The sequence below is a fragment of the Halomarinibacterium sedimenti genome (genome assembly GCF_019312585.1).
GTDB classification, from domain to species: Bacteria; Bacteroidota; Bacteroidia; order Flavobacteriales; family Flavobacteriaceae; genus Halomarinibacterium; species Halomarinibacterium sedimenti.
In genome coordinates this window covers 403,700-461,370 of the sequence record NZ_JAHWDP010000002.1, presented here as the reverse complement: position 1 = coordinate 461,370, position 57,671 = coordinate 403,700, and the positions used below count along the sequence as shown (strand labels likewise).

The 57,671-nt window shown below is 36.3% G+C and carries 48 protein-coding genes (2 of these 48 running past the window's edge); 26 read left to right on the top strand and 22 right to left on the bottom strand.

Annotated features, from left to right (window positions below; genetic code table 11):
• The 12 genes from pgmB to KXJ69_RS06655 form a co-directional block, all read left to right on the top strand.
• On the top strand, positions 1 to 227 hold the end of the coding sequence (gene pgmB / locus KXJ69_RS06710) for a beta-phosphoglucomutase (protein WP_219052204.1). Its footprint begins 430 nt before the window's first position; only the last 227 of its 657 coding nucleotides appear in the window; its start codon lies beyond the left edge, outside the window; the stop codon is at positions 225 to 227.
• A complete protein-coding gene (mdxK, locus tag KXJ69_RS06705) occupies positions 227 to 2,533 on the top strand; it encodes a maltose phosphorylase MdxK (RefSeq protein WP_219052202.1) in 2,307 nt (768 codons plus the stop codon). Before pgmB ends, mdxK begins: the two co-directional genes overlap by 1 nt.
• A gap of 15 nt (positions 2,534 to 2,548) precedes the next feature.
• The gene (locus KXJ69_RS06700) at positions 2,549 to 3,994 is read left to right on the top strand and encodes an alpha-amylase family glycosyl hydrolase (protein ID WP_219052201.1); all 1,446 of its coding nucleotides are present in this window, start codon (positions 2,549 to 2,551) and stop codon (positions 3,992 to 3,994) included.
• 105 nt (positions 3,995 to 4,099) lie between these two features.
• Entirely contained in the window at positions 4,100 to 5,086 is a 987-nt protein-coding gene (pfkA, locus tag KXJ69_RS06695; protein WP_219052200.1) for a 6-phosphofructokinase, read from the top strand.
• A 13-nt stretch (positions 5,087 to 5,099) separates the two neighbouring features.
• Positions 5,100 to 6,095, top strand: a complete 996-nt coding sequence (gap, locus tag KXJ69_RS06690) for a type I glyceraldehyde-3-phosphate dehydrogenase (RefSeq protein WP_219052199.1) — start codon at positions 5,100 to 5,102, stop codon at positions 6,093 to 6,095.
• A gap of 4 nt (positions 6,096 to 6,099) precedes the next feature.
• Complete coding sequence (locus KXJ69_RS06685) at positions 6,100 to 6,963, top strand: N-acetylglucosamine kinase (RefSeq protein WP_219052198.1); 864 nt, start codon at positions 6,100 to 6,102, stop codon at positions 6,961 to 6,963.
• A gap of 2 nt (positions 6,964 to 6,965) precedes the next feature.
• Positions 6,966 to 8,525: a glucose-6-phosphate isomerase gene (pgi, locus tag KXJ69_RS06680; RefSeq protein WP_219052197.1), complete on the top strand. Its 1,560-nt coding sequence runs from the start codon at positions 6,966 to 6,968 to the stop codon at positions 8,523 to 8,525.
• Positions 8,526 to 8,629: 104 nt separating this feature from the next.
• Positions 8,630 to 8,980 (top strand): hypothetical protein, encoded by a 351-nt coding sequence (locus tag KXJ69_RS06675; RefSeq protein WP_219052196.1) that lies wholly within the window; start codon positions 8,630 to 8,632, stop codon positions 8,978 to 8,980.
• Between the two features lie 13 nt (positions 8,981 to 8,993).
• Positions 8,994 to 9,656, top strand: coding sequence for a hypothetical protein (locus KXJ69_RS06670; protein WP_219052195.1), 663 nt, complete (start codon positions 8,994 to 8,996; stop codon positions 9,654 to 9,656).
• 32 nt (positions 9,657 to 9,688) lie between these two features.
• Positions 9,689 to 10,501 carry a sensor histidine kinase gene (locus tag KXJ69_RS06665; protein ID WP_219052194.1) on the top strand — a complete coding sequence of 271 codons (813 nt, stop codon included), beginning with the start codon at positions 9,689 to 9,691 and terminating at the stop codon, positions 10,499 to 10,501.
• Entirely contained in the window at positions 10,491 to 11,159 is a 669-nt protein-coding gene (locus KXJ69_RS06660; protein WP_219052193.1) for a response regulator transcription factor, read from the top strand. The genes KXJ69_RS06665 and KXJ69_RS06660 overlap by 11 nt, the downstream gene beginning before the upstream one ends.
• A 56-nt stretch (positions 11,160 to 11,215) precedes the next feature.
• The gene (locus KXJ69_RS06655) at positions 11,216 to 12,757 is read left to right on the top strand and encodes a YifB family Mg chelatase-like AAA ATPase (protein ID WP_219052192.1); all 1,542 of its coding nucleotides are present in this window, start codon (positions 11,216 to 11,218) and stop codon (positions 12,755 to 12,757) included.
• Between the two features lie 32 nt (positions 12,758 to 12,789).
• Here the strand turns inward: KXJ69_RS06655 and KXJ69_RS06650 are convergent, their stop codons facing one another.
• The 3 genes from KXJ69_RS06650 to KXJ69_RS06640 form a co-directional block, all read right to left on the bottom strand.
• Positions 12,790 to 14,223, bottom strand: coding sequence for a hypothetical protein (locus KXJ69_RS06650; protein ID WP_219052191.1), 1,434 nt, complete (start codon positions 14,221 to 14,223; stop codon positions 12,790 to 12,792).
• 75 nt (positions 14,224 to 14,298) lie between these two features.
• A complete protein-coding gene (locus KXJ69_RS06645) occupies positions 14,299 to 15,519 on the bottom strand; it encodes a succinylglutamate desuccinylase/aspartoacylase domain-containing protein (protein ID WP_219052190.1) in 1,221 nt (406 codons plus the stop codon).
• On the bottom strand, positions 15,494 to 17,359 hold the full coding sequence (locus tag KXJ69_RS06640) for a glutamate-cysteine ligase family protein (protein WP_219052189.1): 1,866 nt from the start codon (positions 17,357 to 17,359) through the stop codon (positions 15,494 to 15,496). Before KXJ69_RS06640 ends, KXJ69_RS06645 begins: the two co-directional genes overlap by 26 nt.
• A 154-nt stretch (positions 17,360 to 17,513) precedes the next feature.
• Here KXJ69_RS06640 and KXJ69_RS06635 point away from each other — a divergent pair, with 154 nt between their 5' ends.
• The gene (locus KXJ69_RS06635) at positions 17,514 to 20,375 is read left to right on the top strand and encodes a M16 family metallopeptidase (RefSeq protein ID WP_219052188.1); all 2,862 of its coding nucleotides are present in this window, start codon (positions 17,514 to 17,516) and stop codon (positions 20,373 to 20,375) included.
• 53 nt (positions 20,376 to 20,428) lie between these two features.
• Here KXJ69_RS06635 and KXJ69_RS06630 read toward each other — a convergent pair whose 3' ends face one another.
• Positions 20,429 to 22,858 (bottom strand): patatin-like phospholipase family protein, encoded by a 2,430-nt coding sequence (locus tag KXJ69_RS06630; RefSeq protein WP_219052187.1) that lies wholly within the window; start codon positions 22,856 to 22,858, stop codon positions 20,429 to 20,431.
• Between the two features lie 516 nt (positions 22,859 to 23,374).
• Here KXJ69_RS06630 and KXJ69_RS06625 point away from each other — a divergent pair.
• The 3 genes from KXJ69_RS06625 (at position 23,375) to KXJ69_RS06615 (ending at position 25,851) form a co-directional block, all read left to right on the top strand.
• On the top strand, positions 23,375 to 23,731 hold the full coding sequence (locus KXJ69_RS06625) for a hypothetical protein (protein WP_219052186.1): 357 nt from the start codon (positions 23,375 to 23,377) through the stop codon (positions 23,729 to 23,731).
• Between the two features lie 691 nt (positions 23,732 to 24,422).
• Entirely contained in the window at positions 24,423 to 25,214 is a 792-nt protein-coding gene (locus KXJ69_RS06620; protein WP_219052185.1) for a sensor histidine kinase, read from the top strand.
• On the top strand, positions 25,198 to 25,851 hold the full coding sequence (locus KXJ69_RS06615) for a response regulator transcription factor (protein ID WP_219052184.1): 654 nt from the start codon (positions 25,198 to 25,200) through the stop codon (positions 25,849 to 25,851). The genes KXJ69_RS06620 and KXJ69_RS06615 overlap by 17 nt, the downstream gene beginning before the upstream one ends.
• Here KXJ69_RS06615 and KXJ69_RS06610 read toward each other — a convergent pair.
• Both KXJ69_RS06610 and panB read right to left on the bottom strand, forming a co-directional pair.
• Entirely contained in the window at positions 25,848 to 26,531 is a 684-nt protein-coding gene (locus KXJ69_RS06610) for an RluA family pseudouridine synthase (protein ID WP_219052183.1), read from the bottom strand. The genes KXJ69_RS06615 and KXJ69_RS06610 overlap by 4 nt on opposite strands.
• A 12-nt stretch (positions 26,532 to 26,543) precedes the next feature.
• A complete protein-coding gene (gene panB, locus KXJ69_RS06605) occupies positions 26,544 to 27,362 on the bottom strand; it encodes a 3-methyl-2-oxobutanoate hydroxymethyltransferase (protein ID WP_219052182.1) in 819 nt (272 codons plus the stop codon).
• A 60-nt stretch (positions 27,363 to 27,422) separates the two neighbouring features.
• On the opposite strand from panB, the gene KXJ69_RS06600 reads away from it, so the two are divergent.
• Positions 27,423 to 27,884 (top strand): nuclear transport factor 2 family protein, encoded by a 462-nt coding sequence (locus KXJ69_RS06600; protein WP_219052181.1) that lies wholly within the window; start codon positions 27,423 to 27,425, stop codon positions 27,882 to 27,884.
• On the opposite strand, the gene KXJ69_RS06595 is transcribed toward KXJ69_RS06600, so the two are convergent.
• The 4 genes from KXJ69_RS06595 to KXJ69_RS06580 form a co-directional block, all read right to left on the bottom strand.
• On the bottom strand, positions 27,881 to 29,317 hold the full coding sequence (locus tag KXJ69_RS06595) for an L-serine ammonia-lyase (RefSeq protein ID WP_255571244.1): 1,437 nt from the start codon (positions 29,315 to 29,317) through the stop codon (positions 27,881 to 27,883). The genes KXJ69_RS06600 and KXJ69_RS06595 overlap by 4 nt on opposite strands.
• Before the next feature lie 14 nt (positions 29,318 to 29,331).
• Positions 29,332 to 30,549: a DNA polymerase IV gene (dinB, locus tag KXJ69_RS06590; protein WP_219052180.1), complete on the bottom strand. Its 1,218-nt coding sequence runs from the start codon at positions 30,547 to 30,549 to the stop codon at positions 29,332 to 29,334.
• A gap of 18 nt (positions 30,550 to 30,567) precedes the next feature.
• The gene (locus tag KXJ69_RS06585; RefSeq protein ID WP_219052179.1) at positions 30,568 to 33,585 is read right to left on the bottom strand and encodes a DNA polymerase III subunit alpha; all 3,018 of its coding nucleotides are present in this window, start codon (positions 33,583 to 33,585) and stop codon (positions 30,568 to 30,570) included.
• Positions 33,586 to 33,673: 88 nt separating this feature from the next.
• Positions 33,674 to 34,018, bottom strand: coding sequence for a TfoX/Sxy family protein (locus KXJ69_RS06580; protein WP_219052178.1), 345 nt, complete (start codon positions 34,016 to 34,018; stop codon positions 33,674 to 33,676).
• A 344-nt stretch (positions 34,019 to 34,362) separates the two neighbouring features.
• Here KXJ69_RS06580 and dnaK point away from each other — a divergent pair, with 344 nt between their 5' ends.
• Positions 34,363 to 36,276, top strand: coding sequence for a molecular chaperone DnaK (gene dnaK / locus KXJ69_RS06575; RefSeq protein ID WP_219052177.1), 1,914 nt, complete (start codon positions 34,363 to 34,365; stop codon positions 36,274 to 36,276).
• A gap of 125 nt (positions 36,277 to 36,401) precedes the next feature.
• Here the strand turns inward: dnaK and KXJ69_RS06570 are convergent, their stop codons facing one another.
• From KXJ69_RS06570 to KXJ69_RS06560, 3 genes are all read right to left on the bottom strand, one after another.
• On the bottom strand, positions 36,402 to 37,163 hold the full coding sequence (locus KXJ69_RS06570) for a type VI secretion system tube protein Hcp (RefSeq protein WP_219052176.1): 762 nt from the start codon (positions 37,161 to 37,163) through the stop codon (positions 36,402 to 36,404).
• Positions 37,164 to 37,528: 365 nt separating this feature from the next.
• Positions 37,529 to 38,014, bottom strand: a complete 486-nt coding sequence (locus KXJ69_RS06565; RefSeq protein WP_219052175.1) for a hypothetical protein — start codon at positions 38,012 to 38,014, stop codon at positions 37,529 to 37,531.
• Positions 38,015 to 38,193: 179 nt separating this feature from the next.
• Positions 38,194 to 40,209, bottom strand: coding sequence for an RICIN domain-containing protein (locus KXJ69_RS06560; protein ID WP_219052174.1), 2,016 nt, complete (start codon positions 40,207 to 40,209; stop codon positions 38,194 to 38,196).
• 167 nt (positions 40,210 to 40,376) lie between these two features.
• Here KXJ69_RS06560 and KXJ69_RS06555 point away from each other — a divergent pair, with 167 nt between their 5' ends.
• Complete coding sequence (locus tag KXJ69_RS06555) at positions 40,377 to 40,604, top strand: DUF8828 family protein (RefSeq protein ID WP_219052173.1); 228 nt, start codon at positions 40,377 to 40,379, stop codon at positions 40,602 to 40,604.
• Positions 40,604 to 41,167: a phosphatase PAP2 family protein gene (locus KXJ69_RS06550; RefSeq protein WP_219052172.1), complete on the top strand. Its 564-nt coding sequence runs from the start codon at positions 40,604 to 40,606 to the stop codon at positions 41,165 to 41,167. Before KXJ69_RS06555 ends, KXJ69_RS06550 begins: the two co-directional genes overlap by 1 nt.
• Positions 41,168 to 41,187: 20 nt before the next feature.
• Here KXJ69_RS06550 and KXJ69_RS06545 read toward each other — a convergent pair whose 3' ends face one another.
• Genes KXJ69_RS06545 through KXJ69_RS06535 form a run of 3 tightly spaced genes read right to left on the bottom strand, consistent with a single transcriptional unit; the run spans position 41,188 to position 44,139 of the window.
• Entirely contained in the window at positions 41,188 to 42,822 is a 1,635-nt protein-coding gene (locus tag KXJ69_RS06545; RefSeq protein ID WP_219052171.1) for an ArnT family glycosyltransferase, read from the bottom strand.
• Complete coding sequence (locus KXJ69_RS06540) at positions 42,806 to 43,432, bottom strand: lipid-A-disaccharide synthase N-terminal domain-containing protein (protein ID WP_219052170.1); 627 nt, start codon at positions 43,430 to 43,432, stop codon at positions 42,806 to 42,808. The genes KXJ69_RS06545 and KXJ69_RS06540 overlap by 17 nt, the downstream gene beginning before the upstream one ends.
• Entirely contained in the window at positions 43,429 to 44,139 is a 711-nt protein-coding gene (locus tag KXJ69_RS06535; protein ID WP_219052321.1) for a glycosyltransferase, read from the bottom strand. Before KXJ69_RS06535 ends, KXJ69_RS06540 begins: the two co-directional genes overlap by 4 nt.
• A 96-nt stretch (positions 44,140 to 44,235) precedes the next feature.
• Between KXJ69_RS06535 and KXJ69_RS06530 the strand changes: the two genes are divergently transcribed.
• Positions 44,236 to 45,180, top strand: a complete 945-nt coding sequence (locus KXJ69_RS06530) for an NAD-dependent epimerase/dehydratase family protein (protein WP_219052169.1) — start codon at positions 44,236 to 44,238, stop codon at positions 45,178 to 45,180.
• On the opposite strand, the gene meaB is transcribed toward KXJ69_RS06530, so the two are convergent.
• Complete coding sequence (gene meaB / locus KXJ69_RS06525) at positions 45,170 to 46,252, bottom strand: methylmalonyl Co-A mutase-associated GTPase MeaB (protein WP_308701031.1); 1,083 nt, start codon at positions 46,250 to 46,252, stop codon at positions 45,170 to 45,172. The two genes, KXJ69_RS06530 and meaB, sit on opposite strands and share 11 nt — an antisense overlap.
• 100 nt (positions 46,253 to 46,352) lie before the next feature.
• Here meaB and KXJ69_RS06520 point away from each other — a divergent pair, with 100 nt between their 5' ends.
• The 3 genes from KXJ69_RS06520 to KXJ69_RS06510 are packed head-to-tail and all read left to right on the top strand — an operon-like array spanning position 46,353 to position 49,039.
• Positions 46,353 to 46,895, top strand: a complete 543-nt coding sequence (locus KXJ69_RS06520) for an RNA polymerase sigma factor (protein WP_219052168.1) — start codon at positions 46,353 to 46,355, stop codon at positions 46,893 to 46,895.
• Positions 46,879 to 47,472, top strand: a complete 594-nt coding sequence (locus KXJ69_RS06515; RefSeq protein WP_219052167.1) for a hypothetical protein — start codon at positions 46,879 to 46,881, stop codon at positions 47,470 to 47,472. Before KXJ69_RS06520 ends, KXJ69_RS06515 begins: the two co-directional genes overlap by 17 nt.
• On the top strand, positions 47,444 to 49,039 hold the full coding sequence (locus KXJ69_RS06510) for a DUF4097 family beta strand repeat-containing protein (RefSeq protein ID WP_219052166.1): 1,596 nt from the start codon (positions 47,444 to 47,446) through the stop codon (positions 49,037 to 49,039). Before KXJ69_RS06515 ends, KXJ69_RS06510 begins: the two co-directional genes overlap by 29 nt.
• A 65-nt stretch (positions 49,040 to 49,104) precedes the next feature.
• Here the strand turns inward: KXJ69_RS06510 and KXJ69_RS06505 are convergent, their stop codons facing one another.
• Positions 49,105 to 49,455 carry a DUF6249 domain-containing protein gene (locus tag KXJ69_RS06505; RefSeq protein WP_219052165.1) on the bottom strand — a complete coding sequence of 117 codons (351 nt, stop codon included), beginning with the start codon at positions 49,453 to 49,455 and terminating at the stop codon, positions 49,105 to 49,107.
• Positions 49,456 to 49,593: 138 nt separating this feature from the next.
• Between KXJ69_RS06505 and KXJ69_RS06500 the strand changes: the two genes are divergently transcribed.
• Both KXJ69_RS06500 and KXJ69_RS06495 read left to right on the top strand, forming a co-directional pair.
• Positions 49,594 to 50,181 carry an RNA polymerase sigma factor gene (locus KXJ69_RS06500; RefSeq protein WP_219052164.1) on the top strand — a complete coding sequence of 196 codons (588 nt, stop codon included), beginning with the start codon at positions 49,594 to 49,596 and terminating at the stop codon, positions 50,179 to 50,181.
• Entirely contained in the window at positions 50,165 to 50,545 is a 381-nt protein-coding gene (locus KXJ69_RS06495) for a hypothetical protein (RefSeq protein ID WP_219052163.1), read from the top strand. Before KXJ69_RS06500 ends, KXJ69_RS06495 begins: the two co-directional genes overlap by 17 nt.
• A 73-nt stretch (positions 50,546 to 50,618) precedes the next feature.
• Here KXJ69_RS06495 and KXJ69_RS06490 read toward each other — a convergent pair whose 3' ends face one another.
• The 4 genes from KXJ69_RS06490 to secA form a co-directional block, all read right to left on the bottom strand.
• Positions 50,619 to 53,267, bottom strand: a complete 2,649-nt coding sequence (locus KXJ69_RS06490) for a YCF48-related protein (RefSeq protein ID WP_219052162.1) — start codon at positions 53,265 to 53,267, stop codon at positions 50,619 to 50,621.
• Positions 53,268 to 53,493: 226 nt separating this feature from the next.
• Positions 53,494 to 54,612 (bottom strand): tetratricopeptide repeat protein, encoded by a 1,119-nt coding sequence (locus tag KXJ69_RS06485; protein WP_219052161.1) that lies wholly within the window; start codon positions 54,610 to 54,612, stop codon positions 53,494 to 53,496.
• Positions 54,602 to 56,170, bottom strand: coding sequence for a helix-turn-helix domain-containing protein (locus tag KXJ69_RS06480; protein ID WP_219052160.1), 1,569 nt, complete (start codon positions 56,168 to 56,170; stop codon positions 54,602 to 54,604). Before KXJ69_RS06480 ends, KXJ69_RS06485 begins: the two co-directional genes overlap by 11 nt.
• 128 nt (positions 56,171 to 56,298) lie before the next feature.
• A protein-coding gene (secA, locus tag KXJ69_RS06475) for a preprotein translocase subunit SecA (RefSeq protein ID WP_219052159.1) crosses the window boundary here: on the bottom strand, positions 56,299 to 57,671 show its final stretch. Its footprint extends 1,984 nt past the window's final position; only the last 1,373 of its 3,357 coding nucleotides appear in the window; the start codon falls outside the window, past its right edge — the gene reads right to left on this strand; the stop codon is at positions 56,299 to 56,301.

Below are 57,671 nucleotides of genomic sequence, written 5' to 3'. Positions count from 1 at the left end.
CAAAACCCAATCCAGAAGTGTTTCTCAAAGCTGCCGATGAATTAAAAATGAAACCAACAAGTTGCATTGTTTTTGAAGATGCTTTAGCAGGAATAGAAGCGGCTAACACGGCTGGGATGATTAGTATTGGCATTGGAGATAAATCTGTTTTAAGTGATGCCCAATATGTTTTTAAAGATTTTACCGAAATTTCAAACGAGTTTTTACACCAATTAATAATAGCCTAATGAATCAAGATTATATACAACCCAACGAGTGGAGCATTATTGAAGAAGGATTTGATAAACAAAGAGTAAAATCTTCAGAAAGCCTTTTTAGTATTGGAAATGGCGCTATGGGACAACGTGCCAATTTTGAAGAAACCTATACAGGGAAAACCTTCCAAGGAAGTTATATTGGTGGTGTGTATTATCCAGATAAAACCCGTGTGGGTTGGTGGAAAAATGGGTATCCCGAGTATTTTGCTAAAGTCATTAATGCACCCAATTGGATTGGAATTAACGTTGAAATTAATGGCGAGGCATTAGATTTAAATACGTGTAAAGAGGTTCGTAATTTCCGAAGAGAATTGAATATGAAAGAAGGGTGGTACCAACGTTCTTTTGAAGCAACCCTACAAAACGGAACCGAAATTGCATTAGAAAGCACCCGTATTTTGCATATTGAAGAAGATGAACTGGGTATAATTAATTTCGAGATTACCCCTTTAAATAGGGATGCTGAAATAGTCTTTATGCCCTATTTGGACGGTGGAATTACAAACGAGGATTCCAATTGGGATGATAAATTTTGGGACACCTTAAGTGTACAGGAAGGAAATCATCAAGCCTTTATTCGTTCCCGAACCATGAAAACACATTTTGATGTGTGTACCTATATGCAATCGAAAGTTTTTGTGAACGGAGCTGAGAAATCATTAGACTATACTGGAGCTATAAAGGAATTATCAGTTGCATTAACCTATAAAGTTTCAGTTAAAAAAGGAGAGAAGGCAACGCTTCAAAAGTTTGCTGGTTATACTATTTCTTTAAACCATAAGCCCGAGGATTTAATAGATGCTTCAATAAAAGTGCTTCAAAAAGCGACTAAAGAAGGATATTCTGCACTTAAACAGCAACAGACAGAAGCTTGGGCTTCTATCTGGGAGATGGCAGATATTGCCATAAAAGGCGATGTAAAGGCGCAGCAGGGAATTAGATTCAATATTTTTCAGTTAAATCAAACTTACCTAGGAAAAGATGCCCGGCTCAATATTGGCCCTAAAGGATTTACGGGTGAAAAATACGGTGGTAGTACGTATTGGGATACCGAAGCTTATTGTATTCCGTTTTATATGGCAACCAAAGATCAAGCCGTTGCGCGAAATTTGTTGACGTATCGCTATAATCATCTTCAAAAGGCAATTGAAAATGCACAAAAATTAGGGTTTAAAAATGGGGCTGCTTTATACCCCATGGTGACGATGAATGGAGAAGAATGTCATAACGAATGGGAAATTACTTTTGAAGAAATTCATCGTAACGGAGCCATTGCCTTTGCTATTTATAATTACGAACGATTTACGGGAGACACCTCCTACATTCCGGAAAAGGGACTGGAAGTGTTAATTGGCATTGCCCGTTTTTGGGAACAACGCGCTACCTTTAGTAAGGCAAAGAATAAATACGTGATATTGGGCGTAACAGGGCCTAACGAATACGAAAACAACGTAAATAACAATTGGTATACCAATTATGTTGCTAAATGGTGTTTGGAATATGCTGCTTCGGAAGTTGAAAAAGTGAAAAAATCGAACCCAGAAGATTTCAAAAGAATTGAAGCCAAAACAAAAATTTCGGGGCAAGAAGTACTCGATTGGAACAAAACAGCATCCAATATGTACTTCCCCTATTCTGAAGAATTTGGAATTTACCTTCAGCAAGACGGATTTTTGGATAAAGAATTGATTACCGTTGCAAATTTAGATCGATCAAACCGTCCTATTAACCAAAAGTGGTCGTGGGACAGAATTTTACGTTCGCCCTACATAAAACAAGCAGATACGCTGCAAGGCTTTTACTTTTTTGAAGAACATTTTAGTAAAGAACAGCTTGAAAAGCATTTTGACTTTTACGAACCATTTACTGTTCATGAATCGTCACTTTCTCCTTGTGTACATAGCATTCAGGCTGCAAAATTGGATAGAATGGAGCAAGCCTATACGTTTTATTTGCGTACGTCCCGTCTCGATTTGGACGATTATAACAAAGAAGTAGAAGAAGGATGCCATATTACCAGTATGGCAGGTACGTGGATGAGCATTGTGGAAGGGTTTGGTGGCATGCGAGTGCGAGAGGGTAAACTTCATTTTGAGCCTAAAATACCTGAGCAATGGGACCAATATAGTTTTAAAGTAAATTTTAGAGGACAAATTTTAAAAGTCTCTATTTCAAAAAATAAACAAGTATTTAAAGTAGACGGAGACTCACCATTAAACATTGTGGTGAACCAAAAAGAAATAACGCTTGCGCCAAACACCGAAACAACAGTTTAAACTAAACCAGCATTTATGAAATCAAAAATTGCGATTCTATTATTAACCGTCTTTTTAATTTCTTGTAAAGAAGAAGTGAAAAAGGAAGAGCCGGTAGAAAAAACTCCACAAGAAATTACCATTGCACCCATCGATAATGACGTGCTTGAAAGCGCTGTAATTTATGAAGCTAATATTCGTCAATATTCGCCAGAAGGTACGTTTAATGCCTTTGCGCAAGACATTCCGAAATTAAAAGAATTGGGTGTTAAAATCATATGGTTGATGCCTATTCATCCAATTTCCGAAGCAAAACGAAAAGCAAAAGGAGATTTATTGGTTGCCGATATTGAAAATCCCGAAGAACGGAAAAAATACCTAGGAAGTCCTTACGCAGTGGCAGATTATACGGCAGTAAATCCAGATATGGGAACGATGGAGGACTTTTCTAAAATGGTCGATGTGGCACACGAAAATGGCATATATGTTATTATAGATTGGGTGCCTAATCATACAGGATGGGATCATCCTTGGATTACTGAACATCCAGAGTATTACACCAAAAATGATAAGGGTGAAATTACAGACCCAATTCAAGATAATGGAGAGCCATGGGGTTGGACAGATGTGGCCGATTTAAACTATGACAACCAAGAGATGCGCCAAGCCATGATTAATGATATGATGTTTTGGATTACCGAGCAGAAAGTGGACGGCTTTCGTTGTGATGTAGCGCACGGAGTGCCACTCGATTTTTGGGAACAGTGCATCCCCGCGTTACGAGAAAAGAAAGCACTTTTTATGCTTGCTGAGGCAGAATTACCCTACTTAATGAAAGGTGAAAACCTATTTGATATGTCCTATGCTTGGGAAGGACATCATGTGTTAAACGATATAACAAAAGGAAAGAAAAATGTAAATGATTTTGACTCTTATATGAATGCCTTAGATGAAAAGCTTGAAAAAGATGATATCTTGATGAATTTTGTTACCAATCACGATGAAAATGCTTGGGCAGGACCTTTAAGAGAACGTATGGGAAATGCCTCAGAAGTCATGACAGCGCTAACGTATACCATACCAGGAATGCCTTTAATTTATAGCGGACAGGAATATGATATGAATTATCGCTTAGAGTTCTTTGGAAAAGATACCATACCCAAAACAAAAGGGAAAATGTGGCCTCTTTTAGAAAAGTTAGGCAATTTAAAAAACAACGAAAGGGCTTTAGACGGAGGAAAAAATAGTGCTACATATGAGCGGATTAAAACATCAAAAGATACATCTGTTCTGGCTTTTAAAAGAAGTAAAGACGGTAGTGAATTTATTTACATAGCAAACTTATCTTCAAAACCAGTTAAGTTTACACTTCCTGTTGCTGGCCCTTTTATCGATGTTATGAAGGACCAAACCATTGATATCGTTGAAAACGAAGAACATCAATTTTCCCCTTGGCAGTATCTCATTTTACGAAAACAATAATCTAAAGCCCTTTTTTAAGGGCTTTTTTTTCAATTTCTAAAATCGAAAACGTTATCGATTGATTTACTGTTTGCTATGTGAAATTTATAATATAATTTTACCTTAATGAATACAAAAATTAAAAGAATAGCTGTGCTTACCAGTGGAGGAGATGCCCCTGGAATGAATGCTGCTATTCGTGCCGTGGTACGTTCGTGTTCGTATCATAATCTAGAATGTGTGGGAGTCTTTCGTGGATTGCAAGGACTCATAGAAGCAGATTTTAAAGAAATGGGGCCTCGTTCTGTAAAGAATATTATTAATAGAGGAGGAACTATTTTAAAATCGGCTCGGTCCAAAGAATTTATGACCAAGGCGGGTCGTCAAGAGGCGTATGATAATTTAAAAGAGGCGAAAATTGATGCTCTTGTGGTTATTGGTGGGGATGGGACTTTTACTGGTGCCAGTGTGTTTAATGAAGAATTTGATTTTCCTATAGTAGGGATTCCTGGAACGATAGATAATGATATTAATGGTACCGATTATACCATTGGCTACGATACCGCTTTAAATACAGTGGTAGAAGCCATCGATAAAATTCGCGATACGGCAAACTCTCATAACCGATTATTTCTTGTGGAAGTCATGGGTCGCGATGCTGGTGATATTGCTTTAAATGCAGGTATTGGCGCCGGTGCCGAAGAAATTTTAATCCCAGAGCAAAACCTTGGTAGAGATCGTTTGATTGCTTCATTAAAGCGAAGTAAAAAATCGGGGAAGTCTTCTAGTATTGTTGTGGTTGCCGAAGGTGACCAAATAGGAAAAAACATCTTTGGATTGGCAGAATACATTCAGCAGAATATGGATGAATATGAAGTTAAAGTAACTGTGCTTGGACATATTCAACGCGGAGGATCTCCAAGTTGTTATGACCGTGTCCTGGCAAGTAGATTAGGAGTAGGCGCCGTGGATGCACTTTTGGAAGGAAAAAGAGATGTCATGATTGGTATTTCGCATAGTAAAATTGTAACAGTTCCTTTTACAGAAGCAATAAAAGGAGATAACGAAATAGATTTAGATTTAATAAGAGTAGCAGATATAACTTCTGTGTAAACAAAAAGATAATATGACAAAAATTGGAATTAACGGTTTTGGAAGAATAGGAAGAATTGCTTTCAGAATAGCCGCACAAAATAAAGATGTTGAAATAGTAGCTATTAACGATCTATTGGATGTAGACCATTTAGCTTATTTATTAAAATATGATTCTGTTCATGGAAAATTCTCAGGAACAGTGGAAGTGAACGATGGACATTTGGTTGTAAATGGTAAAAACATTCGTGTAACTGCGGAAAGAAATCCAGAAAATTTGAAATGGGATGCTGTTGGAGCTGAAATTGTTTTAGATTGTACGGGTATTTTCACCGACCTTGATAACGCTTCGGCTCATATTAAAGCTGGAGCAAAGAAAGTAGTTATTTCTGCTCCTTCAAAAACAGCTCCTATGTTTGTGATGGGTGTTAATCATAAAGATGTAAAACCTACAGATACGATTGTTTCTAATGCATCGTGTACTACTAACTGTTTAGCACCATTAGCCAAAGTAATTCACGATAACTTAGGTATCGTGGAAGGATTAATGACAACTGTTCACGCTACTACGGCTACGCAACTTACGGTAGACGGTCCTTCAAGAAAGGATTTCCGCGGAGGACGAAGTGCCTTATTAAATATTATTCCTGCTTCAACGGGAGCGGCGGTAGCCGTAACCAAAGTAATTCCTTCATTAAAAGGAAAATTAACTGGAATGGCTTTTCGTGTACCCACGGCAGACGTATCGGTGGTGGATTTAACCGTACGCACCGAAAAAAGTGCCACCTATGAAGAAGTAAAACAATTGTTTAAAGATGCTTCCAAAGGAGCTTACAAAGGGGTTATTGACTATGTTGAGGACGATGTTGTTTCTCAAGATTTTGTTAGTGACCCAAATACTTGTAATTTTGACGCTGGTGCAGGAATAGCTCTTAATGATAACTTTTTTAAATTAGTAGCTTGGTACGATAATGAATATGGGTATTCCGCAAAATTAATTGACTTGGCTCTGTACGTTGCCAAAATCTAATAGTATGACACTAATTGCAGATGGAGGCTCTACAAAGTGTGATTGGATTCTTTTGAGCCCAGAAGGTGAGGTGTTGGTAAAAACACGCACCAAAGGATTAAACCCAGCCGTGGTTCCATTAAGTGAACTTTACTCAAGGATTCGGGAAAATGAAGATCTTCAAGGAATTTTTCAGAAAACAGAAACTGTAGATTTTTATGGCGCCGGTTGTGGAACCATCACTCCAAAAAACACCTTAACCAAAGTGCTTTCGGATATATTTCCTAATGCAACGGTAGATGTGAACGAAGATTTATTAGCGGCTGTTTATGCGGCTACCGCAGAACCCGGGATTGTTTGTATATTAGGAACGGGCTCTAATAGTTGTTATTTTGACGGTGAAAAAATTCACGCTCATGTACCATCACTTGGCTTTGTTTTAATGGATGAAGCGAGTGGAAATTACTTCGGAAAAAGACTTATTAGGGATTACTATTATAAAAAAATGCCAACTAAACTAGCTAGGGAGTTTGAAAAACGTTTCGATTTAGACCCAGATGTCATTAAACTAAATGTCTATCAAAGGCCTAACCCCAATACCTATTTAGCGTCTTTTGCAGAGTTTATTTTTACTTCAGAAGAGGTGAATGGTTATTTCTGGCAGCTTATAAGCGAAGGAATGACGAGGTTTATTGAATATAGGGTTCTTTGTTATAAAGAAGCCCAGAACGTCCCAGTTCATTTTATTGGGTCTATTGCGCATTTTTCTGAAGAGCAGATTCGTAATGCCATGAAACCCTATCATTTACAATTGGGCAAAATTATTCGTCGCCCAATCGATGGTTTAATTGAATATTACCGCGAACATCGTTTAAAAATTCATAGTTAATTATGGCATTTCCGAAAGTAAATCCTACGCAAACTGAAGCTTGGAAGCTACTTTCAACGCATTTTTCAGAAATGAAAGATATGAAAATGCAAGATCTTTTTTCTGAAAATCCATCTCGTGCCCAACAATTTTCAATCACTTGGAATGATTTTTTTGTAGACTACTCAAAGAATAGAATTACTGAAAAAACTCAAAAACTTTTACTTCAATTAGCAGAAGAAGTACAATTGAAAGAAGCCATCGAAGCTCAATTTTCAGGACTTCATATTAACGAAACAGAAGATAGAGCGGTAGGGCATACCCAACTTCGTAATTTTAGAAAGCTACCCAAAGAAGTTGCAGAAGCACTTCAAAAAATGAAATCCTTTTCCGAAGAAATCATTTCTGGAAACTGGAAAGGTTACACAGGAAAACCCATTACCCATATTGTTAATATTGGAATTGGCGGAAGCGACCTTGGCCCCGATATGGTCTGCGAGGCTTTGCGTTATTATAAAAATCAATTGGAGGTACACTTTGTAAGCAATGTAGACGGTGACCACGTAATGGAATCTATTAAAGATTTAGACCCTGAGACAACTTTGTTTATTATTGTTTCTAAGACTTTCACCACCCAAGAAACGCTCACCAATGCACAAACTATTCGAAATTGGTTTTTGGAAAAAGCTTCAGAAAAGGATGTAGCTAAACATTTTGTTGCGGTCTCTACTAATTTGGAGGCAGTTTCCAATTTCGGAATTGCTTCGCAAAACATGTTCCCTATGTGGGATTGGGTGGGCGGACGATTCTCTCTGTGGAGTACCGTAGGACTTTCCATTGCCTGTGCTGTTGGCTATCAAAATTTTGAAGATTTACTAAAGGGTGCTCACGAAATGGATATTCATTTTAAGGAAACTCCATTTCAGGAAAACATCCCAGTGACCTTAGCCTTGTTATCTGTTTGGTATAATAATTTTTTTAATGCTGAAAGTGAATGTATTGTACCTTATTCACAATACCTCAATAAGTTGGTGGCGTATCTTCAGCAAGGAATCATGGAGAGCAACGGAAAGAGTGTCGATAGAAATGGAAACGCAATCGACTATCAAACCGGAACCATAGTTTGGGGAAGCACAGGGACGAATGCACAACACGCTTTTTTTCAATTAATTCATCAAGGGACAAAGTTAATCCCTACCGATTTTATCGCCTTTGCAGACTCGCTTTATGCTAACAAAGACCACCAAAATAAACTATTGGCTAACTGCATTGCGCAAACCGAAGCCTTATTGCAAGGCACTTACGGAAGCGAAGTGGAAAATAATTTCAAAAATTTTGAAGGAAACAAGCCCACCAATACCCTTCTTATTAAAAAGTTAACACCCAAATCATTGGGAAGCCTTATAGCGATGTATGAGCATAAATTGTTTGTACAGGGGATTGTTTGGAATATTTTTAGCTATGATCAATGGGGCGTGGAATTAGGTAAAAAATTGGCAAAAGGGACACTTTATGCTATTGAAAATAAGAATGTTACTCAAATTTATAACGGTAGTACCAAACAACTTTTAAAGAAATTGTAGCAATTTCTTTTGAACAATTAAATTTAAAACCCTCGATTTTAATCGAGGGTTTTTCTATTTTTATAGGAAATCAAAAATTATTAACTAACTAAATTTTTTAAATTATGAGTGCAACAGATGGTAAAATTACATTAGCGGAAGCAATAAGCTGGACAGGTAATTGGAGGGGAGCTCCATCAACAAGTGCGAGAGCATTTTTAATTCCTTTAGCGGATCTTCAGGGTGCCGTAGCAGAGATTCAAGCACAAACAGATTCTCCTATGGTAAGAGCCTACTTAGCCATTGATGGTGGTGTCGAGAAATTAGTAATTGTGGGGACCCAGAAAGATAAAAATGGCGTGTATAGAGATTTATTACCTGCCGCAGGAGAAGCCGCAGGAGCTGGAACCAATAGTATTTGGGATTTTACAGACCCTTGTCCACCTAAGTGTGATCCGTCAAGTCCGTTAAATTAATTTATTAAAATTAATGTCGGAAATTGTAAAAGAAAATTTAATAGAATTTGTAGGAAATTTAACTGTTTTCCTGTCTTTATTTTTACCCATATTATATTTAAGAGGCTTTACTAAATTTAGTAAGGCCTTTAAATATTTTACTGCCTACTTAGTATTAATCGGTTTAGTTCAGTTAGGTTCTAAACTTCATAAAGTATTTTATGAAGGAGAGGAGACAATATTTTTTTTCTTTTACTTTATACTTTTTCAATTTCTTTCATTATCACTGTTTTATAAGGGATTATTAAAAAAGAAATTTATTAATGGTATTACTATAGTGGCTATTATATTATTTGCTATACAGTATATATTAGATCCAATTTTGTATTTTAGATATAATACTTTGGCGGCAGTCTTTTCACATATAATACTTGTGTTTTATTCGATTTTATATTTGTATCATTCTTTAAGTAATAAAAAAACCGAATTTGTTTTAATAAATTCAGCAATTCTCATCTACTTGTTATCTAGTTCATTAATATTCGCTTCTGGGAACTTGATATACAATTTAAATATTCCTATTTCTGTATCGGACACGTTGGTAAATATTAATAGATTTTTGTATCTAGGATTTCAAATTATTATCATTATAGAATGGTGGAAAAATTATTCATTTTTCAAATCCTCAATAGAATAATATAAAGCGACTGAATTTCCTATCTTCGTGTAATGAATGAGTCGTTTATTAATGATGAAATCCAAATCGTAAACATCATCCTTATTGCCATAGGATTATTGTTATTGATGTCCTTTGCGATTGTCCTCTTTTTCTACTTTTCACGAAAGAAAATTATTAAAACCCAACTGGAAAAAGCAGAGCTAGAAATAGAATACCAAAAAGAATTGTTACAAAACACCATTGTTACTCAAGAGGAGGAACGACAACGCATTGCACAAGATTTACACGATGCCATAAGCTCCAAACTCAATGTGGTTTCTCTAAACGCTAATTTTTTAACCGATAAAGACATCACTCCTACTGAAGCAAATAAGATTGGAGAAAGTATCCATAAAGTAACGTCTACCGTATTAGAAAATTCCCGTCGCATTGCTCACGACTTATTACCACCAACCCTCGATAAATTTGGATTGCAAGCTGCCGTAGAGGAATTGTGTGAGGAGATACAAGAAACTAAAAATTTCACCCTAGAATACCATATTCAGTATCAAGAAAATTTTATTTCTTCAGCAAACGAACTACACCTATTTAGAATCCTTCAAGAGTTGTTTAGTAATACCATAAAACATTCTGGTGCAACAAACATTCAAGTCGCTTTAAATACTGAAGAAAACCTCCTATCTTTACAATATACCGATAACGGTAAAGGATTTAATTTAGCTGAAGCAAGAAGTGCTAAAGGTCTTGGGATGAGTGGCATTGAAAACCGAGCGATTTTAATGAATGCCACGTGCGATATTGAATCTAGCCAAGGAAATGGAATTAAAGTAAGTATAACTAGCCAACCCAATAATGAAAATTAAAGTAGTCCTTGCCGACGACGAAGAATTGTTTAGAGTAGGAATGTCTCATATCCTCTCAAAAGATGATGAAATAGAAATTATCTTTCAAGCCAGTAACGGAAAGGAATTAATAGAATTTTTAACCACGGCAAAAGAACTTCCAGATATTATAATCATGGATATTAAAATGCCAGAACTCAACGGTGTGGAGGCTACAAAAAGTATTCATCAAGAATTTCCAGAGATTAGTATCATTGCCTTAACGACTTACAATACAAAACCATTTATACGAAATATGATTGATGTGGGAGCTTCAGCATATTTGGTAAAAAATTCGCCCACCCAAAAAGTATTACACACTATTAAGCAAGTGTTTTATAATGGATTTTATTACGATTCGTTTGTGATGGAAGCGGTAAAATCTTTAAAAAATTCCGAAAAAAGCGACTCACGTACCTTTTTTGATGTCGACTTTATAACCCAAAGAGAACGGGAAGTGCTTGAGCTTATCTGTCATCAAAAAACCTCTCAAGAAATAGCCGAAAAACTTTTTATTAGTAAACGTACCGTTGAGGTACACCGAAAAAATTTACTGGAAAAAACAGGTGTAAAGAATTTAGCAGGTTTGGTCGTTTTTGCCATTAAGAACAATCTAGTGTCCTTAAGCATTATTGAATAATTTTTTTTATTTTCACAGTACATAACTCCCCACATTTTTAAATTAACACATAATCTATGCTCACAAAAGTATATGGGAGTGCTGTTTTTGGTGTGGAAGCAACCACCATTACCGTAGAAGTAAATACAGATATTGGCGTTGGATATCACTTAGTGGGCCTGCCCGATAATGCTATAAAAGAAAGCAACTACAGAATTGCAGCGGCACTTCAAAATAATAGCTACAAAATTCCGGGAAAAAAGATTACCCTTAATATGGCACCTGCCGATATGCGCAAGGAGGGTTCGGCTTATGATCTTACCTTGGCCATGGGAATTTTGGTGTCTTCGGGTCAAATTCTAGAACAATTTTCCTTAAGTGATTATATTATCATGGGAGAATTGTCATTGGACGGTTCGTTGCAACCCATTCGTGGTGCCTTACCCATTGCAATCAATGCCAAAAAAGAAGGGTTTAAAGGCTTTATCTTACCAGAACAAAATGCAAAAGAAGCGGCTATTGTTGACGGACTGGAAGTCTTTGGTGTGAGCTCTATTAAAGAAGTTATCGATTTTTTTAACGAAGGAAAAGAATTGGAACAGGTTTCGGTTGATATGAAGGCCGAATTCTACGAACACCTCCAAAACCCCGAATTCGATTTTAGCGATGTAAAAGGACAAGAATCCATTAAGCGTTGTATGGAAATCGCTGCGGCTGGTGGGCACAATATCATTCTTATTGGCCCTCCCGGAAGTGGGAAAACCATGCTCGCAAAGCGTCTTCCAAGTATTTTGCCACCCTTAACCTTAACCGAAGCCTTAGAAACCACGAAAATTCACAGTGTGGCGGGTAGAACCATGGAAAAGGGAGGCATCATGACCAGTCGTCCATTTAGAAGTCCGCATCACACCATTAGTGATGTTGCACTCGTGGGCGGTGGGCAATATCCACAACCTGGTGAAATTTCCTTAGCACATAATGGGGTGTTATTTCTAGACGAACTTCCCGAATTTAAACGCAGTGTGCTGGAAGTGATGCGGCAACCTTTGGAAGATCGAGATGTTACCATTTCGCGAGCGCGTTTTACGGTAACCTACCCAGCAAGCTTTATGTTGGTGGCAAGTATGAATCCTAGTCCGGGTGGGTATTTTAATGATCCCAATGCGCCCGTCACCTCTTCACCAGCCGAAATGCAACGCTATTTAAGTAAAATTTCGGGACCGTTATTAGATAGAATTGATATTCATATTGAAGTGACCCCTGTTCCTTTCGAAAAACTGAGTGATACCCGAAAAGGGGAGCAGAGCATTGTCATTCGAGAACGTGTTACCAAGGCAAGGGAGATACAAGCAAAGCGTTTTGAGGAATTTGAAAATATTCACTACAATGCGCAAATGGGTGTAAAACAAATTAGAAAATTTTGTGTGTTAGATGAAGGATCTTTAGCGCTACTGAAAAATGCTATGGAGCGATTAAATCTTTCGGCACGAGCCTATGATCGAATTTTAAAAGTAGCACGCACCATAGCCGATTTAGAAAATGCCGAAAGTATTACTGGTAACCATATTTCTGAAGCTATTCAATACCGTAGTCTCGATAGAGATGGGTGGTTGGGGTAAATTCTAAAACCTACCCCAACTTCCTAGATTGATTAATCCTTACTTTTCTCAATCATTAAGTTTTTAAACTCATTTACTTTCATCGCATTGATTTCAGAAAGTGTTTTTCCTTGACTGGCTTGGATAAACCCATTAAATATATGGCTTATGTAAAGTGGAGAAACAGGTTTTCCACTACTAAAGTTTTCAGCATTGTGGCAACTAAAACAGCTTACTAAATTGGTGACAGAGATACTGTCTAACGATTTCCCACCTGTTTGCACATAGGTTTCCATAGTACTATTGGCGGCATTAACAGAGCCTCTAGTGTCGTCTCCAGGAGCAGAGTTGGCAAGGTTTCCGCTAAGCGAAATTAAAAGCGCAACTTGTTCTTGTGGCGTTTTGCCATCCATATTAATCCAGAGGGAACCATTGTAAAAATAATTGTTCCAAACATCGTTTAAGCTGCTTTCCACACAAGCGTTAATACTAGTGATGTTGTCGAAATTTTCAGGCTCCTGTTGACTGGTACTCATAAAACTATTTCCTTTTACTTTTGGCACTCCATATTGATATAGTGTGTAATTTTGATTGGGTGTCTTTGGAGTTTTTCCTGTCCAGATAATCCCATCCAGATTGGTCGCTGTTCCTTTTCCAAAAAACAATAAATCACTTTCTGAAGATGCTGTAAGAGTATTCCAATCCATAATAGGAGCCATATCGTTATGCTCAAACGTAGCCCAAATAAACTCTGGATGGTTTTCAACAACCCCTACTACATGCATCCCTAAAAATGCTACCGAAGTATTTTTATAAGAACCATCTTTTTGAAGTATGGCAGCTTCAGTTACGTAATACCCGCTTAACTGTGCTTCAGGAATACTTGCGGTGGTTATCCAAGAAGATTTAACCTCCAAGGAACTTACTGGAAATGAAGCTGAATTATTTGGTTTAAGCGAACCATTTAAGAGTTCAATATTATATTTTTTTGCGGCAGCTTGCATGGTAGAATCGATAAAAATTCCATAGAAAACAGTTTGTTCTTTTTTGCTTGCACTTAAGGTAGGATTGCTTCTTAAAACACCTTGTGACCCAGCTTGTGCTGTATCGGTTAGCACCAGACTGGCACTGGCTTGCTGCATGACGGTCTCCATTTTACTATCTACCTGTATTAAATCATTAAGAAAGACGGGTTTACCGTTGCCACTAGGTTTCGTTAAATACAAAAATTTTTGCCAAGACCATTGGTGAAAAATACAGTTGGTCGTACTGGTAGTATCAAACGGACTGCCCTTTCCTTCTTCAGGAGCAGGGGTTTGATCGTGAGGGAACCAACTCGTTTCACAATTACAAGTACTATTAACGGTTGCCTCTTCATAGGCAACCGGTTCTTTTTTATTTTCTTTTTCTTTACAGGCCGAAATAGAAAAAAGTAAGCCTAAGGTTAGTAAAATAGACGTGAACAGGTTTTTGATTGAAGTTTTCATATTTGGTTGTTTTAACGGAACCAAGTTAAATTTGACCAAGTCGAAAACAAATACGTATAAATACTTAAATTTCAATCACTTATTGAACCATCGTGATGATTTGTACATCTCCTTTTTTGAAGCTCGTTCGCGATTTTTCATTATTAGTTGTTTACTATCCTTTCGTTTACTTCGATAGCCTAATAGATGAAAAAATTGCTTTGTAAAAAAACGAGCTACGGTAAGATTGATTACCATCGCCTCTTTATTTTTATTTTGCCAATTTACTCCAGGAAGTAATACCAATAAGTGATCTAACTTTACATTTCGAAGCCATTTTGAAAGGGTTAAAAATACCTTGGGAATTTTTCTAATGACAAAAAATCCGTCATTCCCTTTTCCTTGATATAATGGCATAAAAATCGAACCAGAATACGGGCTATAAATTTCCTGATAATTATTTTCAGCCAAAACCCTGTTTTTATCAATTTTTTGGAAATTTTCAAAACCAGCATGCATCTTAAAACTAGCTTTTTCCTCAATTTTAAACCGATAAATAATCTCGTAGAACTTATCTTTTTGAATAGTAGCCTTCAGTAGTTTATAGAAGTGTAACTTGCAGTTCTTATCACTTTCAGACAAGGATCCTGCAATCATGAAGGATACATAAATAAAGGAAATATGGTTTTCTAATGCTTTTTTTGAAGTATGCTGGCCTGCTTCAAAACCAAAGGCAACATAGCCCAACTCATTTATAAAACTAAGTAGTGGTCCCTCTAAGTATTCTTCAATTCCCAAAACTATAGGTAAGGGGTAGTTTTTTGTAAAACTTCTGTTTAATAGGGTGTCATTTATGGTTAAGAAAGGTTCTGTTTTACTAGATGTGGTGTGTAAATCGAAGAAATAAAGCGGCTCTTTTTCGGTAAGGATAATCCGATCCAATTCTTTTAGAAGTGAAATTTGCTCTTTTTCATCCTCAAGGGTTTGTTGTTTTCCTGTTCTAATTTCATTTACTTTTTCAATTGTAAATAGTCGATTTAAATCTGTTGAAATAAAACGTACTTTATGCTGTAAGGCTTTTAGATTTCCAGCCAATGCAATTATTTTTCCAGAGAATTCTGCTTCTTTTCCTTGTAAAGACTCTAGCACCCTCTCAAGAGCTAAAACGCCACTAGATTCGTTCCCATGAATACCTCCAATGAAGACTAGGGTAGGACCTGAGTTATTTCCTTTAAAAGTTCCAATAATTCTTTTAAATCTATTTTTGGTATGAACTTGTTCTGTTTGGGTGTTATTCATGGTCAAAAACAAGGACATCTTTAATTGTTACAATTCCAATGAGTTCTTCATGTTGTATTACAGGCAAACATCCAATGAGGTTCTCTTTCATTACCGTTATGGCTTCTTCAATAGAAGTGGTAGGAGTTGTAGTAATAACTTTGTCAACCATAATATCTTTAACCGTGACGTTTTTATCCATCTTTTTCGATTTCATTTTTTTAACATGGGTCCAAGTAAGCAAACCACAAAGCTTACCGTTTTCATTTTCTACAGGCATATGATGAATGTTTTTCCATTCCATAATACTAGTTGCCAAAGAAGCTAAATCGTATTCTTTTACTGTAAATAAACGCGTAGTCATAACATGACCGACCCATGGGGTAAAATCTTTTAAACGAACTTTTGTAGGAATATTTTTCCATTGAGAAACTGGAAATCCTTTTTTCTGATTTTTATAGGTATATCGGGTAATTAACCTAAGAGCTTGATCGGTTTTTTGTTTTTCTTTTAAGGTTCTAAGGTTGGAAATCATCCATTTTGAACCTCCTTTTAAAGAAATTCTGTCCTGTATAATTTTTAAATAGAAATCAATGTCATCACTATTGATATTACTATTAAGTAATCCCTTTTTAGTTATAGGAAGAAGTACAGTTTTAAGTAACTCGTTGGTAGTATACTCTTTTCCCTCCCAACGTAGCAAGGCCTCACTTCCGTAACGGGCGGCTTTAATGAAATTTGATTTTGCATCTCTAAAATCCATGACTTTAGACATATCATCAAATTTTTTTGGACGTCCTTTCATAAGTCCTACCCAAAAAACAAAATTTGCCATTTCATCCAATACCGAAGGTCCTGCAGGAATATATCTGTTTTCAATTCGTAAATGAGGCTTTCCTCCACCCACGCCATAGCAGGCTCTATTCCAAGGATACAACGTGCCATTATGAAGACTAAGTGCCTTAAGTTTTGGGATGTTTCCTTTTTTAATCTCTTCCATAGAATTTTCATCTATTTCCTGTGCTAAAACCGATTTGTATTGTGCAATATTCTCTTTGTAAATGTCAACAATACTTCCTGTTGCCCAATGACTACCAAAGGATACACGTGGCATTTGATCTTTAAGTGCTAAAGTGGTATGACGGGTATCAATACTTTGTTTAAAGAGTGCAATTCGGGTTTCGCTCCATAATTCTCTTCCTAACAGTAGAGGCGAATTTGTGCAAACCGTTAGTACTGGGCCAGCAATAGCTTGCGCCCAATTAAAACTTGAAATAAAGTCATCTGGATCTATTTGAAGATGTAACTGGAAACTGGTGTTACAGGCTTCAAATAAAACCGAATCGTGTTGTATGCTTAATTCATCTACACCCATTAAATGTAAATGAAAATGAGAACCACGCTGCGCCATTAATCGTTCATTAAGGGCGAGATAACGTGGCCTTTCTGTTATATAATCTAACTTTAAGTGTGTTTGTGTAATGGTAGGTAAAATTCCTGTAAGTACTACTTTAGAATTGTTCTTCTTTGCCGCAACATTTGCTTTAATTAATAGGCTTTCAAGCTGATTTCTCATTACCTGAAAACAATCTTTTTTTAATTCTACTGGATCAAGATTAATTTCCAAATTATATTTAGCTAATTCTGTAGTAAAATGGGGGTCGTTTATTTCCTCAAGAATAGGATCTGCATTATTTGCAGGGCGCCAATCTTTTGTTACCAAACAGAATTCTTGCTCTGCTCCAATACGTGTAATGCCAGATTCAAATATATTATGTTCCAGCATATATTCGAGTGCCTCAATATCCTGTAATAAATGTTCAACAAACTGGGTTTGCGTTTTACTATTCCTTTGTAGGCTTACTTTTTGTTCTCCCATACCTTCAAATTTTGCTTGCTCTAAATTGAGAAAATCAATACTCAAAAAATATGATAAAGGTCAGTTGTTAATTCTACAAATCTATTTAACACTATTTTAAGGGAATCGTCGTTGTATGGATAGTATATTTAATGCCAATTAAACAATCAAAAAAATGAATTTCAAAAACTTTCAAAAAACACTATTGTTTCTTTTTGTAGGGCTCTTATTTGTTGCCTGCAAAAAAGGGAACGAAGCTCCAGAAGAAACAGCAAAACTTTCTATCGATTTCGAAAAATACGAATTAGCCAATGGGCTGGATGTTGTATTACACCAAGATAAGAGTGACCCCATTATTTCATTAGCCATTCAGTATGGAGTTGGATCCAATCGTGAAAAAGCGGGCCGTACCGGATTTGCGCACTTATTTGAGCATATGCTTTTTCAGGAATCTGAAAATGTGGGCCAAGACCAATTCTTTAAAAAAATTCAAGATGCCGGAGGAACTTTAAATGGTGGAACCTGGAAAGACGGAACCATTTATTACGAAGTAGTTCCAAAGAATGCCATGGAAATGGTAATGTGGTTAGAAAGTGATCGCATGGGGTATTTAATCAATACCGTAACCGAATCTGCTTTTTACAATCAACAAGAAGTGGTTCAAAACGAAAAAAGACAACGTGTAGACAACAATCCTTACGGGCACACCAATTGGGTGTTGGACAAAAACATCTATCCAGAAGGGCATCCATACAACTGGCAGGTGATAGGGGAGTTAGTCGATTTGCAAAACGCCACCGTAGAAGATGTTAAAGAGTTTTATGATCGTTTCTACGGGCCTAACAATGCTACCTTGGTGTTAGCAGGTGACTTTGAAACGGAAGAAGCCAAAGCCATGATAGAAAAGTATTTTGGCGAAATTAAAAGACGTCAAGAAGTAGAGCCATTAAAGCCACAACCTGTTACGATTGCTGAAACAAAGCGTTTTTATCACGAAGATAATTTTGCACAAGCGCCACAATTGAATATGGTTTGGGCGACGGTTGAACAATATACAGACGATGCGTATGCATTAGACTTTCTTGCCGAAATTCTTTCCAGCGGAAAGAAAGCTCCTATGTATAAAGTGTTAGTGAAAGAGAAAGAACTTACATCAAGAACATCCGCATATAGTAATACACAACAAATTGCAGGGGAGTTTCATATTCGTATTACGGCCAATGATGGAGTGGATTTAGACAATGTGGAAAGTGCCATTTTTGAATCCTTTGCATTGTTTGAAAAAGAAGGAGTCACAGATCGCGATGTAGAGCGTATTAAAGCTGGGCTTGAAACACAGTTTTACAATGGAATTAGTAGTGTGTTAGGGAAGTCTTTTCAGTTGTGTCAGTATAATGTGTTTGCAGGTGACCCTGGATTTATCGAGCAGGATATCGAAAACATTAAAAAAGTAACCAAGGAAGATGTATTGCGTGTGTACAACACATACATTAAAGACAAGCCTTTTGTAATGACTAGTTTTGTACCAAAAGGGCAAATGACTCTTATTGCGGAAAATTCTGAAAAAGCCCCAGTGGTAGAAGAAGAAATTAAGGAGAATGTAGAGAAAGTAATTGAAGACAAAGAAGAAGAAATTGCAAAAACACCTTCTAATTTTGATCGTTCTGTAGAGCCAGTACAAGGTCCAGCACCAGAATTAAATATTCCTTCAAGTTGGAATGCTGAATTAGCTAATGGACTTAAAGTCTATGGTATTGAGCAAAATGAAATTCCAACAGTAAACTTCAGTCTAGTAATAGACGGTGGACATTTACTCGATGACAAAAATAAAAATGGTGTTGCCAATTTAATGACTGATATCATGATGGAAGGTACTGCTACCAAAACGCCAGAGCAGTTAGAAGAAGAAATTGAAATGTTGGGTGCTAGTATTAGTATGTATACTTCAAATGAGTCTATTGTTATTCAAGGAAATACGTTAACGCGTAATTTTGATAAAACCATGGATTTGGTGAAGGAAATTCTATTAGAGCCTCGTTGGGACGAAGAAGAATTTGCACGAATTAAAACGGCTACTATTAACCAAATTAAGCGTTCTGCAGCAGATCCAAATACCGTTGCAAATAATGTATACAATAAGCTACTTTATGGTGAGGATCATATTTTTAGCTATCCTTCTATTGGTACTGAGGAATCTGTAACGGCTATCACTATAGATGACTTAAAAGCATTCTACAACAAGAATTTTTCACCTTCTATTTCAAAATTCCATGTAGTGGGTAAAATCAATAAAGAAAAAGCACTTGCCAATTTAAAAGGAATTGAAGAAGGTTGGGCTGCTAAGGAAGTAACCATTCCAGAATATCCAATCACAAATAACAGAGATAAGTCTTCTTTGTATTTTGTGGATATTCCTAATGCCAAGCAATCGGTGATTAATATTGGTTATGTGGGATTATCTCGAAATGATAAAGATTTTTATCCTGCAGAGGTTATGAATTACAAGTTAGGAGGCTCTTTTAGCGGAAATGTAAACTTGATACTTCGTGAAGAAAAAGGATATACCTACGGTGCTCGAACAGGTTTTAGTGGTGGTAAAGTACCCGGAACTTTTACTGCATCTTCTAGTGTGCGTACCAATACTACTGGAGAATCGGTAAAGATTTTTAAAGACGAAATAGCGAAGTATAAAGAAGGAATCTCGGAAGAAGATTTAAACTTCACTAAAAATGCATTGATTAAATCCAACGCTCGCCGATTTGAAACTCAATTCTCTTTATTGGGAATGTTACAGGAAATGAGTAATTACGGACTTTCCCCCAACTACATTGAAGACGAGGAAGCGGTAATTAAAAATATGACCTTAGAGCAACATAAGGAACTTGCCAATAAATACCTCGACGAGTCTAAAATGGCGTATTTGGTAGTAGGTGATGCCACTACCCAATATCCACAGTTTAAAAAAATGGGCTTTGACGAAGTCATGCTTGTAGATAAAGATGGCGAAGAAGTAAAAATGAAAAATGTAAAACAGTAGTTAATTTTTAAATATTGAAAAGGGATGCTGAAAAGTGTCCCTTTTTTATACATTTATGGATTTATCAATGCAGTAATTTCAGCAAATTGCTTCCTTAACATGGGGTGCTCCAAAATAGCTTTTACATAGGCTAAGCTACTTTTACTTAAATGACGGGAAAGTGTAGGCTCATAAAATTCCCAAGGTTCAAAAAAGGTTTTGTCTGGTTTTTCGGTTAGCGTTAAAATTTCATTGTTTTCGGCGGCTAGAAAATGGGATAGTTTTTCTTTAACAGATTCATCTGCTATTTCACCATTTAGATATCCCTCCACATCACTGACCGAAACCTTATGCGGCATAAATAGCTGGAAATATTGAATTTTATCAGGCTGAGAAGTCTCCCAATTAGCAAGATAATCACTTAAATATCCTGGGATTTTATCAAGGTTTAATCCTGTTTGGAGGTCTGCCACAATGTTATCGGTTTCTACTTCATTTTTGGTTATATGTTCTATTCCATTTTCTTTTTTAAATTTTTCAACCAAATAATTTATATACAGGCTTTTGCTATTAATTATTTCGATGTAAGCAATCTTTTTTTCATTTAAAAATGTCGCATTCCGTAGTAAATAATTGTGAAGATCCAAACAGCCTAGAAGTCCGCTATTGTCAATGGCTCCGGCATCTATATAATGGCCGTAACCGGGGATTTTGGCGGCGGGGCTAAAGACAGGAAACCTATTGGTAGTAGAAACGGCCTGGTAAAATGGAAGGGTTTTCTCTCCATTTAATTCTGCTAGATTTTCGGCAAAGGGAAAAATCGCATTAAAATCGTTGGGTTTTACGGACCACAAAATACCGCGACTCCCTTTTGTACTTGCAGTATTCATAATTAAACTTGGAAAATAACCCGTTTTCTGAAAGGCCTGCTTCCAATAATCCCGAAAGGAGGTGTCATACAAAATATTGGATGTTTGGTCTTCGATATGGTTTTGATACTTACGCATGGCATAATAGGGCCGATCTCGTAAACGAAACTTTTGATTGAATGGCCAAATTTTTCGGTACGAATCAACTCCAAATGTGAAGGTTAAATCTATAGAGGTATAGTTTTGCCTAGAAAGGGTATCTATCTTTTGCTGAATTTTGTCAAAATTTAATCCATCTTCACGATACAATCCGGTATATAAAGCTAATCCAAGGGAGCCTCCAGAGGCTCCAGAAAGGGCTAATGTATTGTCCAAAAGTTTTCCTTGCGTTTCTTTTTGAAGTGTATTTACCACATTAAGTGTCCAAACATTCGCTTTTAATCCGCCTCCATGAGAAGCAATAAAAAATAGGGTAGGGTTTTGTTTTTTTTGAATACTGTCCCAAAACTGAAGTTCGTTTACAGGAAACTTAGTGTTTTCGACCAAATCAAGCTCGTGAGTTCGAGTTTCAATGTTAGTTACTCTGCTTAGAATAACTAGTACAATTAATAATGCAAAAACTCCAAATATAATTTTGTACCTTCTTGTAGCCGATAGATTTAGTTTTTTAGCCACAAAGAAATACTTTCCTAGGCTTGCAATTATAAAATAGTAGAAATAAAAGAATGCTAATAAAATAGGTATTCCGTTCGTAAGTCCCCAACCTTTAATACTAGCAATTGTTGAATAAACAAGGATTACAATTGAAACAATAAAATTAAAATTAAATAAGGATAAGTAGTTTTCAGATTTTTCGAAGTACCGAATGATTCCAATAAAAAGGGAAATAGGTAAGAGTAATGGACTTTCTAATGTGGCTTTTACTTTTGAAGAGGAGGTTCGTAAAATTCTAAAAAATACATAGTTAAACATAAAAGCGTAACTCGTAAGTAGCATGATAACAAATCCTCCAGGACTAAAATTTGCAATGAAAATGGTGATAATTAAAAGGAGCAAACAAATAAATCCAACAAAGAAATACCCTATTCCTAATCTTTTGTAATAGACTTTTAGTTTTTTGGCGTTTTTTTCTAAGGTTTCTTTGGTTAGAGGCGTACCATCTTTCTCTGTGGTTCGTTGATAAAAAGTGAACTTCTCCTTTACGTAAATGTATGCTATGAGTGGAACGAGTAATAAAAGATAAATGATTGTTTTTACAACAGGCAACGGGAAGTTTTCAAAAATAAGATTGGGTTGAAAACTGTTTATTATAAAATGGATCCAAACACCATGTATTAATATCCCAATAGAATAACGAAGATAATTTGCCCAGTTATCTGGCTGATAGGTGCTTTGCTTATTTGTCGTATAGATAAACGCAGGAAATTTTTTGAGAGGCCAAAAATTAAAGGGAAGTATCTTATGCCAAACAGTATAATCTCCCGAGTTATTTAGATTTGCTGCATAGTAGGTATAAATAGGGTAGTGGGACAATACTATGGCAAGTGCATTTATAAAGAGAAAAGAAAGAAGTAAAGAGAATTTAGAATTTTGATTTTCGACCAAATCAACCATCATGGTAAAGGCTTGATCCATTTTTGTGAGCAATAATAAAATTATTACAATAACTACTAAGCTTAAGACGGAGGCTTTAAAGAAGTTTTTAAAAGACTTTTTTAAATGCTCAAGTTGTACAATGAGACAGTTGTATTTAAAAAGACAAGTAATACTCCGCAAAAAAAACCTTAATATATCCTTAAAAAAACTGGTCATTACTTTTTTCTATTGTAAACTTCTGAAAAATAATAATCTAATGTACGGATATCGACTAGCTGATACAAGGGGTATTTACCCCTATTTACTTGAATATATTACTTTTCTCACAATTAAATCGTAATTTTTTAATATCAAAATTTAGTATTTAATTAAATCAACAGCTATTTAACTAATAATTTGGGGTTAATTTAATAGGAAAAAGGAGTTTAATAACTTATTAAAAACAGGAAAAACCCTGTGAGATTATACAGGGTTTTTCCTGTTTTTTTAGTTTCAACTTGTCAGAGATTTTATAAATGACTTACTTGGTCTAATAAAACTTAAAAATAAAGTGTGATGGTAAAACCAAAGAATTGTATTAGTGTGTCTGAAGCAAAGGAACTTCAGGGAAACTGGAATAGAACAAGGGTTTCTGAAATTGAGATAGCAACAGGGTTTAAGGATGTAAAAGATTTTACTTTTAGCCTTAAGGAAATAGAAGAATATGTTGCATATGTAAAAGAATTATCAACTAGGCAAGGAGTTTCAGACCCTGGAATTAGAATTTATTTTGCTGCCTATGATACTTTAGAAAATAAAAAGGCAACGGTCTTTCTTGCCCCAACAATTGGTGTCAGTAAAGATTCTGACAATAATTACGAAATAGATCCATTAAATAGAACCCAGGGGGGATGGCCTCCTAATAGTTATTAGTATTGGGACTTAGCGATTATTTTATATTTTCTTTTTCGGCGTTTTTATTTGTTATATTTTCATTTATAGCAAGCATATTTTTTTTAAAAAGGAATGAACCAAGTAGACCTCTTAAATTATTAGTTGCCTATTTGGGGGTAGTCGTTTTACTTGAAATTATAGCTAGTTATTCGGTTATTGGATACTATTCGAAATATCAATACTTTTCCTTTATCGAAAACTCACCTTTTAGGCGTAATACTTGGGTTTATAATTTTTACGATATTATTAATCCTATTTTAATATGTCTATATTTTTTGTATTATATTAATAACAAATTTTTTAAAAGCATTGCGAAAATAACATTGGTACTATATCTTTTAACTTCGGTTTATTTTCAATTTGTTAAGACTTCTTTCTTTGAAAACTCCTCTTTTGTGGTTATAGCTGGTACTTTTATAATTTTGGGAGTTATTTTTCAGTTTTTTTATGAGCTACTCAAGTCGGATTTAATTTTACAACTTAAAACGCATCTCCCAATGTATATTGCTGTTGGTGTTTTTGTTTTTAACTTAGTCAATGCACCTTTGGCCATTTTTTCAGATTATTTTAATGTATCTACTGGAAATTTACTTTTTGTAAAGCTGCAGGTCTATATAGTTTTGATTTCTAATTTATTTATGTATTCTTGCTTTATAATTGGTTTTTTGGTATGCTCAAAGAAGATGAAGTCCTTTTAATTTTATATTCCATCATTACAGTTTTTATACTTGTATTTTTTGTAGTGGTTTTTGTTGTTGCTTTTCAGAGGCGGAAGAATAAAATGTTGGTTGAACGCTTTGAAGCCGAAAAAAGATTCGAAAAAGAATTGGCAAAATCGCAAATTGAAATTCAAGAACAAACTTTTAAGAATATTGCTTGGGAGCTACACGATAATATTGGGCAATTACTTTCAGTGGCAAATATTCAACTAGGAATGTTATTAAATGAAAGCCCCAAAGAAATGAAGAACCAAATTGAGGAAACTAAAACTACACTGGGTTCTACATTGCAGGAAGTGAGGGCGTTATCCAAAACTTTAAATAATGAAGTAGTACTCAACAATGGTCTTGTCGCTTCTTTAAAAGCTGAGCTTGATCGTTACGAACGTCTTCGGTTTTTATCAACTGAGCTTAAAATAAATGGAAAAGAAATTCCCCAAAAAAATGAAGTTGAAATCATAATTTTTAGAATATTACAAGAGTTTTTTTCAAACACCCTTAAACATGCCTTTGCAAAAAAAATATTCGTAAATTTAAACTATAAAGAGACCCATTTGGAAATCATGGCCAAGGATGATGGAGTTGGCTTTGACCAATTTATGGTCAACACCAATTCAGGGTTGCAGAATATGGAAAGCAGAGCAAAAGTAATTGGCGCAACATTTAGCATTATGTCAGAAAAGGAAAAAGGCACCCAAATAAACTTAATTTACCCATATCCAATACATGAACACTTTGAATGATAATACTATTGCGATTGTAGACGACCATCTATTATTCGCAAGTTCTTTAGAAAAATTAATTAATAGTTTTCAAGGGTTTCGTGTGTTATTCAAAGCACAACATGGATTAGATTTAATCGATAAATTACAAAACCTTAACGACCTGCCAGATATCATTCTATTGGATATCAATATGCCAGTTATGAATGGTTTTGAGACCCTTAAATGGCTCACGGAAAACCACCCAACGATTCGCGTTTTGTCACTATCCATGGATGATAATGAAATGTATATTTTAAAAATGCTAAAAGAAGGTGCTAAAGGATATTTTTTAAAAGATATTCATCCTAAAACTCTTGAAAAAGCATTACTTGAGGTCATGGAACGTGGGTTTTATTATTCTGAATTGGTTACTAATGCAATGGTCAACTCTTTGCATAGTGACTTACCAGATTTGGATCCAGAGTTTAATAAAAATGAACTTCAGTTTATAAAATTGGCTTGTTCTGAATTAACCTACAAAGAAATCGCCGATAAAATGAAACTTAGCCCCAAAACCGTTGATGGCTATAGACAGGATATTTTTAAAAAATTAGGATTAAGAAATAGAGTGGGACTCGTGATGTATGCATTAAAAAATAAAATGATAAATATTTAAATAGCATCCCAAAGTACGTCCTCCGGTGGTAGGGCAACTATTTCCAAACGTTCCTTTTTTACTGGATGAATAAAACATAGTTTCCTTGCATGTAAATGAATACTTCCATCTTCATTACTTCTATCAAATCCGTATTTTAAATCTCCTTTTATGGGACAATTTATAGCAGCTAATTGTGCCCTAATTTGATGATGCCTACCTGTTTCAAGTTCAATTTCTAAAACAAAATAATTTTTTAGTGTTTTTATGAGCTTATATCTTAAAACAGCTTTTTTGCTACCTGAAATTTCCTTTGGATAGGCATACGATTTATTTTGCTTTGGGTTTCTCTTTAAGTAATGCACCAATTTTTCACCCTCTGAAGGAAGAGGGTTTTTTACAACAGCCCAATAGGTTTTTTCTGTTTCTCTTTCTGAAAAAAGTTTATTCATTCTTGCTAGGGCTTTAGATGTTCTTGCAAAAACAACTATACCACTGGTAGGTCTATCCAAACGATGCACGACGCCTAAAAAAACGTCTCCAGGTTTGTCATATTTTTTAGCAATGAATCCTTTTACAACTTCAGAAAGTGGGGTATCTCCTGTTTTATCCCCTTGAACAATATCCCCAGGACGCTTATTGACAATTATTAAATGGTTGTCTTCGTAGAGAACTTCTAAATTTTCGGGAGTACTATGCAAGGTAGATAATTATTAATATTGCTCTTCTTCATTAGGAAAATCACTGCTTTTTACATCTGTGATATACTGACTAAAAGCATTTGACATATCTGAATATAAATCTAAATATCTTCTTAAAAATCGCGGACTAAATTCGTGGGTCATCCCTATCATATCGTGGGTAACTAAAACTTGCCCATCGACACCTCCTCCAGCACCAATCCCTATTACTGGAATACTTATACTTTTGGCAACTTCTTCGGCTAATTTGGCAGGAATTTTTTCAATTACAATGGCAAAACACCCTGCTTTTTCGAGCATTAATGCATCTTCTTTCAATGTTTCGGCTTCCTGTTCTTCTTTGGCACGTACCGTATAGGTCCCAAATTTATAAATGGATTGTGGTGTTAATCCCAAATGCCCCATCACAGGAATTCCGGCATTTAGGATTCGTTTTATAGATTCTTTAATTTCCTTTCCACCCTCCATTTTAACGGCGTGTGCACCACTTTCCTTCATAATTCGAATAGCAGAACGCAACGCTTCCTTTGGATCACTTTGGTAACTTCCAAATGGTAAATCTACAACCACCAAACTTCTTTCAATAGCGCGTACTACAGAGGAAGCATGATAAATCATTTGGTCAAGCGTTATTGGTAATGTAGTTTCGTGACCCGCCATCACATTTGAAGCAGAATCTCCCACTAAAATCACATCCATTCCAGCACTATCCACAATTTTAGCCATAGTGTAGTCATAAGCGGTAAGCATGGCAATCTTTTCACCATTTTTCTTCATATCCACCAAAGTTTTGGTGGTAATTCGCTTGTATTCTTTTTTTGCTGTAGACATAGTGTAACGTATTGAGCGGTAAAAGTACTAATTTTGGTATTCAATCTTTAATTCTATGTTATGAAGTTACTCATTACAATGGTATTCGTTTCTATTTCAGCGATTACTTTTTCACAAGATTCTTTTTCTGAAAATGACGCCAAAGAACTTATCGATACTTTCTTTGAAGGCTTTCATCAAGGAGACACCCTTACTATGAAACGTGTGATGGTTGAAAATTTACCCAATCAAACAGTGTTCACCAATAAAGAAGGAAAAGCAAATGTAATTGATGGAAATATTTCTGAATTTTTAAAAGCCATTGCCAATCGTCCAGCCGACCAAGTTTGGGAGGAAAAACTACTAGACTACAAAGTACAAATTGATGGAAATCTTGCCCATGTGTGGACCCCGTATGAGTTTTGGTTTAACGGAAACTTTAGTCACTGTGGTGCTAACGCATTTACGCTGGCAAAAACAGAGGACGGATGGAAAATTGTACACTTAATTGATTCCAGAAGGAAAGAAGGGTGTAAAGATTAACAATCACTCACATTCACCTGCACTGCAAGTCCTCCCTCGCTGGTTTCCTTGTATTTTGAAGTCATATCTTTTGCGGTTTCCCACATCGTTTTAATGACTTTGTCCAATGGTACTTTTGCTTTAGAAGGGTCTGCATCCAATGCCATTTCACAAGCATTTATAGCCTTTATGGCACCCATGGCATTTCGTTCTATACAAGGGATTTGTACTAAACCAGCAATAGGATCGCAAGTGAGCCCCAAGTGATGTTCCATAGCTATTTCGGCAGCCATTAAAGCCTGTGCAGGAGTGCCTCCCATCAATTCGGTTAACGCACCAGCAGCCATAGCAGAGGAAACCCCAATTTCGGCTTGACAACCCCCCAAAGCCGCACTAATAGTTGAACCCTTCTTAAAAAGACTACCAATTTCCCCAGCAACCAATAAGAACTTCTTTACATCATCAAAATTGGCATCGTGATTCTCTATCACCATATAATACATTAAAACTGCTGGAATAACTCCCGCGCTTCCGTTCGTGGGGGCTGTTACTACCCGTCCTAAAGACGCATTCACCTCATTTACCGCTAAGGCAAAGCATGAAACCCATTTTAATATTTGGCGAAACTTTACTTCCGTATCACGTATGGCGGCAATCCATTCAACTGCATTGGTATATTTTTTATCGCCAATAAGCGTTTTATGGGTATCGTAGGCACGACGACGAACGTTTAATCCGCCAGGCAGTGTGCCTTCTGTATGGCAGCCTACGTACATGGAGTCCAGCATGACTTCCCAAATTGCTTTAAACTTGTCATCAATTCGTTGGGGATCGCGAATGGAAAGTTCATTTTGATATACAATCTCGCTTATGGTCTTTTTTTCACTATCACAATACCCTTGCAACTCCAAGGCTGTATGCGTGGGAAATGGAAAATGATTGAATTTTTCAACTTGTATTTTTGCTCTTTTGCGTTCTTCTTGTACAATAAATCCGCCTCCAATAGAGTAGTAGGTTTCTTTCTTTTTTTGTCCATTGCGAAGGGTCGCCTCAAACGTAATTCCGTTGGGATGAAAAGGAAGAAATTTTCTATGAAAAATAATATCTTCTGAAAAAGAAAAAGGAATGGGTTTTTCGTTATTCAGCAAAAGTTTATTTGCTTTTTTAAGGGCATCAATTTCCTTCTGAATGTTTTCAATGGGAAACGTCACTGGGTCTGCTCCCAATAATCCCATGACTACGGCAATATCAGTCGCGTGGCCTTTTCCAGTTAGTGAAAGAGAACCGTATAAGTTCACTTTTACTGTGGCAACACTAGTAAAGAGCTCTAGTTGCTGTAATTTTTCAATCCAAGCTTTGGCTGCACGCCAAGGCCCTAATGTGTGCGAACTCGAAGGCCCTACGCCTATCGATAGCATATCAAAAACACTAATACTTTCCATGGCTTGATTCATAACACAAATATATACTATTGTCTTCTATTTGCTAACAATGGAGGTGGTTCTCCTGTAAAAGGATTCCAACGGCTAATACTTTTAGCATTCATCCCCGATGCCTTAATAACTGCGCGGTCTCCATAACGCTCTCGCATTTTATCCATAGCTTGATAAAGATTAATAATTTTATCATTGTTATCAAAAAGATCAATTTGTTGTCCGCCTTCTACCAAATGACTAAAGCGAACACCAACTAAGCGAACTAAAAGCCTTCGCTGATATAGGTTTTTATATAAATCCATTACTACCGGAAGGATTTTATGATCTGCAGCACTGTAGGGAATTCGCTTTTGTTGGGTGTACGTTTGAAAATCTGAATATCTAATCTTAAAGGTTACACAGGCTGTTAGTTTATTCCCTCTGCGGAGCTGATAGATTAAATTTTCGGTCATTGCTACGATAATTCCTTCTAACTTTTTTATGTCGGTAGTGTCCTTATCGAAGGTTCGCTCTGTGGAGATGGATTTCCGCTCTGTGTATTGCACTACAGGTGAATTGTCAATTCCGTTTGCTTTTTTCCAAAGCGTTGCTCCATTTTTCCCAAAAACCCGTATCATCATTTCTATAGGCATTTTTTGAATGGTTTTTATTTGCTTAATGCCCAAATCGCATAGTGAGCGGTAAGTGACTTCACCTACCATAGGGATTTTCCTTACAGAAAGTGGAGATAGGAATGGTTTTTCAGTACCTTTTATAATCTCTATTTGGTTATTGGGTTTTGCTTCCCCTGTGGCGATTTTTGAAACCGTTTTATTTGCAGACAACCCAAAAGAAATAGGCAAACCTGTTTCTTTTATAATACGCGAGCGCAATTCACTGGCAAGTTTGTTACATCCAAAGAATTGGTCCATCCCAGTAAGATCGATATAGAATTCATCTACTGAAGTTTTTTCGTAAAGCGGAACACTTTCCTTAATAATGTCGGTAACTGTATTTGAAAACTTGCTATAAACCCCAGAATTTCCTCTCAATACAATTGCTTCTGGGCATAATTGTTTTGCAAGTCGCATAGGCATGGCAGAATGAATCCCGAAAGTTCTAGCTTCGTAACTACATGAAGCAACTACTCCGCGATCACTAGTACCTCCAATAAGTACAGGTTTCCCGTTAAGCCTACTGTCTAATAGCCGTTCACAGGACACAAAGAAGGTGTCCAAATCCATATGGACAATATGACGGTCACTATTCATGAAAAACCCCTAAAGGAATTAATGTTGTTGCCTATTACTAGTACGCACTCGTCTATTGAAGTTTTTTACCGAGTTTGTCTCTAACTTTTTATCACTATAGCGAGGATCTTCAATAATAGGATAGCGTGTCATTTTTGTTACTTCTATGGAGATACAATCAAATTCTTCTATTACTTTTCCGGTAATACTGTAAATTCCTTTTCCTCTAAAGCGGTATAACGAAGCCACATTGGGGAAATGTACGGTGTCAATAAAATCACCATCACGATCTAAGAAGGTGCCAAAGTACATTCGCTTTCCAGTGGATGTGGATGTGTTTTTTACAGTTACTAGGTAGCCTTCAATCGTTACTGTTTTACCAACATAATCTGGTAAATGTCTAGCCCGCATATGGCTTCTAGATGGTGCAAGTAATAATTTAAAGGGGTCACACAAAGGGAAGCCGAGTAGTTCCATTTCATCAAAGGCATCTTCCATTTGCGTATTGGGCAAGGAGGGAGTTTGATAATTCATTTTTTCAGTTTTAAAAAGGGTTTGTATGTGCTCTTCGAAGGTTACTTTGTTTACTTTCATATAAGCTTCCCAGAGTAACTCACGTTTGTTTCTTTTTGTGAATCGGAAGGCATTTATCTTGATAAGAATATTAATTTGTTCTATAGAAATAGGAACTCGATCTATAAAATCGTCAAGGCTTAGGTAGTAGCCGTTTTTGGTTCGTTCTTGTACCAGTCGTTTAATGACTCTGCTTTCCAAGGAGTGTAAAAAACCTAATCCTAAATAAATAGCTGTTCCTTCGATGACAGTTTCGGCGTTACTGTGGTTAACACAAGGAGCGAGAATGGCGGCACCGTGCATACGTGCTTCATGTACGTATAACTCTGAACTATAGAATCCACCACCATTGTTAAGCGTTGCTACCATATACTCGAGCGGATAGTATGCTTTTAAAAAAAGACTTTGATAGCTCTCCACCGCATACGAAGCAGAGTGTCCTTTGGCAAAGGCATAGCCCGCAAAACTTTCAATTTGCCGCCAGATTTCTTTGGTGAGATTTTCCGATTTTCCACTATTATGGCAGTTATCAAAAAACTGTTGCTTCACTTTCAGAAATTCATCCCGTGAGCGAAACTTTCCAGACATCCCTCTACGCAGCATGTCTGCTTCTCCTAAAGTAAGTTTGCCAAAATAGTGCGCCACTTTAATGACGTCTTCTTGATATACCATCACCCCATAGGTTTCGGGCATAATATCTAGCATAACAGGATGTGCTTCTTTTCGTTTTTCGGGGTAGCGATACCGAAGAATGTATTCTCGCATCATACCCGATTTTGCCACTCCAGGGCGTATCACCGAACTGGCAGCTACCAATCCTAAATAATCATCCACCTGTAATTTTTTAAGGAGCATTCGCATGGCAGGAGACTCCACGTAAAAGCATCCAATGGCCTTTGCGTTTCGCAATAAGTATTTAATACGATTATCTTCTTTAAAACGCTTGATATTATGAATATCAATGGGAGGGATGCTTGGGTGATTATACCTAATTACTTCTACAGCATCCTTAATTTTTCCTAATCCTCGCTGACTCAATATATCAAACTTATAGAGTCCAATATCTTCTGCCACAACCATATCGAATTGAGTAGTTGGAAACCCTTTTGGGGGCATAAAAGTGGCGGTATAGTAATGGATGGGTTTTTCTGAAATAAGAATACCTCCTGCGTGAATTCCCAAGTAATTGGGGAACCCTCGAATGTATTGACTGTAGTTTACAACAAGTTGAGAGAGCCTATCTAAGGTTTTATAATTGTATTCTCCTTTGGAGAGAACATCAATTTCGGTTTTAGGCAATCCAAATACTTTTCCTAGTTCGCGTACCGAAGCCTTATACTTAAAAGTATTGTATACGGTAAGTAGTGAGGTGTTTTTAAATCTTCTGAATATAAACTCGGTAATATCATCTCTGTCTTTCCATGAAAAGTCGATATCGAAATCGGGTGGGTTTTTACGGTAGAGATTGATAAACCGTTCAAAATAGAGGTCAAGCTCAATAGGGTCTACATCGGTAATCCGAAGCAAATAGGCAATCACACTATTGGCGCCACTTCCACGCCCTACATAAAAATAGCCTTTGCTTCGAGCGTATTTTAAAATTTTCCAATTGATAAGAAAATAAGAAACAAATCCTTTTTCCTTAATGATATCCAATTCCTTTTTAATACGGTCCAAAATAGCATTGGTGGGTGTCCCATAACGATACGGAATACCCTCATAGGTAAGCTTTTTTAGTAATTTAAAATCTAAAACCTCATTGCTTGTATAGGATTGTTGGTTGTTAGGAGTTTCTTTATCGAAATTGAAGGAAATATTGCAACAATCAAGCAGCTTTTGTGTATTCTCGATGAGCTTCGGAAATTCGCGAAAGGTGTCTTTTATGGTTTCTTCGGAACAAAGGAGATGGGTTTCTTTGCCTTGCTCAGAAGTGGGAAGTTTGCTTAATAGTGTGTTGTTATCAATGGCTCTAAGTAGGCGGTGGGTATTGAAACCTTTTTTATTCTGAAAGCTTACGGTGTGTAATATTACTAGTTTTTCCTGCCGATGCTTCCACGGTGAAAACTTAAGACGGTTGAGGTCTTCGGCGGTTACCCCTAAATATTCATTCTCTAAAAGTGTTTCTTCTTTAAAGCTGGCAAAGGGGTAAATAGTAAACGTATCAGGAAGGTGTTTTGCATGCTCTGGAATCTTTTTATTAGTGTGTAGAAAAGAAGAAAGGTAGCTGTTAATGTGTTGAAAACCCTGATTGTTTTGCGCCAACATGATAAACTGTTGTTGTGCTCCATTTCTAAAATCTACACCTAGTATGGGGCGAATGTTATACGTAGGCGCCAATCGTACAAAATTCAAGCAAGCTGAGGTGTTATTAATGTCTGTAAGTGCTAAACAGCGAATGCGGAAACCCTCTGCCAGCTCCAATAAATCCTTAGGTTTTATGGTGCCGTAGCGCAAACTATAATACGTATGTACGTTAATAAACATTTTTGTAATTAGGAAATATTCCAAAATTATGGAAATATTCCAAATTATAAAAGAAAAGTTATCAACCATTCTGAAAAAATGATTTAGACTATTTCTTCTTCCTTGGATTAGGCTTTAATGACATCACATACTCATAGCTTTCGTCAAGGTATTGGGAGAGTAGTTTTAAATCTTTCAGTATTTCATCGGGAACCAATACATAATCTTTCATTACAGCGCCGTAAGATTTGTAAATAGTAGTATTGTATTTCTCTTTAAATGCTTCTTGCGATTTATTGGATAGGCGTAAGCCCAATTCTGCATCTTTATTAAGTAGTGCAAACATATGGGTGTTGGCAGCGCAATAGGGCATGGTTTTTCCAAGGCGTTCAAACTTTTGGTTCATAGCAACAAGTTCGTCGAAGATGGCAAGATTTTTTTCCCAAGCAGTCATTTGAAAAAGTTTGAATTAAAAGTACGAGTTTTTGATTATATATAAAGAACCAAGATGTAAGAGTCAAGAACCAAGACAATTCTACCAATCCAACCCTCCAGATTTCGCAATAGGGATGGAAGCGAGTTACCCTGCCTAACGGTGGTTATTGAGCGAAGTCGAAATACAGGCAGGCATGTAACGCAGACAGCCCGGTGCGCCCCTTCGACACCGTTCAGGGACCGAAAAGGGTGCAATTGCCCTAAAGAAACTGACACCATGTCAGCCAAATTGCCATGGCATAATCATTGAAATAGGGTAAGAGAACTTAAAACAGAATTTTTAAAATATATAACTATAACACTATGAGTAAAATAATTGGAATCGACTTAGGAACTACCAACTCTTGCGTTTCGGTGATGGAAGGTAGCGAGCCTACAGTAATCCCCAATGCAGAAGGGAAACGTACTACGCCTTCGGTGATTGCATTTGTGGAAGGTGGCGAAATTAAGGTAGGTGACCCTGCAAAAAGACAGGCTGTAACTAACCCTACAAAAACCATTTCTTCTATTAAGCGTTTTATGGGGAACAAATTTTCGGAATCTAGCAAAGAAGCCGAACGTGCCGCCTATAAAGTAGTAAAAGGAGACAATAACACGCCGCGAGTAGATATCGACGGACGTTTATATACACCACAGGAATTGAGCGCGATGATTCTTCAGAAAATGAAGAAAACGGCTGAAGACTATTTAGGTCAAGATGTAACTCGTGCAGTAATTACGGTGCCTGCATATTTTAACGACAGTCAGCGTCAAGCCACTAAAGAAGCAGGTGAGATTGCTGGATTAAAAGTAGAGCGTATTATCAACGAGCCTACAGCGGCTGCGTTGGCATACGGACTAGATAAAAAACATAAAGATCAAAAAATCGTAGTATTCGATTTTGGTGGTGGAACGCATGACGTGTCTATCCTAGAATTGGGTGACGGTGTTTTTGAAGTATTATCTACCGATGGAGATACCCACTTAGGAGGGGACGATGTGGACCAGAAAATTATTAACTGGTTGGCAGATGAGTTCCAGAAGGAAGAAGATATGGATCTTCGTAAAGACCCAATGGCATTACAGCGTTTAAAAGAAGCGGCTGAAAAAGCTAAAATTGAATTGTCATCTTCTACACAAACCGAAATTAACTTGCCTTACGTAACGGCTACAGCAAGTGGACCAAAACACTTGGTAAAAACACTTAGCCGTGCAAAGTTTGAGCAGTTAATTGAAGACTTAGTAAAAAGAACCATTGCTCCGTGTGAAAAAGCAATGAAAGCTGCTGGACTTTCAAAAAGTGATATCGATGAAATCATTTTAGTAGGTGGGTCGACTCGTATTCCTGCGGTACAGGAAGCCGTGGAGAAGTTCTTCGGAAAAGCACCTAGCAAAGGAGTAAACCCAGATGAGGTTGTGGCCATTGGAGCAGCGATTCAAGGTGGGGTATTAACTGGAGATGTAAAAGATGTATTATTACTAGACGTAACACCACTTTCTTTAGGTATTGAAACTATGGGAAGCGTGATGACCAAATTAATCGACGCTAACACGACCATTCCTACTAAGAAAAGTCAGGTGTTTAGTACGGCGGCAGACAATCAGCCTAGTGTGGAAATCCACGTATTACAGGGTGAGCGTCCTATGGCGGCAGATAACAAAACCATTGGTCGTTTTCACTTAGACGGAATTCCACCAGCGCGAAGAGGAGTACCTCAAATTGAAGTAACCTTTGATATCGATGCCAACGGAATTATCAAGGTAAGTGCCGAAGATAAAGCTACAGGTAAAAAGCAAGACATCCGTATTGAAGCATCTTCTGGATTAACGGAAGAAGAAATCCAAAAGATGAAAGCCGATGCCGAAGCGAATGCGGAAGCCGATAAAAAAGCGAAAGAAGCCGTTGATAAAATTAACGAAGCCGACGCGATGATTTTCCAAACGGAAAAACAACTAGAAGAGTTTGGCGATAAGTTAAGCGACGATAAAAAAGAACCTATCAAGGCAGCTTTGGAGGACTTGAAAAAAGCCTATGAAACAAAAGATGTGGAGACCATCCAGCCTGCGTTAGATAAAATTAACGAAGCTTGGAAAGTAGCCAGCGAAGAGATGTACAAGGCACAAGCAGAGGCGGGCAATGCTGGACAACCAGGACCCGATGCAGGAGCAGGAAACGCTGCTAATAACGGACAAGAAAACGCCGATGTGGAAGACGTAGACTTCGAGGAAGTAAAATAAGTTGTCACTTTGAGCGCAGTCGAGAAGTCTCTAAGACGAAAGACACAAGACGAAAGACACAAGACGCAAGACATAAAATAAAACCCCCACCAAACGGTGGGGGTTTTTTGTTTGCCTAAATTTTATTAATTTTTTGGTTTTGTTTTAGTAGCTTTTTCCCCAGGTAATCCTTTTTCATTTATTGCCATAGCAGTACAAACTCCATCTTCAATTTTTAAAACAAAAATTACTGAGTTACGAGTTACTTCTGGGTTAACTGTATCTGACTCTGCCCTAAGGGTGCCATCATTCCAAGTCCACTCAATTTTTAATTCACAATTACCGTTTGGACATTCCCCCGTTGGTATTACACTTTCACCATTAGTAACCAAAAAAACAGATGAATTACCAGCACATCTTTTGGTAAAATGAATATCCTGCATATTTACTTTTCCTACACCTCCGCCAGAAACCATGGCTGTTGATATCTCGGCGGTTGTGCCATTGCTCGATTCTCTTTTATATAAGTAAGGAGTAGATTTGTCTATAGAAGAAGTTATCCCAATAGGCTTATGCTGTCTTTTTCCTGTTGCCATTCCGCTTGCGGCATCTCTAGGGCTTTTTATTTCTGTAATAGTATTATCTACATAGCTTACACTATATTCAGATTTTGAAATGTAGTGATCATACCCCTTCTTTCTCGACGCTTGATCCATTGCAACGTTTGTTGGGGGTTTAGTATAATATTGAAATTCTAGAGAGTAACCCATTTCTGTAGGGGTTATCTTGCATTTAATGTTCTTTTCTAAGTCAAATTCTTCCGATTTTGAAACCAGTTCTTGACCAAACAAATGACTTGCAATACCTGTAATAGCAATAAGTGCTATTATAATGATTTTTGTTTTCATAATTTTAAAGGTTAGATTGTTAACTTACTAATTATGAGATTCTTTATAGTCAAAAATTATACCCCATTTGAATCCGAAAAATAATTTTTTAAAAGAAAATTCCTACCTTTTATAACTCTTAAGATGTGTTTTCCGAGGCATCGTTGTAAAAGACATATGACACAAGACACCAGACGCAGGACATAAGATAAAACCCCCACCATTGGGTGGGGGTTTTTGCTTAAATATTATTATTTATTCATTTAATCTTTTTAAGACCATAGTTTTTAATGGCCAAAGAGATTCTCCTTCTACTTTTTGACTATAAAATCTTAATCCAAAGTCTAAGTGAGGCCATTCAATAGTGTATGGTCCATGAATAAATCTTACTGAAATTTTTTTAAGTTATGCTTTTGCGACTTTCTAAAGACTTCAAAGTTTACTGTAAAAGGGCTAACATCATTTGCTAATTCTAAGATTAAATTAACACCTTTTTTAGGAATTTCTTTTTTCAATAATTTCTTGATTTCTTTTGGTGCTATCACTAAAATTAAATTATAATCTACAATATCTTTAAAGCTGATACCATTTAAACCATCTTTTAACCTATTCCTATTTATATCACTTGAATGAAATGTGCCTGAGGGATGGAATGTAAACTTATTCCTTATAAACCCAGTTCCAATAAGATTCTTTAATTCAATTTTTAATCTTCCACCTTGAAGTTTTTCTATTGGATGATATTTAAGCTCTTGATTTGCTTCTTCATAAATATGGAAATGAAATGAATTATCTTTTGAAGTCGAAAAATTCAATAATCCAAAAACTTCTCCACAAGGCTTTAAGAATATCCTAGTATAATTGTTTTTCAAAATAATTTAAATATGAAATAAGTAAAATAAACTAAGTTGTTTTTATTTAACTTCTTAATCATCCAAAGTTACCAAAACCCCTAACTATCTCAGTATAAAGTTGTAAACAATGGCGGGTTGTTTTCCACAAAAAAGCATCACCAAATAGTGATGCTTTTGAATGTAATAGTATTAGGTTATTAGTTACTTATATTGGGCGCTACTTGGGATTGAGTGCGTGGGTCATTTTCGTCTTTAACTCTTAAAGTTCCATATTTAGACTTGTATACTTCGGTTGGGGTAATAATCCAAGAATCGTCAATTCCTGTATCTACGACCCAAAATTTTGTAAGACTTTCGTTTACTGCCATTATAGTTTTGGTTTCTGCTCCAGCCATATCTCCAATGGCTAAAATAGGGTTGTAATTAATATATTTTGCTTTATACTCATCGGTTTGCTCAATCGTTTCACCTATAAGTTTTAAAGCAAATTCCTTGGCGCCAGAATAGATGTCAATAAAGTTAAGTAGTGTTCCTAATGGACTATGTTCAATTATGGGCTTAAAATTATCATTTTCAATTTCAATTGCAGCATCTTGAAATAGCTCGTAGGCCTCTTTTGGTAAGGCAAGATCTGTTGCAGAGGCTACTGCAATTAATTTATAATAATTGGCATTTAGATTTTGCATATTGTCGATAATGAGTCCAGTTAATACACCAGCCGTCATATTGGTAAGTCCCCAAATAGGCTCATTACTCCAGCCAACATATATTTTCTCTCCAGATAAGTTAGTTACGTGTACCGTAGAATCTGCAAAGGGATTCCATGGTTCACAATCATTATTATAATAAGATTTAAAAATGGAACCATAGGTTTTGATACAATAATCTTCTCCATAAAGAATTATATTTAGGTCAAAAACCGAGCCTATTCCTGTACCTGTTCCGATAATTCTAATATTTTTTGCTCTGGCGGGAATTTCAAAAGAACGATCACCCCATAATGCTACATCATTAGTTGAGTGTCTTAATGAATTATTATAATAAACCTTGTATTGTGCAAGATACCCTGACTCATTGTAAAACTTAATAGTAGGGTTTCTTTCTTTATAAAATTCTACATCCACTGCTGGAAATATTTCAAACTTTTGGTTATCTCCTGTATGCCACTGGTATTGAACAATGGGTTGACCGTCGTTGAGTTGAACCGTACCGCCACTTAGGTCTAAAGTCAAACCTGATTTTACGTTTATGATTCTCCAATCGGTCAAATTATTAATAAGTTTAAATCGTTGTTCTGCTCCTCCAGTTTTATTTGCCAATACAACCGAAGCTCCATATTCTGTAGACCCATCATTAATAGTCATATATTGGTTGAGGTGAATGTTCTTTAAATAATACTCTTGATTACCTGCATAGCTAATTTTCCACTGCTGAACACGCCCTCCGTGCATTGTCCATTGATATACATGTCCTCCATAATCTAAAGCCTTTCCACTATGTTTTACTCTAATGATATAAACTTTACTGGTATCTATAACAGGTATGTTCGCTATTCTTTCACGTTCTAATTTGGCTTCAATAGGTTCTAATAAAACCTGAGCATCAATCATCTGCCAATTTTGAGCGCCAACCATTTTTTGTTGTGGCTCTCTTTTGTACGGAACGTCTAGTGCAATTAAAGCTCCTTTATCAGACCAATAATATTTATTAGGGGCATTCACAGAATCTGTTTTAAATTTTATATCACCTAGAGCTAGTGGTCGAATTAAAGTAATATTGGTTGTGTCAATAGAATTTTCCAAAAATCCTTGAAACGCATAATCAAGATTTCCATCTTGTTTTGGTACAAATTGGAAACTATCTTCACCGCTTTTTACATAATTATTTTCTTTATTCAAATAAAACACAGGACCTATTAAATCAATACTGTCTTGAGATAACCTATATATTTGGGCATCTATACTATTATCATTTCTTAAAGGTTCTAATACAATTTGATTGCCTTTAACTGTTAAAAAATTATTTGTTACAGAATTCTTAATCATTACTTTTTTATCAGTAAGTCTCATTAATGTTTCATTGGCTTTAGGCATGCAATTTGTAAATAGGCCAATAAATGTAAATAGGAGTAAGATTTTAAGGTATTGTAATAACCCAATGTCAATAGTCAATAATGACTTTTTTAGAGTAATAATTGTGTGTGAAGTTTTCATCTTTTAATGGTTTGGTTAGTATTTTAAAACTTTTAAAACTTTATTTTTATAAAACTAAACATTATTATATTGCTGATAAATAGGTGTTTATACGTAAGAATTATTCAGGTTTTGTAAGAATAAGAAATTACATTTTATAACTACCTTTGACGTTTCAAAGAAATACTATGGAACTACCCAAATTCATTTTAGGCGATAACACCGATTATCCCGATGCCATTTTTGTGATTCATACCGAATTCCCCATGTTTATCATTAATCTTGAAAACGATGAGGTAGAATGGCTTGAGGAATTTGATGACCACGACCAAAAAGAGATTGAAGCCGAAGCCGAAAATTATATTCGGGAGGCGACCGAATTCTACGATAGGGAAGTAGCCCGTTATGAAGAATAATGCTTGAAGAACTCCTAAAATACGACACAGAGCTTTTTCTATTTCTAAATAATTTAGGAAGTGAATATTGGGATGGTTTTTGGCTTTTTGTCACCCATAAATTGTCCTCTATCCCTTTGTATTTGGTGTTGTTGTATTTTCTTTGGAAACACTTTCAATGGAAAGGCACCTTGCTAATTTTAGTGTGTGTTGCTGTTATGATTACCACCACCGACCAACTCGCCAACTTATTTAAATATATTTTGTTTGAAAGACCTCGCCCATGCAGGGTAGAAGCTTTACAAGACCAAATGCGTATGGTAGCCAATGGTTGCGGACGTTTTGGCTACTTCTCGGCACACGCAGCAAGTAGTATGGCAGTAGCCGTGTTTGTGGGGTTGCTACTTCGAAAATACTATACATACCTTCCGTTTGCTTTACTGTTTTGGGCAGTTATCATTGCCTATAGCAGAATATATGTGGGCGTGCATTATCCTTTGGATATCATTACCGGTATGTTCTTTGGCGGTATGATAGGATGGCTTTTTTATAAGGCTTTTATAAGATTGTCATTCCGTGCTTGACACGGAATCCATAATACAGATTACTTTTTAGAAACCAAATACAAATCCCGCCACAATCTAGGTCGGTGGGTACGATGTCCCAGTGCCTGCGGATTCATATCGTATCGCGTAACTTTTTCTATGGAAAAACCTTCAAATTGCTTTTTGAATTCCCCTTCATCAGCTTCGGCCACTAAAACACCAAATTGCGCTTCGGGAGGGATTTTAATACTCCCATCCTTTTCCAATCTAGGAATAGCCTTGCCATAATCCCAAATAAGCTCGGGTGAAAATCCGCCAAATTCATATACCTTTAAATTCGTTTCCGCTTGCCAATCGTTTAATTTTGAAAGACCTTTATACTCGGGGTTTACGGTCAATGTCTTCGCTAAAGGCATTCCAAAGGAAATGACAGCTATAATAAAAGCAATGGTGAAATAAAATACTGGTTGAATAGCTTTACGGCGTAAATTCCGAAACATCACCACACCAATAATAAATAGCGATAACGACAAAAGCGCAAACCAAACCCAATAGCTTCCACTTAATTGATCTTTCAGAAAAAGATAGCCTCCCACAGGAAAAATTATTCCAATCAGGGCAATGAGTCCAAAATTAACATACACAGGAATCGTTTCTCGTTTGTCTTTTAATTCCTTAAACCTTCGGAATAAATATTCAATATAAAACCCTGTATTCATCGCCAAGGGAATAATCACAGGCAGTAAGTAACGTACTTTCTTTTCGGGAATAATCGACAGTAAAATCACCGAAGCCATCGTCCACCAAAATGTAAATTGATAGGCTTTTTTATGGAATACCCTATTTTTTAAATAAGGGTACAATAGTGCGATAAAGGCAGGAATAGTCCACACTCCGCTTTGGGTAAAGAAACTCCAATAGTAATAAAAAGGTTTGGTTTCGTAACCGGTCCAATTGCTAGTTTCACGTTCGGTAATTTTGGCAACGGTTTCGGGGTCAAAGGTATAGGTGTACCAATACCACCAACCCGACAATAGAAATGAAACTACTAAAAATACAAGTAATGGCAGAATCCGACTTTTAAAATTTTTGTATTTATAAACCACCCCAAAGGCAATTAAAAAGGGCAGTAGCAGGGCATATAAAGAAACAGGTCCTTTACTCATAAAGGAGCACCCAAAAAACAGGGCTGCTAGTAGTACATTTTTAAACTTAGAACTTTCTGAAGTAAAAAACCGATACAAAAAGTAGATACACACGATCATAAAACTATGCGTGAAAATATCCCAATTGGCATCGCGTCCAGCTGTAACAATGTAGAAGGAAGTTACCATGACCAATCCGCTAATGAGTGCATATTGGGTGTTTTTGGTAAGGTTTTGTAAAAATTTATAGGAAAATAATACAAGCACTAATCCCATAATAGCGGCAGGGAGTCGTAAGGCAAATAGGCTTTTTAGTCCAAAAAGTAGACCCGACAGCGCCGTGAGCCACGTAGGTAAGGGAGGTTTGGCATAGCGCGGTTCGCCATTCATGGTGGTGAGTAACCAATTGCCATCAACAATCATTTCGCGAGCCGTAATAAAGTTTCTGGCTTCCATGATGTTTACAAAAATGGCATCGAGATTCACAAAGAAGACCCCTACACAGGCAAGAGTTAAAAGAAGTAAAGGATGTTTATTCAGAAGCTTCATTTTTCCCAATAAATATATTCCGAATATAAATAATTAATCCGCCTCCGTGCCCAATTAACAATACGGGATCTTTTCTATACACCGCATACACAATAATAAGGGCTGCTCCCAAGGCACTCAATCTCCAGAAGCCAACCGGTAAATGAGAAACTTTTTTCCGTTCCGAATAAATCCATTGGTATACAAACCGAAGGGTAAAAAGGACTTGAGCAATAATTCCCAGCCACAATAACCAATTAGGGATGGCAGCGTTGTGTAAAAGATTTTCAATGTCGAACTCGCCATTATTGTAGCCGTAAATCACAATTAGAATCGGGAATATAATCAAAAACCCACGAAACCACCACGGACTTTTTTGCCATTCGCCTTGTAAATGAAGATTACGAACGTAGATAAAATAGGTAAGGGATTGCCCCAACATAATAGCAAAGTCGTCTCTTAAATACCCATACACAAATAAGAGAAATGAGGCCAGTAGGCTTAATTTCCAAAACAGGGAAGGGGTAATGATGCGTTTGTTTTTTTCAGAAAGAAACCATTGGATAAACAATCGGGCAGAGAATAGAATCTGTGCGGAAAATCCAATAGTATAAATAAGCCAATTGCTCATCCTTTATCTTTCACTTCGTAGTTGATGTATTTTTTCTTCATCCAAAGGTAGGCAAAGCAATCCATTAACGGTCCTAAAAGGCGATTCCAAAGTCCAAACTTAGCCGTTCCAGCAATCCGCGGAAAATGTTGCACAGGCACTTGTAAAATCCTTCCGTTTTGCAATAAAATCATCGCAGGAAGAAATCGGTGTAAACCTTTAAACATTGGGATGCGTTTGGCATAGTCGGTTTTAATGACTTTTAATGGGCAACCCGTATCGTCCATTCCGTCGTGGGTAAAAGCACGACGAATGCCATTAGCAATTTTGGAAGACATATTTTTAACAAAAGAATCCTTTCGGTTAGCACGAACTCCAGTGACTAAATCGTATTCGCCTATGTGCTGCAACAGTAAATTAAAATCCTCGGGAGCAGTTTGTAAATCACTGTCGATATAGCCCACTAACGGACTTTCCACATGGTCAAACCCCGCTTTAATGGCAGCACTTAATCCGTGGTTTTCTTTAAAACTGATATAGTGAAAAGCTTCGTTTCTAGCACAGATAGTTTCAATTAAGGATTGGCTATTGTCTTTAGAACCATCATTCACAAAAAGGATAGCTGTTTTTTTTGAAGCGATTTTGGTATAGGCTAACAGTTCCTTTTCAACGCGTTCCAGATTGTCTTCCTCGTTGTAAACAGGCACAATGATGGTAAATTCGTACATAGTAGCTCGATTGTTCTTCGACTGCAAAAGTATTTCTTTTTCATGAATAAAACAGAAACGCAAAAAAGGTGTTATTTTGCAGTGTAAATTGAATTCATGAAAGTATTAGTTACGGGCGCAGCAGGTTTTATTGGATCTCATACTGCGGAACGATTAAAAAGTTTAGGACATCAGGTTCAAGCCATCGATAATTTTTCATCCTATTATGATGTTGAATTAAAAAAGCTGAATGCCAAATCCCTTTCAGAAAAAGGAATCACTGTTGAAAAAGTAGATCTTCGTAAAGATGATTTATCCAAAGTGATTAAAGAAGATATCGATTATATTTTTCACTTTGCCGCACAACCTGGGATATCCACCACTAGTACTTTTGATGATTATTTCTCGAATAATTTCTTTGCCACACAACGACTCTTAGACTTATTCGAAACCTTTACCAAAAAGCCCTTTTTTGTGAATATTGCGACTTCTTCTATTTATGGGTTAAATGCCATTATGACCGAAGATGAAGCACCAAAACCTGCTTCTTGGTACGGAGTCACCAAATTGGCTGCAGAGCAATTGGTGTTGGCATATAGCCGAAGAGGTTTATTAAAAGGAACTTCCTTCCGTCTGTATTCGGTATATGGACCTCGTGAACGTCCTGATAAATTATATACGCGTCTTATCGACTGCGGATTAAACAACAAACCCTTTCCTTTATACGAAGGAAGTGAGAAACACTTGCGCAGTTTTACCTACGTACAAGATATTGTAGATGGGATTGTAAGTGTCATAGGGAATGAGGCAGTTTGTAATGGTGAAATCTTCAATTTAGGTACCGAAGAAGAAAATACCACTGCCACGGGAATTGCTACGGTGGAAGAAATTTTAGGATCCAAAATCATTATTGAAAACAAACCTGCTCGCCCTGGCGATCAATCGCGTACTTGTGCCAATATCGATAAGGCCAGAAAACTACTAAAGTACAATCCGCAGACTTCACTTAAAGTTGGGTTGGAGGAACAGGTAAAATGGTTTAGAAATAACTTTATGAAGTAATTTTTAGCAAAACCTCCGCCGCTTCAAACGGTGTGGTTTTATGCGCTTGTAGTAACTGAAGTTGCTTTTCCAATTCCTTTTTCACCTTAGCTTGATGGTAGAAATTCGCTTTCAACGCACTTTCTATGGTTTGCATTAGCCAAAACTTGTTTTGCTCATTTCGCTTTTCTTGAAAGTAGTTGTTCTTTTTTACCGTGGTAGAATACTCTTCGATGAGATTCCAAACGTCCTCAATTCCTTCATTATTAATCGAAGAACACGTGAGTGTTTTGGGCGTCCAGCCACTTTCTTTTTCCGGATACAAATGTAATGCACGGTTAAATTCAGTTTTGGCTAGTTTAGCAGCTTTAACATTGTCACCGTCGGCTTTATTAATCACAATGGCATCTGCCATTTCCATAATGCCACGTTTAATGCCTTGCAATTCATCCCCAGCGCCCGCTAGCTTCAGTAGTAAAAAGAAATCGGTCATACTGTGCACCGTGGTTTCACTTTGTCCCACACCCACGGTTTCAATAATAATAATGTCAAACCCTGCCGCTTCACATAAAATAATGGCTTCACGGGTTTTTCGAGCTACACCCCCTAAAGATTCCCCACTGGCAGAAGGCCGTATAAACGCATTCGGGTTTTTTACCAATTCTTCCATACGGGTTTTGTCGCCCAAAATACTCCCTTTACTTAGCGTACTACTTGGGTCCACAGCCAACACGGCTACTTTTTTACCTTTTTGAGTAAGTAGCGTGCCAAAACTTTCAATAAATGTACTTTTTCCCACCCCCGGAACACCGGTGATTCCTATCCTAATAGAATTATTGGCGTGTGGTAAACACCCTTGAATCAATTCTTTTGCTTGTTGTTGATGCTTAGTAGCAGTGCTTTCGACTAGTGTAATACCTCTACTTAAGGCCGTGTGGTTTCCCTCAAGAATAGATTTGATCAATTCCTTTATAAAAAGCGGTTTTCTTCTACTTTCCTGAATTTTTTTTACAACAATAGGATTGGACGAACTAGGAGGGGAGATTCCTTCCATTTTGTGTAATGCCGAAGTATGTTTTTTATCTTTTGCCACGATGGGAAGTTAAAACATTTTTATAAATTGATGCTTCTTTGCAACAGTCGATTTTTTTAATCGTCTTTAACCCGAACAGCAACCAAAAAAACCATCAATTGTGTCCGATATATTATTGGTAGAGCAATGCAAACAAAACAACCGAAAAGCACAAATGGCTTTATATCGCCAATATTGCGATGGGATGTTTATTGTGGCGCACCGATATTTAAAGGATGCGGCAACAGCAGAAGATGCACTGCAAGAAGCGTTTATAAAAGCGTTTCGGAAGTTGGACCAGTTCAAAGGGGACGTCACCTTTGGCGCTTGGTTAAAACGAATCGTTATAAACACTTGCTTGGATGCGATTAAGGCAAACAAAATGGAAAAAGCAGATGTTAACGAAGAAACCTTGGCGATTGTAGATGAAGAGGAATGGAGTGTGCCCGATGAAGCAACCGTTAACGAAGTGGTAAAAACCATTGAAAGTTTAAAAGATCCTTATGGAGTAGTGGCAAAATTATTTTTATTGGAAGGCTATGATCATCAAGAGATTTCGGAGGTTTTAGGAATAACCGAAAGTGCTTCGAGAACCTATCTTCATCGTGGGAAAAAACAATTACAAGAACAATTAAAACATTTAAAATATGGCACAGGATATTAGAGACATGCTTAAAGACTATCTGCCAGAAATCCCTAAGCTTTCAAAAGGGCACGAAGCCCGATTTGAGGACAAATTAGATATTGCCTTTTCAGAAAAGAAATCGGATAATAGCTTTTTCTTTTGGATGAAAATAGCTGCAACCGTTGTTGTCTTTCTTACAGTGGGATATTTTGGATATCAATATTTTCAGAAAGACACCACCATCGATAACCAATTGGTTAACAACACCAAGGAAGTAGAAAATGAAACACCAACTATCACTATAGGTAATTTATCACCAGACCTAAAAAAAGTAGAAGATTTTTACGTAACTGGAATAAACCAACAGTTGGCATCATTAAACAGAACGCCTGAAAATGAAGAACTCATTACCGGATATCTTCTACGGCTTGAGGAATTGGATAATGCCTATAAAACATTGAATACCGAGTTGAACGAAGTAGGGCCTAGCGAGGCGACCATCACTGCTTTGATCGATAATTTGAAACTACGTTTGGAATTGCTGTTCAAACTAAAAAACAAATTAAAAGAACTTAAAACCTTAGAAAATGAAAACACAAAAAATATGGAAGCATAGTATTCTATTTGGAATATTATTTCTTTCAGTAAGTTTAATTACCGCTCAGAACAAATACAAAGAGAGCTTCAAAGCCTCAAATGACTTGATGGTAGAGGTGAACACCTCATATACCAATGTTATTTTTGAAACTTGGAATAAAGATTTTGTTGAAGTGGAAGCTTTTGTAGACAGCAAGGAACTTTCCGAAAAGGAGAAGAAGGAAATTTTCGATAATTGGAAGTTTGATGTTTTGGGGAATAGTAAAAAAGTTGTGATTACATCAAACCCAAGTCATTACGGTGAAGGTATTGGCCTATTTGGTGGCGCAGATGCTTTAAAATCGTTAAAAGCCTTAAAAAGTTTAGAGAAGATGCCAGTGTTGGAAGAAATGCCCAATTTTGCTTTTGACTTTAATTTTGATATTCCAGAAGTACCCGAGCTAAAGGAGTTTCCAGTATGGCCTTTTAATGGCGATCGGCCTAATTTAAAAAATGGGAATGAGTACAACTATTTTCATGATAGAAACGGGAAGACAACTACATTCGATCGTGGAGAATACAAAAAGAATAAACAGGCCTACGTTGATAAATTAAATAAAAAACATAACTCCAATGCGAGTGTTAAAGATGTCGATAATTGGTTAGATCGTGTGGATGCTTGGTCCAAAGATATTGAAGACGTTATGGAAGACTGGGGTGAAAATTTTGGAAAGAAATTTGAAACTCAATTTGGTCCTGAGTTTGAAAAAAAGATGGAGCGATGGGGTGAAGAGTTTGGCGAAAAATTTGGAAAGGATATGGAGAAATGGGGAGAAGAATTTGGGAAAGATATGGAGAAATGGGGTGAGGAGTTTGGTAAGAATATGGAAGAATGGGCCAAACAATTTGAAGAAAATGGAGGGAACTATTCAAACAAAATCTTTATTGATGATGATGGTAATAAAAACTATCTTTTTGAAGGAAGTAAAAGTTTGCATTTTTCTGGAAAAGCAAATAAAACCATCATTGTAAGAATGCCAAAAGGAACAAAGACCCAGGTAAATGTGCGTCATGGCGAATTGAAAATGGCAAATGCATATAATATGAAAGCAACGCTAAATTATTCACCTTTAACAGCTAACAGTATTGATGGGGGGCAAACCCTCATCAATGCTTCTTATGCTCCTGTGTATGTTAATTCTTGGAACAATGGATCTCTTAAAGTGAATTATGTTGAAGATTGTAGATTGAATACGGTTTCAGAAATTAACCTTCAATCTAATTCTAGCGATGTAAGTATTAATGAATTATTGAAATCGGGAGTACTTTCGGGTTCTTTTGGAAATCTATATGTATTAAAAGTAGCACCAACGTTTACCTCGGTAGATATTACATTGGAAAATACAGATGCAAACTTAAAAATACCTAATACTGCTTTTGATTTTTACTACAACGGAAAGAAGTCACAATTACAACATCCAAAATCATTTCAATTAACCGAAACCAAAAACTTCGATCGTAAGTTGCTTAAAGGTTTCAATAAAACGAATGCCTCTGGAAAAACAATTACTATCAACGCTAATTATAGCAATATAAAAGTGCAATAAAAAACCATCTCAAAGGGTGATACATCCTTCAAAATGGTTTCTTCAACTAAAAACGGTTGGTTATTTTAAGCGTCTTCGTTTAGTTTTTTACTCACAAAGAATCCAGTTAAAAGACCAGCTCCAGCCATAAATAAAATGGTTCCTGGCATAGCGATGTCTTCATCCATTCCTAAGACATCTGAAAATAATGCTCCTAAGAAAATTCCTATCCCTATACCCATTAATAATAAGGCAAGATTAATAACGACTACTTTCCAAACGGGTGTAACGCGTCTATCTTTGCTATAAAAAATAGAAGCATCGGCGCCCTTCTCAATAAGTGCTATTCGTTCTTTGTTACGTGCCGAAATGTAGAGGTAAAAGATTCCGAAGATGACTCCGAAGATAATAGGTATAATTACAATTTCTGATCCCATGATGTTTTTGATTAAAGGTTAATTACTGTTCGTTTTGTCCATAGGACGGAAGATTCTTTATCTAGGTTACAAATTATTTAAAAAAGTATTTCTGCGTACTATGTAACCATATAGATACAACGAACGTCTTATTCTTAAATGACCACCAGTACCGACCATCAATTAATTAATAATACCTTGCATGGAAATACGCAGGCCTTTTCGGTATTGGTAGAACGGTATCAAAATTTTGTCTTTACCATTGCTGTGCGAATGTTACGCAATAGGGAAGAAGCCGAGGAAGTAGCACAGGATAGTTTTATAAAGGCTTTTGAAGCGTTGTCAACCTATCGTGGAGAGGCAAAATTTTCGAGTTGGTTGTATAGTATCGTGTACCGAAAAACCTTAGATAGGATTAGAAAAAACAACAATTCGAGAACTATTGAACTCGTTGAAGAAATTACAGAAACAGAAACCGAAGACATTGAAAATGCACTGCATTTTATACAAATTCAAGAGCGGAATGAGTTGATTAAAAAAGGAATTGAACAATTACCCGAGCAGGAAGCAGCCATCATTACTTTTTTCTATTTTGAAGAATTATCTATTAAAGAAATTTCAGAAATCACTCAGCTAAGCGAGGATAATGTAAAAATTAAATTATTCCGAAGTCGAAAAAAATTATTTACTTTACTGAAGTATTATGTACTTCCCCAATACACCAATAACAATGGAAGCGCCATTTAACAAACAAGACGAGATTATTAAAAAGCTATTGCAAGAAGCTCCGTTAGAAAAACCTTCTCTAGATTTTTCTAAAAATGTTATGCAGCAACTTGAAAAGCAAAAAACAAGTCAATCGTATCGTCCTCTTATCTCGAAAACAACTTGGGGTGCGATAGCTGCCATATTTTTGTTAGGACTATTGTGGGTATATTTTAATCCTGCTTCAAATATGTATGATGTCGGGAACCTTACTTTTACTGAAAAACTCAATATAAAAAAACCTTTTGAAGCGTTTGCATTTTCAAAAACAACACAATATGCTATAGGGTTTATGGCATTATTCCTTTTACAAATTCCATTTTTGAAACGAATAGTAGCACGGTAGTATACAAAAAGAGTGTACAAATTAATTTTGTACACTCTTTTTTAGTTAACTAATTATAAAAAAAAATTACTAATTATTCTTTAATTACTTTAAATGATTCAACAGTATTATTTGCTACTGTTTTTACAAAATACACTCCATTAGAAAAGCTAGAAAAGTCAATTTCAAAATTGGAGTTTGAGATGGCTTTCGAAAATATTTCCGCACCTGTTATATCATAAACATAGATGTTGTCGATGTTATTTATAGCAGAAATATGTAATATATTTTCTACAGGGTTTGGGAAAATGGTTATCGCTTTATTTTCAAAAGTGTTGGTTCCAAGAATATCTTCACAACTAATTTGTAATTGGAAATTTCCTAATGAGGAACTATCATACCCTTCCACCATGATAATGTAGGTTGATGATCCATCAGATTCGAAGGTTAATTCCTGCTGATTTTCACAAGAACTATCGTTAAACGTAATTTGATTGGTTAAATCACAATCTGAGTAAACTCTCACAGTAGTTGAAAAATTGGTGTTTGGACCACAAGCGTTTAGTGTAATTAGTTCTGGAGAACCATTACCTGTATAACTATAGAATACGTCTGGAGAACCATTTCCTCCATTATCGGTTCCAAAAATGGTTGAGTTGGTTACCAAATCTCCACATTCAAGCGCAATAGCATCAATACATTCGTCATTTGTAGGAACAATGGGTAGTTCAATTCTAAAGGTAAATAAATCACCCCAAGCACCTATAGTAGGATCATAACCCCAACCTGTAATATATTTTCCATTTTCTGAAAGAGCATTTGCGGTGTAAATAGGGCTCGCTCCCATATCATATCCTAGAGTTTGACTTACAAAATTATTTAGTTCTTGAATCCCACCGGCAGGAGTCCAGATGAATGGAATATGTGGATCCCATGGTCCTACATTAAAGAAACCAATTACTACTGAGCCATCATTACTTATACCTGTAACATACCCTGTTCCATTTGGGTTAAGTGTTCCTAAAGACATATAACCAGTATCTTCACTCCATAACCAAGGTTCATTATTGTTTGCATAATCACCTATTCCTCCAATCCAATTTCCGTTTGATGATATTGCAAGAGCTTCTCCTAATTGATTATACTCATCCATAGGATCACCATTTGGGTCAATTAGTAAATATTCGTTTGGAAGGTAATCTCCGTTGGCATCTTTTCTCCAAACTGCCGATTTCCAAGGGCCGTTAAAATCTTGCCATCCAACCACAATACTACCATCACCACTTACGGCATTGGCACGAGTGCTTCGGTTAATATCTGAATATAAACTACCTAAATCAATAAGTCCGGTTTCAAGAGTCCAAGCAGTTGCGTGAGTTGCTAAACCAGGTTCTGTTGGGTTAGGTTCTACCCAAGCACTCCCTACAATGGTACTACCATCAGCTGAAATATTATACCCCGAACTAAGGCTGTTGTCTACAGGATAATTAAAATCACCTAATACTGTCCATTCTCCATCGGCAATATTATACATAGATTGTACAGAGTAGGTATTACTTTCGCTAGCTTTTCTAAATAATACCCCTTGAGAGCCAATTATAAAACCCGTTCCATTAGGTGTAAATAGAACTTCATATAATGCCTCATTAAATGTGGTAGTACCTAGATTGTCAATAGGCCAAGTGGAACCACCATCTTCCGATCCAAAAATAAGTTCTGGAGTACCAACTAGGGTTACGTGGTCTTGATCTAGCCAAGCAACATCACGCCATAGAGCTCCTGCCAGAACTTCTTGGTTTACCCAAGTAGCTCCTCCGTCTGTTGTTACATAAATATTATCTTCTCCTGTTGCAATACCGATCATAGTGTCAAAAAACTCAATACCTAAAAGTAGTCCGCCACTGCTATAAACAGTTGTCCAAGTTAATCCATTGTCTGTTGATCTTTGTATATCACCACCATTAGTAACTAAATAGTATGTGTCTCCTTCAACATACGTTAATTTATAAGTAACCCCAGTTAGTCCAGAACCTGTGGTCCAGGTAGTCCCCCCATCGTTGGTAATATACACACCTACACCGGTATTCGTTTGTGCAGTTACCACACCATTAAACTCATCTTTAAACTCTATTCCGGTATAGATATATACATCGGTATCTGGAGTTTGTGGTGTCCACGTATATCCCCCATCAGTGGTTTTGGCAAAATATTGGTTCCAACCACCAACATATCCAGTGTATAAAGAAGGAAAACTCATGGCTTCAATTCCTTGATTGATTCCCGTCCATAATTGATTCCAAGAATCTCCACTATCATACGTAACAAGAATAATTCCATCACCATTATAAGTAGAGCTTTCACCTGCAGCAAATGCTGTAGAATTTTGATTGCTAGGGAATTCTATATTTTTAAATATATAGTTATATCCCGTATTTAGTTTTTCCCATTCGGTAGTAGTAATGGTGTTAATATAGGATGTTCCAGACAAAAGATTTCCGTCTGCCGAAAACCGGGCACCACCACCAACACCTAATCCTGGGGCAGCTCCACCAATTTGAACAAACGTGTTGTCATCTGGATTCCACAATGAATAAGGACCTGCCTGTGCTTCATAGCCAGAAACTACCCCGGTGTTAGATACACCTTGAGTTTCGAAGAAGGTCTCTTTTACAATAAACTGTGCAAAAAGAGAACTACTGCTAATAGCTAAAAAAAGAATTGTAACTAAAATAGATTTTTTCATTTTTTGATAATTTAAATTTGAATACATTTTTGCGAACCAATAACATTGTATTGAGCCAATTTGTTTAACGGGGCGCAAAGTACTCTTGTGATACCGTAAAAAAAAGAAGTTACCTTTTAGATTTCACGAATTTTGAAAGAATAAAATATTTATAACTACCACTAAAACAATGATATATACGCGTGATTGTTGTAGTCAGTATATTTTAAATTCGGAATGATTTTTATTAGTCTTTTAGCTCTTTTTCGAGTGATTTTAATCTTTTTTCAGACGTTATGATTTCTCGAACAAGTAAAAATAGGGATAGTAAAACACCCCCAAGAAGGACTATTTGTATAGGTAGATTTTGCTTTTGAAGTTGCTCAATTTCTTTGGCTTTGGTTTGGGTCAATTTTAATAGAGATTGATTTATCGATTGCCTTTCGGATCCCTTTGTTTCTCTTTGAAGCTCCAAGTATTTATTTCTAAACTCGGTGTATTTTTCCCAATCTTTTAATGCAATGTAATTATTAGAGAGTCCATAGTATAGTCCTCTATTAAGTACTAGATCACCCACATTTTCTGAGGTGAGTAATGCATTTTGTAAAAGTTCTATGGATTCTTGATAATTACCCTCTCGGGTCTTTACTTCGGCTAACCCTTTTTGAGCAAACGCTATTAGACTAGTTGCATTATTTTCCTTTGCGTATTCAATAGATTGAAGGAAACTGGACTTGGCATCAGTTAATTTATCTAAGGTCAACAAACAATTTCCTTGATTGTAATAACAAATGCTCACATTGGCATTCATTAATGGGTTTTGAAGTGTTTTTTTATAGGCTTCAATAGCTTTGTCAAAATATTTTAATGCTATATCGCAGCTCATTTGTTCACGATAAATAAAACCTCTAAGAATAGCATTGTACCCTAAATACGTCTGTACAGAATCTTGATTGGGATATTTCTGAATTAATTCTAAAGACTCATCTAAGTAATCTATAGCCTTGTCATAAATTTTCAAGTCTTGATATTGCGCGCCTATTCTATTAATAACATTCATTTTAAGAATGTCATTGTTAATAGAGGGTAATAAATCTTCAATTTCAAGAACATATTTTAAGGAATTTTCGTAATCTCTTTTTGAAGTATATGCAGTTGAAATGGTAAGTAGCAGATTTACTTTCTGCTTTATAGATATTTCGGAGTTTTGATACACATCTTGGGCTATTTCAATGGCTTTATCCGGGTCATCATAAATTAATTTGCTGGCATCCTGAAGTAAGCTATCAACATTGTCTTGAGCCAACCCAGAAAGTGTTGTAAATATCAGTAGTAAACAAATGTATGTAAGGTAATTACTCCGCATGCTCATATATTTTAGAACTTTTGGACACTAGTTTTTTCGATTTGAGGATATCTATAAAGACCGTGGGAGAAATTCCTGTTACCGATTTGAAAACTGTAGCAAAACTGCTATGTGAGGAAAATCCACTTTCTTCAGCCAAATAACTAATTTTGTACTGTAGGTACTTTTTATTGAATTTTAGTTTATCTATGATATAATTTATGCGTAACTCGTTTATGTAGCTATTAAAATTCTTTCCTTTGTGCGAATTTATGACTTCCGAAAGGTATTTTGTGTTGGTGTCGAATTGTGATGCCAGCTGGGCAAGCGACATATCCTTTTTTGTGAAATTTGTAGAATTTTCAAATTGTTCCAATTTTTGAATGAGTAATTCCTCAGTTTCTTTTGGAATATTTAAACTCTTTGTCACCTCTTTTTTAATTGAATCGTTTTGTGAAAGGTCCTTCTCTACGGTTGCTTTTTGACGGTTTTCAAAATACCTAATAAAATCTTCATATTGTTTTATTCTGGCTCGGTATCGAACTCTTAATCCCAGCCAAGTGAGTACCAGGAGCAATAAGGCACTTCCTAATATGGTCTTAATTCTATTTTGGGTGTTATACACCTCATCCCTTTTGGCAGTATGGTTGGCGTTAGTGTAGTTAAAAACAGAGTTTACAGCACTTTCTTCGTTTGTTTCAACTTCTTTCGATAATTCGGCACTTACTTTTTTTAAACTATAGAAGTTCTCTGTATCTCCCATAGCCATAGAATTAATTGCTTTATTTTCTAATATTCTAAATCGATATGGTTTGTTCGATAAATGTTCAGCTATCAATAAAGCTTCATCAAAAACCAATTGAGCATTAGGATATTGCTTTTTCATGAAATACACTTCACCTAATTGGTTTAACACGATCATTTTTAAAAACTCGTTCGGTGTTTTTTTTTCAATTTTGTTTTTAAAAGTTTTCAAAAATGCCTGAGTAGAGTCTTTATTATAGGCTTTTGAATAAGTTTCAATAAGAGTTACTTGAGTTTCTACCTCTGCGTACGAATTTGGAATTTTTTTTAAAATTTCTATGGCTGTAGTTATGTGTGGAATTGCATCAGAAAATTGTTGTAATTCAATGCGCTTATTTGCCTTTAAAATTTCTTCGGCAGCAGAGTAATACAAAGTTTTATTGCTAATGTTATTGTCTCCAATAATAAGTTGTGTAAATTCTACATACTTTTCAGCGGCAAGGTCAAGGCCTAATAAATTAAGCATATGAATACCAAATATGTTAATTTCCATCTGCATCTCAAAATCTTCAGATGCTTCAGCAAGTTTTTTTGCTTCAAGTGTATTTAACGCAGTTAAATTGTAATCTCCACTAACGTAATATGCTCTAGCTTCTAATAAATACGCTTTTATTTTCTGATTTGTATTTTCAGAATTTTTTAGAACATGCTCAGTAATCTTTATGGCTTGCTGAGGTTGAGAATATAAAACAGAAGAAGCCTCCAGAAGCATTTCTGAAAAATCATTATTCTTTTGAGCAACAGAGGTTGCACAAAAAAATAGGAGCCCGTACATGAAAAATTTAAGACGCATTACATTTTTAAAAGTACTTAATTTTTAAGCTTTTAGGAAAACAAATTAGGCTTTAAAATAAAAAGCCACAAAACTATTTTGTCTTGTGGCTACTATTTGTTTGGAAATGACTATTCATCTACCAATACCCATTCGCCTTTGTCTAACAATGGAATGGCTTGCTTGTATTTCATTTGCTTGTTTTCGCCGCTCATCACGTGCTTAATCGTCACTTTGTCGTTACGTCCAATTTTAGGTCGTTCGCGCGTAATGGTTTCCGTAATTTGAGGACGTTGCTGCGTGTTTCCAGCAGCTCGAGATTGTGCAGCACGTTCATCCATATTTGGAATTTCATCCTTTTGCTCGCTTAATTTTTCTCTAGAACGAACTTGTCTCGCTTCCTGAATTTGTTGCTGATTCTCTTGCGGTAATTCCCCTTTAAATAGGAAAGAAAGCACATCTTTATTTACCTTTTCAATCATGGCTTTAAACAATTCGAAAGCCTCAAATTTGTAAATTAGCAAAGGATCTTTTTGTTCGTGAACTGCCAACTGTACACTTTGTTTAAGCTCATCCATTTTGCGAAGATGTGTTTTCCAAGCATCATCGATAATGGCAAGGGTAATGTTCTTTTCAAAATCGTTTACCAGTTGTTTTCCTTCAGATTCGTAAGCTTTTTGAAGGTCTGTAGCAACATTCAATGTTTTAACACCGTCTGTAAAGGGTACTAAAATTCGTTTGAATTTGTCACCTTGTGTTTCAAATACATTTTTAATTACAGGGAAAGCCATTTCGGCATTACGCGCCATTTTTTCTTGGTAATGCTTGTAGGCTGCTTTATAAATTTTTCCAGCTATTTCTTTAATTCCTAAGCTTTCAAATTCTTGTTTTGAAATAGGAGAACTCATAGAGAAATAACGAATTAATTCAAACTCGAAATTTTTAAAATCTTGCGCTCCTTTATTCGTTTCGGCAATCACTTCCGAAGTGTCATAAATCATATTTGCGATATCCACACGAAGTCGCTCTCCAAATAAGGCATTGTAACGACGCTTGTAAATTACCTCACGCTGGGCATTCATAACATCATCATACTCAAGTAATCTTTTACGAATTCCAAAGTTGTTTTCTTCCACTTTTTTCTGGGCACGCTCAATGGATTTTGAAATCATAGAATGCTGAATCACTTCCCCTTCTTTTAATCCCAATCGGTCCATCATTTTGGCGATACGTTCACTACCAAAAAGACGCATTAAGTTATCTTCTAAAGAAACATAAAACTGAGAACTTCCTGGATCTCCTTGACGACCACTACGACCACGAAGCTGTCTATCTACACGACGCGAATCGTGACGCTCGGTACCTACAATGGCAAGTCCCCCCGCTTTCTTTACTTCTTCGCTTAACTTAATATCCGTTCCACGACCTGCCATGTTAGTGGCAATCGTTACCACTCCTGCATTACCGGCTTGGGCAACAATATCTGCCTCTTTCTTGTGTAGTT

Coding starts and splice junctions, on each gene's coding strand:
- KXJ69_RS06600 (WP_219052181.1), top strand. CDS start 27,423: ATGAAGTTACTCATTACAATGGTATTCGTTTCTATTTCAGCGATTACT.
- mdxK (WP_219052202.1), top strand. CDS start 227: ATGAATCAAGATTATATACAACCCAACGAGTGGAGCATTATTGAAGAA.
- KXJ69_RS06480 (WP_219052160.1), bottom strand. CDS start 56,170: ATGTACGGGCTCCTATTTTTTTGTGCAACCTCTGTTGCTCAAAAGAAT.
- KXJ69_RS06585 (WP_219052179.1), bottom strand. CDS start 33,585: ATGTTTATTAACGTACATACGTATTATAGTTTGCGCTACGGCACCATA.
- KXJ69_RS06685 (WP_219052198.1), top strand. CDS start 6,100: ATGACACTAATTGCAGATGGAGGCTCTACAAAGTGTGATTGGATTCTT.
- KXJ69_RS06630 (WP_219052187.1), bottom strand. CDS start 22,858: ATGGATCAAGCCTTTACCATGATGGTTGATTTGGTCGAAAATCAAAAT.
- panB (WP_219052182.1), bottom strand. CDS start 27,362: ATGTCTACAGCAAAAAAAGAATACAAGCGAATTACCACCAAAACTTTG.
- KXJ69_RS06545 (WP_219052171.1), bottom strand. CDS start 42,822: ATGAAGCTTCTGAATAAACATCCTTTACTTCTTTTAACTCTTGCCTGT.
- KXJ69_RS06675 (WP_219052196.1), top strand. CDS start 8,630: ATGAGTGCAACAGATGGTAAAATTACATTAGCGGAAGCAATAAGCTGG.
- KXJ69_RS06665 (WP_219052194.1), top strand. CDS start 9,689: ATGAATGAGTCGTTTATTAATGATGAAATCCAAATCGTAAACATCATC.
- KXJ69_RS06580 (WP_219052178.1), bottom strand. CDS start 34,018: ATGACTGCTTGGGAAAAAAATCTTGCCATCTTCGACGAACTTGTTGCT.
- KXJ69_RS06595 (WP_255571244.1), bottom strand. CDS start 29,317: ATGAATCAAGCCATGGAAAGTATTAGTGTTTTTGATATGCTATCGATA.
- KXJ69_RS06485 (WP_219052161.1), bottom strand. CDS start 54,612: ATGCGGAGTAATTACCTTACATACATTTGTTTACTACTGATATTTACA.
- pgi (WP_219052197.1), top strand. CDS start 6,966: ATGGCATTTCCGAAAGTAAATCCTACGCAAACTGAAGCTTGGAAGCTA.
- KXJ69_RS06625 (WP_219052186.1), top strand. CDS start 23,375: ATGGTAAAACCAAAGAATTGTATTAGTGTGTCTGAAGCAAAGGAACTT.
- KXJ69_RS06700 (WP_219052201.1), top strand. CDS start 2,549: ATGAAATCAAAAATTGCGATTCTATTATTAACCGTCTTTTTAATTTCT.
- dnaK (WP_219052177.1), top strand. CDS start 34,363: ATGAGTAAAATAATTGGAATCGACTTAGGAACTACCAACTCTTGCGTT.
- KXJ69_RS06540 (WP_219052170.1), bottom strand. CDS start 43,432: ATGAGCAATTGGCTTATTTATACTATTGGATTTTCCGCACAGATTCTA.
- KXJ69_RS06555 (WP_219052173.1), top strand. CDS start 40,377: ATGGAACTACCCAAATTCATTTTAGGCGATAACACCGATTATCCCGAT.
- KXJ69_RS06495 (WP_219052163.1), top strand. CDS start 50,165: ATGGAAGCGCCATTTAACAAACAAGACGAGATTATTAAAAAGCTATTG.
- KXJ69_RS06570 (WP_219052176.1), bottom strand. CDS start 37,163: ATGAAAACAAAAATCATTATAATAGCACTTATTGCTATTACAGGTATT.
- KXJ69_RS06620 (WP_219052185.1), top strand. CDS start 24,423: ATGCTCAAAGAAGATGAAGTCCTTTTAATTTTATATTCCATCATTACA.
- KXJ69_RS06490 (WP_219052162.1), bottom strand. CDS start 53,267: ATGAAAAAATCTATTTTAGTTACAATTCTTTTTTTAGCTATTAGCAGT.
- KXJ69_RS06635 (WP_219052188.1), top strand. CDS start 17,514: ATGAATTTCAAAAACTTTCAAAAAACACTATTGTTTCTTTTTGTAGGG.
- dinB (WP_219052180.1), bottom strand. CDS start 30,549: ATGAATAGTGACCGTCATATTGTCCATATGGATTTGGACACCTTCTTT.
- KXJ69_RS06535 (WP_219052321.1), bottom strand. CDS start 44,139: ATGTACGAATTTACCATCATTGTGCCTGTTTACAACGAGGAAGACAAT.
- KXJ69_RS06515 (WP_219052167.1), top strand. CDS start 46,879: ATGGCACAGGATATTAGAGACATGCTTAAAGACTATCTGCCAGAAATC.
- KXJ69_RS06645 (WP_219052190.1), bottom strand. CDS start 15,519: ATGTCCTTGTTTTTGACCATGAATAACACCCAAACAGAACAAGTTCAT.
- KXJ69_RS06670 (WP_219052195.1), top strand. CDS start 8,994: ATGTCGGAAATTGTAAAAGAAAATTTAATAGAATTTGTAGGAAATTTA.
- KXJ69_RS06530 (WP_219052169.1), top strand. CDS start 44,236: ATGAAAGTATTAGTTACGGGCGCAGCAGGTTTTATTGGATCTCATACT.
- gap (WP_219052199.1), top strand. CDS start 5,100: ATGACAAAAATTGGAATTAACGGTTTTGGAAGAATAGGAAGAATTGCT.
- KXJ69_RS06510 (WP_219052166.1), top strand. CDS start 47,444: ATGAAAACACAAAAAATATGGAAGCATAGTATTCTATTTGGAATATTA.
- KXJ69_RS06615 (WP_219052184.1), top strand. CDS start 25,198: ATGAACACTTTGAATGATAATACTATTGCGATTGTAGACGACCATCTA.
- pfkA (WP_219052200.1), top strand. CDS start 4,100: ATGAATACAAAAATTAAAAGAATAGCTGTGCTTACCAGTGGAGGAGAT.
- KXJ69_RS06550 (WP_219052172.1), top strand. CDS start 40,604: ATGCTTGAAGAACTCCTAAAATACGACACAGAGCTTTTTCTATTTCTA.
- KXJ69_RS06640 (WP_219052189.1), bottom strand. CDS start 17,359: ATGGGAGAACAAAAAGTAAGCCTACAAAGGAATAGTAAAACGCAAACC.
- KXJ69_RS06655 (WP_219052192.1), top strand. CDS start 11,216: ATGCTCACAAAAGTATATGGGAGTGCTGTTTTTGGTGTGGAAGCAACC.
- KXJ69_RS06505 (WP_219052165.1), bottom strand. CDS start 49,455: ATGGGATCAGAAATTGTAATTATACCTATTATCTTCGGAGTCATCTTC.
- KXJ69_RS06500 (WP_219052164.1), top strand. CDS start 49,594: ATGACCACCAGTACCGACCATCAATTAATTAATAATACCTTGCATGGA.
- KXJ69_RS06660 (WP_219052193.1), top strand. CDS start 10,491: ATGAAAATTAAAGTAGTCCTTGCCGACGACGAAGAATTGTTTAGAGTA.
- KXJ69_RS06560 (WP_219052174.1), bottom strand. CDS start 40,209: ATGAAAACTTCACACACAATTATTACTCTAAAAAAGTCATTATTGACT.
- KXJ69_RS06650 (WP_219052191.1), bottom strand. CDS start 14,223: ATGAAAACTTCAATCAAAAACCTGTTCACGTCTATTTTACTAACCTTA.